Raw genomic sequence first — 52,746 nt, 5'->3', positions numbered from 1 at the left:
AGGACACGAGGACCTCCGTGGATCGAGTGAGTGTGGTAACCCACATCGATACCGGAGGTCCTCACCTCATCCCGTCACGCCACGCTGACCACAACCACCGTGGGAAGAACACCTAGAGCCCCAGCTCGAAGTACGCGCTGTGCGGGTCCACGGTGTAGGCCCCGAACGGCCCGCGCTCCACGAAGCCGTGCCGCTCGTACAGCCGCCGGGCGGCGGCGAAGTACGGGTCCGTTCCGGTCTCCAGCAGCACCTTCGCGTAGCCGCGCGAGCGCGCCAGCTCGATGAGTCGGCCCAGGACGGCTGCAGCCACGCCGTGCCCGCGGGCCGCCGCCGCGGTGCGCATCGACTTCACCTCGCAGCACAGCACCTCGCCCTGAGCGGGCTCACCGGGTTCCCCGGGTCCCCCGGACTAATCGGCCCCGTCCCCTGCACCGAGCCGCGGCTCCGCGAGCGCCCCGACCCCCAGCAACTCCCCGGCCCGCGAGCGCGCGCTCAGGAACGTGATTCCCGGCGCAGCAAGCGCGGACAGGTCAAGCGCGTGCACGCTCTCGGCGGGCGAGGTGCCCAGCATGCCGGCGAGGTGTTCGCCCAGGAGGGCCGCGACGTCGGGCGCTTGAAGCCCGCCTTCAGTGATCAGCATGCGCCAACCCTAGGAAAGGCAGGTGTCAGGCGCGTTTCGCGCCGGACACGGGCTCAGGCGCGGGTGCCCGACGCCGCCCGCTCGCCGTCTTCGCTCGGCGCACCCGAGACGGTGGAGACAGGCGCACCGGGGATCCGCGCGGCGAACCACGGAAGCGTGCGCTGGCACAGCGGCCCGATCAGGAGCGCGAACACCACGGTGCCGATGCCGAGGTTGCCGCCGAGCGCAAAGCCGATGAGCGCCACGCACACCTCGATGGAGGTGCGGGCGATCCAGATGGGCCAGCCGAAGCGCTGGTTCAGGCCGGTCATGAGGCCGTCGCGCGGGCCGGGCCCGAGCTTCGGCGCGATGTAGATGCCCGAGGCCACGGCGAGCAGCACGAGGCCGGCCGCGAACATCGGGATGCGGATCCAGAGCGACTCGACGGGCGGCAGGATCCAGAGGCCCAGCTGCGCGCTCGTGCCGATCAGCAGCACGTTGAGCACGGTCCCGATCCCGGGCTTCTGCTTGAGCGGCCACCAGAGCAGCAGCACCACGGCGCCGATCAGGTTGGTGACCATGCCGAACGGGATGCCGGTCTGCAGGGAGACGCCCTGCGAGAGCACGTCCCAGGGCGAGATGCCCACGGCTGCACGGTTCATGAGCGAGATCGAGAAGCCGTAGAGGACCAGCCCCACGATGAGGGCGGTGAGGCGGATGGGGAGGCGGCGCGGGGTCATGCCACCATCGTGAGGCCAAAGTGGCATTCGATTCAAAGGCCACTTTGAGTAGAGTGGCCCGCATGAACCCGCTGCGCCTCTCCCCCGCGTCCCTGCACCGCGCACTGGGCGCGTGGCGAGACACCCTCGGCGGAGAACCGCTGCACCGCGAACTCGCCGAACGCCTGCGCCTCCTCATCCTCGACGGCCGCCTCCCGCTCGGCGCCCGCCTACCCTCCGAGCGCGCCCTCGCCGAAGAGCTCGGGCTGAGCCGCACCACGGTCGCCTCCGCCTACGACGCCCTCCGCGCCTCCGGCCACGCCGCGAGCCGCCAGGGTTCCGGGACGGTCGCCACCCTCCCCGGCCCGGCCCTCATCCCGTCGAAGCCGCTCGCGGAGGCCGGGCTGGTCGACCTCTCGCGCGCCTCGCTCCCGGCCTCGCGGCTCGTCCCGCCGGCCCTACGCACCGCCGCCGAGGAGCTGCCCACCTTCCTCTCCGGCACGGGCTACGATCTGCGCGGCCTGCCGCACCTGCGCGCCAAGATCGCGCGCCACTACACGGAACGCGGCCTGCCCACGCGCCCCGAACAGGTCATGGTCACCCTCGGCGCCCAGCACGCCATCCACCTCCTCGCCGCCGCGCTCCTGCGCCCCGGCGACCGCGCCCTCGTCGAGGCACCCACCTACCCGCACGCCGCCGAGGCCCTGCGCCTCGCCGGCGCGCGCCTCGTCACCACGCCCGTGGTGAGCACCCGTCCTTCGCCGCCCGACGACGGCGTGCCCGGCCCGGGAGCTCGGGTCGCCGCCGGGGGCGGCGGGGCGGGCGGTCACGCGGAGCGCGGGGCCGCGGCGAACGCCGCCGCAGACGCGGGATCCGCGGCCGGCCTCGTCGGTCCCACGTCACCGGTTCCCGACGGCTGGGACGCCGAGCAGTTTGCCGCGACCCTGCGCCGCGCGACGCCGGCGCTCGCCTACCTCATGCCGGTGCGCCACAACCCCACGGGCTCCTCGATGAGCCGGGCGACGCGCGCGGCGGTGCTTGCAGCAGCCCGCGACAGCGGCACCATCCTGGTCATCGACGAGACGACCGCCTCGCTCGACCTCTCGGGGGTCGGCCCGGGTGACGCGTTTGGCGACGACGTCGACGCGACGGCCGCCGGCGTGGTCCGCGCGAGCGAGACCCCCACCAATCCGCGCGGCTTGGGCCGCCGGGCGGCGGCAAGTGTGGTCCACCTCGGCTCGCTCGGAAAACTCTTCTGGGGCGGCCTGCGCGTGGGCTGGATCCGCGCGGAGCCGGAGATCGTTGAGCGTTGCATCGCCGCGCGCCCGGCGCACGACCTCGGCACCCCCGTGGTGGAGCAACTCGCCGCGGCGCACCTCCTGGACGCCTGGGACGAGGCCGTCGCGGAGCGCGCCGAGCAGCTGCGGGCCTCGGCGTCCGCGCTCTCCCGGCTCGCCTCGGAGCACATGCCGGGGTGGGTGGTCCCGCCCGTCGAGGGCGGCCTCGCGGCCTGGGCCGTCCTGCCGCACGCGGCCTCGAGCGCACTCGCCATCGCGGCGCGCGAGCACGGGGTGCTCATCCCGGCCGGGCCGTGGTTCGGCGTGGACGGCGGGGCGTTCGAGCGCTTCGTGCGCATCCCCGTCACGGTCGGCGTGGAGGAGCTCGAGCGGGCCATCCCGGCGCTCGGCGCCGCATGGGCCGAGGTGAGCTCTCACCTGGGCATGGGGCCCGCGGGCCCGGGCCGCGCCGTCGAGCTGGTGTAGCGAGAACCCGCGGGAGCCCTGCGTGCGCGGCCTCCGCCACCCCACCGATTTTCCGAGCCCTCCTGAACAATCCGCGTCCTCGAGGACGCGGATTGTTCAGGAGGGCTCGGTTTTTCGTGGATGCCCGCGGCCCCTCAACCTCCGCGGAAGCGGCACCCGCCCACCCGTGATGCAATGGAGGGGTGACCTCCCGCCCCGTGAACGAGCTGCCCGCCCTCGATGGCTCGGGCCCCATCCGCTCCAAACACGTGGCCGCCGTGCGCCACCGCCCCGACATCCGCCCGCCGTGGGTGCTGCGCCGCGTGGAGCTCACGGCCCGCGAGGTCCTACCCACCGGCCTGCTGCGCCTGACCCTGGGCGGCGAGCAGCTGCGCAGCGTCTTCTGCGTCCCCGGCCTGGCCAACTCCGGCTTCGACGACGTCCTCGTCGTCTGTCTCCCCGACCCGGACGCCGCCCCGCTCCCGGCGCGCATCTCCCCGCACCCGCTGCGCGGCCCGGCGCCGGTCTCCCCCGGCTACGCCCTGCGCGACTACACGATCGCCAACCTGCTCCACGATCCCTCCGGCGAGTGCCTCGCCGTGCAGATCGACGTGGTCCGCCACGCGGGCGGCCGCTTCGCCGACTGGGCCGAGGAGGCCCCGCTCGGCGCCGAGCTGGACGTCCTCAACCCCCGCATGATGCGGCTCCTGCCGCGCACGGGACGCATCGTGGCGGTGGGCGACGACGCGGCGCAGCCGGCCTTGGAGGGCCTCCTGCGCCACAGCGCGGGCGGCCAGGCGGGCCCGAGCGGGGTGGTGCTCATGCCGCACCCGCCGGGGCCCGGCAACGAGCGCCTGCGCGTGGAGCGGCTCCCCGAGCCGGGCTCCGTGACGGCGCGGCTTGTGGAGCTCGCCAAGGAGGAGCCCGAGGCCTACTTCTGGCTCGCCGCGGAGTCCTCCCGCGTCACTGCTTGGCGGCGCGCGCTCATCGAGGCGGGGCTCTCCAAGGACCAGGTGCAATTCAGCGGCTACTGGAAGCTCGGCAAGCCCCAGCGCTGAGCGGCGCGCCTGGCCAACGCACCCCGGCGCCGCGACGCCGCCGGGTGCGTTCCGCCGCACGGGTTCCGACGGGCGACGTCCGGGCGCGCGCGAGGCGTGACAGGCTGGGACCATGCTCAACCACGCCGACGTCCGCGCCGCCCAGGACCTTATCGCCGGTCGAACCCGCGTCACCCCGGTGAGCGAGTGGGCCCCGGGGATCGCCCTCAAGCACGAGTACCAACAGCTCTCCGGCAGCTTCAAGGCCCGCGGCGCCTTCGCGCGCCAGCTTGGCGCACTGGCCAGCGGCGAGTTGGACCCGGCCGTGGGCGTCGTGGCGGCGTCCGGGGGCAACGCCGGCCTGGCGCACGCCCTGGTTGCCGCCGAGCTCGGCCACCCCTGCGAGGTGTTTGTCCCCGGGGTCTCCCCCGCGTCGAAGGTCAAGCGCCTCGAGGCAGCGGGCGCCGCGGTCCACCGCGTGGGCCGCGTCTACGCCGACGCCTACGCGGCCGCCCAGGAGCACGTCGTGGCCACCGGCGCCACCTTCTGCCACGCCTACGATCAGCCCGCCGTCGTGGCCGGGGCCGGCACCCTCGCGCTCGAGCTGCACCGCCAGCTCCAGCCCCTCCACCGGGTGGTCGTCTCGGTGGGCGGCGGCGGCCTCCTGGCCGGACTGCTCGCGGGGCTCGAACCGCACGTCGAGGTGATCGCGGTGGAGAGCGCCGGCTGCCCCACCCTCGCGAGCGCCCTCCATGCCGGGCGGCCCGTCGATATCGAGGTCGGGGGCGTCGCCGCGGACTCGCTCGGCGCCACGCGGATCGGCGAGCTCGCCTGGGAGCAGGTCCGGGCCTCCGCGCCCGGGCGGCTGCGCAGCGTCGTCGTGCAGGACGAGGAGATCCTCGCCGCCCAGCGCGTGCTCTGGGACGGCCACCGGATCGTGACGGAACCGGCAGCGGCGGCGGCGATGGCGGCCGTCACCTCGGGCGCCGTGGCACCTGACCCGGGGCGTGCCACCGCCGTGGTGCTCTGCGGCGCCAACTCCTCGCCAGCAGCGCTCGCCTGACCCCCCCGCCCCCCCGGGCGGCCGGCCCAGGCGGGCCGGCCCCGGCGCGCCGGCCCGCCGGTCTCAGCCCAGCGGCTGGATCGCCGAGAGGTCGGGCCGCTCGGTGCGGTCAGGCACCACGAGCACGGTCCCGGTCGCCGAATCCACCACGAGGTGGCACGCCAGGCCGAACACGTCCTCGATCAGCTCGGCCGAGAGCACCTCGGCCGGCGCGCCCTGCGCCACCACGCGCCCGGCCTTCATGACCACGAGTTCGTCGGCGTAGTGCGCGGCCTGCTGCAGATCGTGCAGCACGGCAACGACGGTGCGCCCCTGCCCCACGGCGAGCTCGCGCATGAGCTCGAGCAGCCCGTACTGGTGCGCGATGTCCAGGTAGGTGGTCGGCTCGTCCAGCAACACGGTGCGCGTCTGCTGGGCCAGCAGCATCGCGACCCAGACGCGCTGGCGCTGGCCGCCGGAAAGCCCCTCCACGAGCCGCTTGCCGAACTCCTCCAGCCCGGTCGCGGCCAGCGCGCCCGACACCGCCGCGTCGTCGGCCGGCGTCCACTGGCGCAGCAGCCCCGTGTGGGGGAAGCGCCCGCGCGCCACGAGGTCGCGGACCGTGATGCCGGAGGGCGCGTGCGCGCTCTGCGGCAGCAGCGCCATGCGCCGTGCGAGCTCCTTGGCCGGAAGCGCGGCGATGTCCGTCCCGGCCAGCTCGATGTGCCCGGCCTGGGGCTTGAGCAGGCGCACCATGGAGCGCAGCAGCGTCGACTTGCCGCAGCCGTTGGGACCGATGATCGCCGTGAACTTCCCGGGCGCCACGTTGACGGAGAGCTCGGGCAGGATCGTGGTGCCGTCAAGCACCACGTCGATCGCGTCAACGGAGAGGGTGGGTTCAGTGCTCATCGGCGAGCCTCCTTGGCCAGCAGGGTGATGAGGTAGAGGCCGCCGAGCGTCACGGTGACGATGCCGACGGGCAGCTGCGTGGGGTCGAAGAGGCGCTGCGCCACGATGTCCGCGACCACCACGATGAACGCGCCGGTGAGCGCCACGGGCAACGGCGAGACGCGGGAGGCCCGCGTGATGCGGCGCGCGATGTGCGGGGCCGCGAGCGCCACGAAGGAGATGGGTCCCGCGATCGCCGTGGAGACGGCGGTGAGCGCCACGCCCACCGCGAGGAGCAGCAGGCGCGTGGCGCCGAGGCGCGCGCCCAGCCCGGCCGCGGCGTCGTCGCCCAGATCCAGGGGCTGCATGCGGCGCGCCACGAGGAACGCGGCGGCGATGAACACGAGCAGCGCGATCGCCACGGGCGTCACCTGCGCCCAGCGCAGGCCGTTGAGCGATCCGGCGCCCCAGGCCGCGGCCTGCATCGACAGCTCGAGGTCTCCCACCGAGATGAGCCAGCGATTGAACGCGCCGAGCATCGCCGCGACGCCCAAGCCCACGACCACCATGCGCAGGCCGGAGGAACCGGCCCGCAGGGAGAGCAGGTAGACCGCCAGGGCCGTGATGAGCCCGCCCACGAACGCGCCGCCGGCGATCGCGGCGAAGCCCGTCACCCCGCCCAGCGTCACGAGGATCGCCCCCGTATAGGCGCCGGTGTTGAAGCCGATGACGTCGGGCGAACCGAGCGGATTGCGGGTCAGGGACTGGAAGATCGCGCCGGAGAGCGCGAGGGCCGCGCCCACCAGGACCGCGGCGAGCACGCGCGGCAGGCGCCAGTTCACCACCACGGTGGCGTCGAAGCCGCCCTGCCCCGCGAAGATCACGCCGAACGCGTCCTTGGTCTGAACGCCGGCGCCCGGCAGCACGAGGGCCACCAGCACGGCGGCCGCCACGAGCACGGCCAGGATGGCACCCACCCACGCGGAGCGCCGGTGGATGCGCAGCCCCAGGGGGCCGAGCGCGAAACGCGCGTGGCCGTCGTCGTGCTTTTTCAAGCCCGACGACGCCCGGCTCGCCGCCGCCGGCGGCGTGGACCGGGGCCTGGGCCGGGACTGGGACGAGGGCCCGGGCTGGGAGGCGCTCACAGCTCGATCACCCGCTTCCCGCGCGCCAGCGCGATGAGGAACGGGGCGCCGACGAAGGCGACCACGATGCCAGCGGCGAGCTCGCCGGGGAGGATGAGGCGGCCGATCACGTCGGCCAGGAGCAGCACGGTGGGTGCGATGAGGAGGGAGAGCCCGGCGACCCAGCGGTTGTCCGGCCCGCAGATCCGGCGGGCCAGGTGCGGGACCATGAGGCCGAGGAAGACGATGACGCCGGCCGTCGCGGCGGCGGAGCCGGCCAGGACCGTCACGGCGGCGATCGCCATGATGCGGGTGGCCTTCACGGAGACGCCGAGCGAGGTGGCCGTGTCCTCGCCGAGGGCCACGGCGTTGAGGCCGCGCGCGGCGAGGGCCGCGAGCACCAGGCCCACCGCCACAAAGCCGGACACGGCCAGCACCGGCTCGAGCGAGCCGATGTCGAGGCTGCCGAGGTTCCACGTGCGCAGGCGCTCGAAGGCCTGCGGGTTCACGAGCGCCAGCCCCTGGCCCACGCCCTCCAGCACGGCGGTGAGGGCCACGCCCGTCAGGACCAGGCGGATGGGGTCGGCGCCCCCGGAGCTGCGGCCCACGAGGTAGACCACCACGGAGGCGATGAGCGCGCCGGCAAGCGCGAACCAGATGTAGCCGAAGAGGCTCTGGATCCCCAGCACGCCCACCGCGACCACCACGGCAAACGCGGCGCCGGCGTTGACGCCGAGCACGCCGGGATCGGCCAGGGGGTTGCGCGTGAGTCCCTGGATGACGGCGCCGGCGACGCCGATCGCTGCGCCCGCCAGGAGCCCCAGCAGGGTCCGCGGGACGCGGCCGTCCCACACCACTGCATGGTCGGGAAGGGAGAGGTCGGGGTGCAACAGCGCCTCCAACACGGTGGAGGGGCTGAGGGCCCTGGCTCCCACCATGAGGCTGAGGAGCAGGGAGGCGGCCAGCGCCAGCACCAGGAGCGGGATCACCCAGCCGGAGGCGCGAGCCGTCCGGGGATGATCGCGCATAAGGCAAGATTACGGTGTGCTAACCGCCTTAGGCTAATCTGCGGTGCATGATTCACTCCCGTTCCTTCAAGGGGGCCGCGGCACTGCTCGTGGCCGCCTCCCTGTCACTCCTGACCGCGTGCGGTGCCGCCTCCGAGTCCGGCTCCAACAACGCTGGCCAGGGCAACTCCCAGGTCGCCACCGGCGGCGAGCGCTTCTCCACCGCCGACGAGGAGACCGCCAAGCTGGGCTCCGACGCGCAGCCGGGCCAGTTCCCCCGCACGGTCAAGCACGCGAATGGCACCACCGAGATCAAGGCCAAGCCGCAGCGCGTCGTCGTCCTGGACACCGGCGAGCTGGACGACGTCCTGGCCCTGGGCATCACGCCCGTCGGCATGGTGACGACCGAGGGCGCCAACCCGGTGCCGTCCTACCTGGCCGACAAGGTCAAAGACGTCAAGAGCGTCGGCACCATCCAGGAGATCAACGTCGAGGCCGTCGCCGAGCTGAAGCCGGACCTCATCGTGGGTTCGCAGCTGCGCGCCGACAAGCTCTACGCCCAGCTCAACGAGGTCGCCCCGACCGTCTTCTCCATCCGCCCGGGCTTCCCGTGGAAGGAGAACTTCCTCCTCGTCGCCGACGCGCTGGGTGAGGAGACCAAGGCCACCGAGCAGCTCAACGAGTACGCGGACGCGGTCAAGGAACTGAAGGACGGCGTGCAGGGCAACCCGACCATCTCGCTGGTCCGCTTCCTGCCCGAGAAGCTGCGCCTCTACGGCAACCTCTCGCTCATCGGCGTCATCCTGAAGGACGCCGGCCTGGCCCGCCCCGAGAAGCAGAACATCGACGAGCTCGCCGCCGAGATCTCCCCGGAGAACATCTCCGAGGCCGAGGGCGACATCATCTTCTACTCGAGCTACGGCTCCCCCGACGCCACGGGAGAAACCACGGTGACCAACGGCGCCGGCTGGAAGTCCCTCTCCGCCGTGAAGAACGGCAAGGCCTACGCCGTCAACGACGACGTCTGGTTCCTGGGCCTCGGCCCCATCGGCGCCAAGCAGATCGTCGCCGACCTGAAGTCCAAGCTGATCGGCTGATCCTCCGGATCGCCACGCCAAGCGGCCCCGCACCCGTGCCCCGGGTGCGGGGCCGCTTGCTTTCCTTGATCAAGGCCCGACGGCGGGCGGTCGCGTCGCGCGGGCGTCCCCCCCGGGACGGCGGGGTGCCCGACGGCGAGTGGTCGGGTTCGGCGGTCGGGTCTCGCGGCCGGGGCGCGCCGTCGGGGTCACCGGGCACACTGGGGCCATGTTCTCGCAGCTTCCGGTGCGCCGCGTCGAGGAGGACCCCCTCCACCCGGCGCCGCGCGACGCCTGGCCGTTCGTGTTGCCGCCCGTGCGGCAGCTGCTGCACGAGGGCCTGGACCTCGGACCGGTGACGGTGCTGACGGGCGAGAACGGCTCGGGGAAGTCGACGCTCACCGAGGCCATCGCCATGGCCTTTGGGCTCAACGCCGAGGGCGGCTCCACCGGCGCGCAGCACACCACGGCGTCCACCGAATCACCGCTGCACGAGCACCTGCGGCTCGTCCGCGGGGCCGGCGCGCCCCGGAAGGGCTACTTCCTGCGCGGGGAGACGATGCATTCGTTCTTCACGTTTCTGCAGAGCTTCGAGAATCCGGCCGACCGCGAGTACTTCCACGAGCAGAGCCACGGGGAGTCCTTCCTCGACCTCATGGACCGGCGCTTCCGCGTGAAGGGTCTCTGGGTGTTGGACGAGCCGGAGGCCGCGCTCTCGCTCTCCGGCTGCCTCGGGCTGCTCTCGCGCCTGCAGGGCCTCGTGGAACGCGGCTCCCAGCTGGTGCTGTCCACCCACTCGCCGATCCTCGCGGCCTTCCCCGGCGCCACGCTGCTCGAGGTCGGCCCGTGGGGTCTGCGCACCAGCAGCTACGACGAGCTCGAGCTCGTGCGCGGCTGGCGCTCGTTCCTTGACGCGCCCGAGCGCTTCCTGCGCCACCTCGAGTAGCGCGCGACTCGCGCACCGGCACACCGCCCGCGCCCGGCCGAGCGGTACCTCGACTGCCGGACGAACCAGGCGGCCCCGAGCTAAGCGAGCGAGTGGATCGCTCCGGCAAGCCCCGCGAGCTCGGGGATGGCGTCGGCCTCGGCGAGCGCCTCCTCCAACACGCGATCGTGCGTGGGTCGGGCCTCTGCCAGGAGCCGCTCGCCGCCCGGCGTGAGCTCCGTGTAGATGCCGCGTCGATCGTCCATGCAGAGGATGCGCGTCAGGAGCGCGCGGTCCTCGAGGCGCGTCACGAGGCGCGTGGTGGCGCTCGAAGACAGGGCCGCGGCGCGGGCCAGCTGCTGCATGCGCATGTGCCAGCCGTCCTGTCGGCTCAGCGCCTCGAGCACCGTGTACTCCACCACCGAGAGCCCGTGTTCGGCCTGCAGGGCGCGCTCGAGCTTGGTCTCGATGAGCCCGTGCAGGGCCACGAGGGTGCGCCAGCCGTGGGCCCGCACCTCGATCGCGTCGTCAGCAACGCTCATGACTCTCCTTCGCCGTTGTTCGGGACACAGTCTACCCACTTGCGCAGATAACCCGCGTGTGCAACTATCTATTCATTGCGTTTGCAACTACCGCAAACGCACTAATTGCGGACGCGCGCAATGACGCAGGCGCCACGCCACCCCTTCCTCCTAGCGAACGGCCATCCATGCCCGCCGCCCTCTTTGCCCTCGCCCTCGGCGGCTTCGGCATCGGCCTCACCGAGTTCGTCATCATGGGCCTGCTGCCCGAGGTGGCGGCGGACTTCGGCGTCACCGATACCCAGGCCGGCTACCTCATCTCCGGCTACGCCCTCGCCGTCGCGCTCGGCGGCATCACGCTCACGCTCCTGTTGCGCCGCGTCGAGCGCAAGCGCGCGCTTCTGGGCCTCGTGGTGCTCTTCATCGCCGGCAACCTCCTCTCGGCGCTGGCCCCGAGCTACGTGCTCATGATGACCGGTCGCATCGTCGCCGCGTTGTGCCACGGCGCCTTCTTCGGCATCGGCGCCGTGGTCGCGGCCAACCTCGTCCGCGAGGACAAGCGCGCGGGGGCCATCTCCATCATGTTTGCCGGCCTCACCATCGCCAACGTCGCCGGCGTCCCGCTCGGCACCTTCATCGGCCAGGCCTTCGGCTGGCGCGCCACCTTCTGGATGATCACCGCCGTGGGCCTGCTCGCCCTCGTGGGGATCGCCACGCTCGTGCCGCGCACGCCGGCCCCGCAGGGCGGCTCGGTCGGCGCGGAGCTGCGCCTCTTCGCCAACCCGCAGGTCTGGTACTCCATGGGCATCACCGTGCTCGGCTACGGCGGCATGTTCGGCGCCTTCACCTTCATCGCCTACACGCTCACGGAGGTCTCCGGCTTCCCGGCCGGCGCCGTCCCGTGGCTGCTCATCGTGTTTGGCGTGGGCCTCTTCGCCGGCAATCTGCTGGGCGGCAAGGCGGCGGATCGCAACCTGCCGCTGACCCTCATCGTGCTCTTCGGCGGGCTGACGCTCATCCTCGTGGCCTTCGCCCTCACCGCCGCCTCGCCCGTGGCCACCGTCATCGCCCTCGTGCTCATGGGCGGCTTCGGCTTCGCCACGGTGCCCGGCCTGCAGGCCCGCATCATGAACCACGCGGACGCCGCGCCCACCCTCGCCTCCGGCGCCAACATCGCGGCCTTCAACCTCGGCAACGCGCTGGGCGCCTGGGCCGCGGGCCTGGGCCTCGCGGCAGGCCTCGGCTACACCTCGCCGCTCTGGATCGGCGCCGCCATCACGCTGGCCGGCCTGGCCCTCTTCCTGCTCGCCACCCGCGTGCGCGGCGGCGAGTACTCCCGGGCCTCCGAGCGCACCGGCGCCGACCACACCGTCGCCGCCGACGCCTGACCGGGCCCACATCGCCCTCCCTTTCAGCCACCCCCATCCCACCAGGAGTCACCATGACCACCGTCCCCACGATCACCCTCAACGACGGCCGCCAGATGCCCCAGCTCGGCTTCGGCGTCTTCCAGGTCCCGGACGACGGCGCACAGGCCGCCGTCGAGGCCGCCCTCGCCGCCGGCTACCGCAGCATCGACACCGCGAGCATCTACGGCAACGAGGCAGGCGTCGGCCGCGCCATCGCCGCCTCCGGGCTCCCCCGCGAGGAGCTCTTTGTCACCACCAAGCTCTGGATCGACGCCCTGGAGCGCGACGCCGTGCGCCCCGCCCTCGAGGCGAGCCTCGAGCGGCTCGGCCTGAACGCCGTCGACCTCTACCTCATCCACTGGCCGGCCCCGGCCAGCGATCGTTACCTCGGCGCCTGGCAGGGTCTGGAGGCGGCGCGCGACGCCGGCCTGGCCGCCTCGATCGGCGTCTCCAACTTCCTGCCGGAGCATCTCGAGCGCGTGGTCGCCCTGGGCGGCACGGTTCCGGCCGTGAATCAGGTGGAGCTGCACCCGGCGCTGCAGAACTGCGCCACGCAGGAGGCGAACACGCGGCTGGGCATCGCCACGGAGGCCTGGAGCCCGCTCGCGCAGAGCGCCGTCCTCGGCGAGGCGGCCGTCGTCAACGCCGCGGCGGCCCACGGCGTCACCCCGGCGCAGGCGGTGCTGCGCTGGCACCTGCAGCAGGGCCGCATCGTCATCCCCAAGTCCGTGACGCCCGAACGCATCGCCGCCAACCTCGACGTGTTCGGCTTCGAGCTGAGCGCCGAGGAGCTCGCCGCGATCGACGCCCTCGAGCGCGACGGCCGCACCGGCCCGCACCCGGCCGACTTCAACGGCTGAGCCGCACCCCACCGCCGGCGCGGTGGGGCGCCCCGGGACGCCCCGGACATGAGTGAAGCCCCGGCCTTTGGGGGAAAGGCCGGGGCTTCGTGTCATCACTCGCACCCTGTTGAGGTGTCTACGACGATACGGATGCAGTGTGTGTCCCAGCTGTGCGCGCCGTGCGCAAGTCGTGTGCGCGCCCGACATCGGGCACCATGGGGAGGTGCCCCCGCGCCGTCGGGCCTTGCAATGCAAGGAACGCGGGGCCCCGCCAGGGGCCGGCACCGCCCTGCCCCCTTTCGCTAGGACCGCCCCGTGCAGCAAGACGACCCCAGCTACGTCCCGCGCCGCCTGCGCCGCGAGCGTCGCCACCCGGTGAAGGTGACGATCCTCGCCGTGACCATGGTGGTGGCGTGCGTCCTGGGAGTCGGCGGCGCCTACGCGCTCAAGCTGAATAAGGCCTTCGACTCGGCGCAGGTGGTGGCCAAGGAGGACGTGCTCCCCACCTACTCGGACCAGCCGTACAAGGACCCCGGGGATCAGAGCATGAACATCCTGCTCCTCGGCGCCGACAAGTCGGAGACCGGGGCCGCCCTCGACCTCACCGCCAACGGCACCGACCAGCGCTCGGATTCGATGATGCTCGTGCACATCCCCGAGGGCCACGATCACGTCTACGTCATGTCGATCATGCGCGACACCTACGTGAACATCCCCGGCGTGGGCTCGGACAAGATCAACGCCGCCCTGCAGTACGGCGGCGTGCCGAAGCTGCGCATGACCATCGAGAAGATGCTCGACGTGCAGATCGACCACGTCGCGGCCATCGACTTCGACGGCTTCCGCGAGCTGACCCGCGCCATCGGCGGCGTGACCGTGGATAACCCCAAGGCCTTCTGCGCCTACAAGACCACGCCGGATGTCTGCTTCGAGGCGGGCAAGATCCACATCGAGGGCCAGCGCGCGCTCAAGTGGGTCCGCGAGCGCCATGCCTTCCTCACGAGCGACTACCAGCGCGTGAAGAACCAGCAGCAGTTCCTGAAGGCCGTGGTCTCCAAGGTGCTCTCGGCCGAGGTCATGTCCTCGCCGAACAAGATCGCGGACGTCCTCGGGAGCATGATGCCCTCAGTGACGATGGACTCCGGCCTCGCGGACAAGCAGATGCTGATCGGCCTGGCGCTGCAGATGAAGGACGTCCGCGGCAAGGACATCCGCAACTTCACCCTGCCCAACGCCGGCACGGGACAGGCCGGAGGTGCCTCGGTGGTCCTGAACAGTCCCGAGTGGGATCTCAAGGTCGGCAACGCCATGGAGCAGGGCACCATGGAGGAGCTCTACGCCTCGATTCCCGAGGAATTCAAGGGTAAGTAGGCGCATTTCAAGCGCACGACGACGCGGCGGGGCGGGGCGGTTGCCCCGCCCCGCCTGTGCGTGGTGCAGCTCACGCTTGATTGTTCGAGTTCTAATGATTAGAGTTCTAACCATGAACGACAACATCATCGAAATCAGTGCATTGTTGCGCTCGCTGGCCTTCGCCGGTCGAGGCGCCGCAGACGATTGGGTCCGCGAAAGCGGCCTGACCCGTCAGCAGGCCTTCGCCCTCGGATACATCGAGCGGTTCCAGGAGCAGGGCATCATCGCCCGCGACCTGGCCGACGCGAGCGGGACCACCCCCGCCAGCGTCACGAGCCTCCTCCAGGGCCTCGAAACGCGGGGCCTCGTGGAGCGCAAGCCCTCCCCCACCGATTCCCGCGTCAAGCTCATCCTCGTCACCGAGGCCGGGGCCAAGGCGGTCGCCGGGTTTGGGGACGACATGAACGCCGCCCAGGCCAAGATCTACGAGTCCCTCTCCGAGGAGGAGCTGGACACGCTGCTGCAGATCCTGCGCAAGCTCGCCGCCGCGCAGCCCGAGGGCTTCGGCATGCCGGGCGGGCCCGGGTTCGGCGGCTTCGGCGGACCCGGGTTCCCGGGCGGCCCCGCCTTCGGGCGCCGAGGCGGACGTGGCCGCGGGCATCGCGGCGGCCCGGGCTTCGGCCCGCGCGGCGGTCGCGGTTTTGGGCCCGGATTCGGCCCCGGCGGCGAGCCGGGCATCGACGACCCCGAGGGCCAGGGCCCTGACGGCGAGGGCCGCGATCCCCGCGACGTCGGCGGCGACGGGTCCCGCGGCCCGCGCGGTCGCCGAGGCGGCCACGGCGGCGGCCGAGGCGGTCGCGGCGGCGGCCGAGGCGGTCGCGGCGAGCGCGGCTTCGACGGCCCGAGCGCCGACGGGGAGCGCGACGGCGAGGCGCGCGAGTTCCGCGGAGGGCGTCGCCGCCCGGGCTGGGGCGGCCCCGAGGCAGGCCCGGACTTCCGCGGCGGCAAGGGCCACCGCGGGGGTTTCTCCCGCCGCGGCCCGTGGGGTCGCTGAGCCGCCGGGCTCCCCGCCCGCACCCCTTCACCGCATCACCTTGCGTGGGGCCGGACCCAGCGTCCGGCCCCACCACACCCCCACCCTTTGTCCGCGTCGCCCGGCCCCTGGTCCGAGCCTCCCCGCGTTTGGTCCGCGTACTGACCAGTAGGTCCGCCGGCGGGGCCCCTGAAACCCGAAAATCGGACCACCACTGCGCCGCCGTCCCGAGCGACACCGCCTCCGCGGGCCCGCGAGACCTGCCGAGCTGAGCACGGCCGCCCGGCCCGCCGCTCGACGACCGGCACCCACCCGACCACGCGCCGTCGGGCACCCACCCGACCACGCGCCGTCGGGCACCGAAACGCACCAACGCCCCCCTGGGGCGTTTTTTCGGCCCTTTTGCCCTCCCCCACCCCACTGCCTGGGGATTTCACGCCCAAAAACGGGCCCACATCACCCCTGCACCCCACTCAACCCACCGAAGAAAGGACGCCGCGCCATGTCCACCGACCACCGCTCCGTACTCTCCTCCGCGCCCCTGTGGCGCGCACTCCTCCACCTCTGCGTCCCGATGATGGCCGGCTTCATCGTCGGGGCCGTCTACAACATCATCAACGCGGGCTTCATCGGCACGCTGCACTCCACCGCGCTGCTCGCGGCGCTGACGTTCTCGCTGCCCGTGTTCGCGCTCATCATGGCCGTGGGCGGCGTGTTCGGCGTGGGCGGCGGCACGCTCATGTCGCGGCTCATGGGCTCCGAGGAGGCCGGCGGCACGCCCGCTGGCTCGGCCTCCGCGTCCCCCGCCGCGTCCGCCGCCTCCCCGGCCACTGAGGCGCGCATCCGCGCCGTCTCCTCCTTCACCTTCTGGGGCGCCCTCGCCGCGGGCGCCGTGCTCGCGGTGGTCGGCGTGCTGTTCGCGACCCCGATCGCCCAGGCGGGGGGCGCCTCGGGCGAGACGCTGGCCCCCACGGCCCTCTACATCGCGCTCATGTTCGGTTTCTGCCCCGTCTACGTGGTCTGCTTCGCGCTGGAGCAGGTGGTGCGCGCCGAGGGCGCGGCCGTCGCGTCCATGACCGGGCTCATCGCCTCCACCGTGGCGAACCTCGTGTTCGACGTCCTCTTCATCCTGATCCTCGGCTGGGGCGTGGCGGGCGCCGGGCTGGCGCTCGGGCTCTCCAACGTGGTCATGGCCGGGTACTACCTGTGGTGGATCGCGAAGCGCTCGCGGCACGCCTCGGTGTCGCCGCGGGACCTGCGCGTGGACGGCCCGATGGTCCGCGAGGTCATGGGCGTCGGTGCCTCCGAGCTGCTGCAGTCCTCGTTCCTCATCGTCACGACGCTCGTCATGAACTGGGTGGCCGTGGGCTACGGAGCCGCGCTGCTCGCCGCGATGGGCGTGGCCCTGCGCATCGCCCAGCTGCCCGAGATGATCGGCATGGGCGTGTTCATGGTCATCATCCCGCTGCTGGCCTACGCGCACGGCGCCGGCAACGTGGAGCGCCTGCGCCGGGCGGTGCTCGCGAGCGCCGCGGCGATCCTCGGCATCGCCGTCGTGTTCTCCGGCGTGGTGTTCCTCTTCCGCGACGGCGTCTTTGCGCTCTTCAGCGCCGACCCCGCCGTGATCGAGGACGGGACCAAGATCCTCACGGCCATGCTGGTGGCCACGCTCTTCAACGGGCTGACGGGCCTGGCGATCGCTCTCTTCCAGGCCACGGGCCAGATGCGCAGCGCGGCGATCCTGGCGGTGGCGCAGGGGGTGCTCTTCATCCCCGTGGTCTTCGGCGCGCGGGCGCTGTGGGGCTTCGACGGCGTGGTGTGGGCCATGACCATCACGGAGGCGCTGTGCCTCGCCGCGGCGCTGACGCTGCTCTGGGCCGCACGGTCGGTGCTCGCGGTGCCGGCCGTTCCGGACGCACCTGAGGCCCAGCTGCCCGACGACGCGACGGCGCCTTCCGCGCCCGCCTCCCGTTAGGCGCGGGGCCGGGCGGGCGGGCCGGCAGGTGCGCGGCGCGGACGGGCGTCGGAAGGCCGCGGGCGGCAGACCGCCGCCGGATGCTCCGCCACCGCTCCCCGCCCGCCCGCAACACGGCCGTCACGGGACCGGCACCTCCCCGTGACGCCGCCCTGCCAAGGTGGTGGCATCCCCTTTCGGCGGCCAGGAAGTCCCCCAGCCATGCGCCACGCCACCGCGCTCTTGCTCCACGTCCGCACCCAGCGCCCGCACGCCCCACGCTTTCAATCCCAGCTCGACACCCTCAACGCGGCGGCGATGCGCGCCACGGAGACCGCTGGTTTGCGGCCCATCCTGGTGCCGGCCGCGGAAGCCCCCGCCCCGCGGGTGTTGCAGGAGGCGGCGCTCGCCTCGGTGCTCGTGGTGCTCGGCGGCGAGGACGTCTCGCCCGCCCTGTACGGCGGGCCGGGGGACTACCCGGGCGCCGGCCACCACGAGCCGTGGGCCGACGAGGTCGGTGCCGCGGCCATCCGCGCCCGCGTGGCCGCCGGGACCCCGCTGCTGGGGATCTGCCGCGGGCTGCAGCTCATGAACGTGGCGCTCGGCGGGACGCTGGTCCAGGACATGGCCGGGCACACGGCCAACGGAGACGATCCGTTCGTGGGCACCGCGCTGCACCCGGCGCGGGCGGCCTACCCGCTGGAGCTCCCCCACGACGTGCGCTGCACGCATCATCAGGCCGTGGGCGCGCTGGCCCCGGGGCTTCGCGTGATCGCCCGGGCCGCCGACGGGACCATCGAGGCCGTGGCCCACCGCAACGCCCCCGCGCTCGGCGTGCAGTTCCACCCCGAGCATCCCGACGTCGCGCGGGAGCAGCTCACGCCGCTCCTCACCGGCCTGCTGGCGATGGGTTCCCGGCGCGAGTCGGCCCAGGCGACGCCCGCCTAGGCCGGCCCGCTCGAGTCCGCTCGCCGCCGCCGCGACAGCCGCGCCCGCCTCAACACCTGAAGTTGGAGTGCGAAATGTCGTGAAACTGCGGGTTTTCACGACATTTCGCACTCCAACTTCTGGTGTCGACAGCGCGACGGCGCGGGGCCAGGATGGTGCACGACGGCGGCCGGCCCCGGACGCCTTCATCGCACCGCCCCGCGGGGCCGGACGGGGGAACACCATGGACCGCTTGAACGTGCACCACGTGGGGAACGTCTTCCTCTTCACGCCGCGGCTGGACGAGGCCTACGCCTGGTACACCGCCCTCTTCGGGAAACCGGGCGAGCGGGCCATGCCGCAGCTGACCGTGTGGGAGCTCGGCTCCGTGCGCTTCACGCTGCACGCCGAGGACGAGCTCAACCACGCCGGGGCCGATCTCGGGGGCACTGTCCCCTACTTCGATGTGGAGAACGCCGACGAAGCCGCAGACTTCTGCGTCAATCGCGGTGGCCGGGTCCACCGCGGCCCCAAGACGGTCTTCTCCGGGGAGCGACTCGTCCAGGTCGAGGACCCCTTCGGCGGACTCATCGGCCTGCGCCAGCCGCCCGGGGCCTGATTCCGCCCGGCACTCTCGAAGTTTGCGTGCCTTACGCCGCAAAGACCGACCCTTCACGGCGCAAGGCACGCAATCTCCGCCGGTAGGGTGCCGCGCGGTCCGAGCCGGAGTCGAAAGCGGGAGTCCGGGGGCCGCAGGCGAGGGGAGAAGCGCCACCTCGACCGCAGAGCGCAAAGGGGCGGCCCCGGGGGAATCCCCCGAGGCCGCCCCCTCACCGTTCGCGCGCGTCACCCGCCTCAGGCGTTGACGAGCTCCTTGTCGCCGGAACCGGACCCACCCTCGGGACGGGACGCGGCGCCGTCGGGCACCTCGGCAGCGGCGGCCTCGGCCGCCTCCCGCTCCGCCTTCTCAGCCAGCTCGCGGAAGTGCACCGTCTCCGAACCGTGGGCCGGGACCATGATCACCGGGCTCGTGGTGCGCACGGGCTTGAACTTGTCGATGATCGCGACGAGGACGAGCGAGGCGGCGCCCCACGCCATGACGCACAGCAGGCTCGTGCCGAGCGTGTCGGAACCGAAGTACAGGATCGAGTGGGCGGCCTCGACGGCGGCCGGCATGGGCAGCCACTCGTGCAGGCCACGGAAGAGCTCGGGCTCCATGTAGATGGACAGCGCGCCGTTGGAGGACGGAACACCCAGGAACATCAGCACGCCCACCACGGGGATGATCGCGAGCAGGCCCATGAGGCGCTCGAGCACCGTGGCGAACATCGCCACGCAGAACGTCACCACGACGCCCGTGCCGAGCAGCTGCCAGAAATGCCCGTCGACGGAGCCGGTGAACGGCACGGCGATGAGCCAGATGAGCGCCGACATCGCCACGGAGTAGACGGCCACGATCGGCAGGAGCTTGCGCAGCGGGCGGCTCGCCGGGGCTGCGTTGGCGCCCACCACGATGATCATGAAGCCGGCCATGATCCAGCCCATCGCCACGTAGAGGGTCACGGAGCCCATGGAATCGCGCTCGGGCAGCGGCGCGACGTCGTCGTTGACCACCTCGAGCTGCTGGGCCTGCGCCACCTGCGTGAACACGCGGGTGACGGTCTGCTCGGCGCTGGAGCCCGCGGACTGGTTGGTGATGACGGTGGCCTGCGGGTTCTCGCGGGACGGCAGGACAAACGCGCCGACGATCTCGCGGTCCTCGACCTGCTCGCGGGCCTCGTTCGAGGACTCCACGACACGCAAATCGAACATGTCGCCCAGCCGCTCGTTCATGCCGTCCACGGCTTGCTGAGCCTGCTGCGTGCTGGCGCCCACCACGGCGACGGGCATGTCGCGCGGCGTCGGGGACTGCATGGCGCCGAGCATGCACGAGAGCATGAGCGCGACCATGGCGAACGGGAAGAAGATCAGCGAGGCGTAGCGCCAGAAGCGGGTCTTGGGCCGCGGGCCGCCGTGCAGCGAGGGCATGTTGACCATGACCAGGCCCGGGGTGGGGTTCTTGCGGCGCTTGAGGGCGTCGATCAGCAGGGTCAGTGCCAGGCCGGCCACGGCGCCGATGATCAGGACCAGCAGGTGCGGCCAGGCGCCGTTGCCACCGAAATACAGCACGGAGCGCATGGCCTCGCCGATCGCGGGCGTCGGCAGGAAGGAGTGCAGGAAGACGTAGAACGGCGGCGCCGTGTAGATCGAGATGGAGAGGTTCGAGGCCGGCATGCCGAGCACCATGAGCAGGAACATGGCGGCGAGCACGGCCATGGGGCCCATGATGCGGGTCAGGAAGAGCTGCACGGCGCCGATCGCGAACACACCTAGCGCGGCGATGCCGAACACGGCCCACCCGTCGTCGGAGGACACCACGCCCAGGATCGGCCCGGTCACGAGCCAGGTCAGGCCGGCCACGAGGGCGGCCCAGCCGGCCAGGAGCGGCACGAAGCGGCGGAAGCGCATGAGCGTGGGCGCGTTGGAGAGCGTGATGGACAGCGGCAGGTAGCCGGCCATCACCAGGGCGGTCGCCATGAACATGGCACCGAGGCCCGCGGGGTCGGAGTCCGGCAGCGGCGCCAGGTCCTCGCTCTTGATGCTCAGGCCCGCCTCGATCAGGGAGGGCGTGACGAGCTGGGTGATGGTTGTCGCCTGAGAGGCGCCGGCCGAGGTGGCCGTGTACAGCGTGGCGGTTTCGCCCTCCACGACCACCGCGGCGGCAACCTCGCGGTCGGTCACCTGCCAGCGGGCCTCCTCGGCGTTCTCGGCCGTGGTGGCCTCAACGGCGTCGGGTTCGGAGGACTCGATGGCCTGGCTCAGGGAGGACGCCCCGGCGCCCGCCACCACCACGGGCATGTTGTGCGGCGTGGGGTTGTGCATCGAGAAGAGGTAGCCCCAGATCATCATGCCGACCATGAGGACGGGCATGACGAACATGGCAACGTAGCGGCCGATGGTCTCGGCCTTGGCGCGCTTGGCGGCCGCGGCCGCCTTCTCCCCTTCCATGGGCTCCGCTTCGGGAGCCCAGGCGTCGGCGGGGCCGGTGGCCCCGCTCGTCTCCGCGCGCTCGGCGAGCGCGGTGTCGATGCCCGACGACGCGTCGTCGGCCAGGTGCCTTCCGCCGCCCTCGGGGGGTGAGGACTCCGAGGGGGTGGGTGATGCGTGGGTCAAGACAAGGCTCCTGCTGCGTGTGCGCTCGAGTCGGCGCGGAGATTCGGTATGGCGGCCCGCGAAGGGCAGGAGAACAATTTACGCCACGTGGCGTAAATTTGGATCGTTGAGCCGACAACTGTTGGCAAACGCACAGGAAAGCCGCATCATCAGGGGGGCGGTAGCGTGGGGCGAGACCCGGCGCAGGCCGGGCCGAGGGCCGGAAAAGGAAGCTATGGGACAACACAGCGAGAAGGCGCGCGAGATCCTGCTCGACTCCGCCGAGGAGCTCTTCGCCACCGAGGGCGTGGACGCCGTCTCCAACCGCCGCATCACCGAGCACGCCGGCAGCGCCAACCACTCGGCCATCAAGTACCACTTCGGCGGGCGCGAGGGCCTCATCGTGGCCCTCCTGGGCCGCGGGCGCGACGACATGACGAGGCGGCGGGCCGAGCTCCTCGCTCGCCTCCCGGAGCACCCCACCCTGGCCGACCACATCGCCCCGCGGATCCTGCCGTGGGTGGAGCACCTTGCGTCCCTGCCCGTGCCGAGCTGGCGCGCCCGCTGCCTGCAGCAGCTGGGGGCCCTCCCCTCGGTGCGGGGCGTCATTGCCGACTCCGTGAAGAACAACCCGGGCCTGGCGAGCGCCTTCGAGCACGGCCATCCCGAGCTGGATCACGTCCCGGAGAACCTGCTCAAGGCCCGCTCCGGCGTGCTCGGCGGGATGGTCGTGGGCCTGTGCGCCTCCCACGAGGCGTCGCTCGAGCGCGGCGAGGCCAAGGGCAGCTGGCAGTCGGTCGGTTACTTCCTCATCGACGCGGCGACGGGCCTGCTCGCCGCACCCGTGACGCACAAGGACGACTACATCTCGCCGCCGAGCGACGTGGCGTTCGCGCTGTGAGCCGGGTGCTGCTGATCGGTTGCGGCGCGCTCGGCACGGCCCTCGGAGCGCAGCTGCTGGAGCGCGGGGACGAGGTCGTGGCGGTGCGCCGGGATCCGTCCGGATTACCAACTGACTTTGTGCGGGTCGCGGTGGACCTGGCCGCGGCGCCGCCGGCCGGCGGCCTGCCCGAGGCCGACGCCGCGGTCATCACGCTGCCGCCCATCTCGTTGCCGGACGGCGAAAACGGTGCGGCCGCGGCGCTGCGCCACCTGCGTTCGGCGCTGCCGTCGGTGCCCGCGCGGACCATTCTTGTCTCCTCCACGCGCGTCTTCGACGGGGCGCCCGCGGGCGCCGTGCTGACCGAGGCTGACGCGCCGGTGCCGGGAACCGAGCGGGCCCGCGCCCTCGTGGAGACCGAGGAGGTGGCTCGCGAGCTCTTCGGCGGCACGATCCTGCGCCCGGCCGGGATCTACGGGCCGGGCCGCGACTTCCTGCTTCGCACCGTGAGGGAAGGCCGCCCGGCCAACCATGCGCGCCTGACCAACCGCATCCACGAGGCCGACCTCGTGCGCACGCTCCGCGCCCTGCTGGACGCGAGCCACGCGCCCGCCGTGCTCCACGCCGTCGACCAGGCGCCGGCGCCGCTCGGCGAGGTGCTGGGCTTCCTCGCCCGGCGGCTCGGCGTGCCCGTGCCGGCGGACGCCGGGGGCGGCCCGGACGGCCGGGTGTTCGACGGCGCGGCGCTGCTGGCTTTGCTTGGATCCCTCGAGTTCCCGGGGTATCGGGAGGGCTACGAAGCGATGCTGGAGGCGGCGGCCTAAGCCGACCGCCCGTCGTCGGGCTCCAGACCCCCAGGGCAAAGCGAAGGCCCCGGCGGGGGGTTGCCGGGGCCTTCGCTTGTCATCACTCGCACCCTGTTGAGGATGTCTACGACAGTACGGGGTGGGTCTGAGGATGCACTGTGCGCGCCGTGCCGCTTCCCTGGACAGGGCCAGCGCGGCCCCGCAGCGCCGGATCGACGCTGGCCCTTGCCCTCGAGCGCGCGGACGGCTTGGGTGGAGCCTCCCCCGGACCTTGGAGCAACCATGCCTACCTCCCCCGCCGCCACCGCCAGCGACATCCCGGCACCCCTCGACCTCCCCCTCGGGGCGGCATCCACCTCGCGCGTGCTTCGCACCGCCGGCGCCCTTTTCGCCGGGCGAGGTCTCGGCAACGTCAGCCTCGAACTCCTGGCCGAGGAGTCCGGCACGCCGCTCGACGCGCTCCGCGCGCAGTACCCCACCATCGAGAGCGCCCTGGCCGTCTCCCTGGCCTTCATGAACGTGGGCCTGCAGGACGCCGGTTTCAAGGGGCAGCGGCCGCGGGGCTGGGCCTCGTTCGACGCGTTCACCGCCACGCTCAGCCGCGGCATGAACACTCCAGGCCTCTACCAGCTCTACTCTGATGTGAACGTCGCCGCGGTCGATCCCAAGCATCCGGCCCACGACTGGTTGGTCCAGCACCACGACTTCATCCTTGAGCACATGCGCGTCTCCATCGCGACCGGCATCGAAGACGGGCAGATCCGTGCTGAGGCCGATCCGGAGGAACTGCACCGGCAGCTCACGGTCTTCCTGCTCGGCGTGGTGCCGGCGTGGAGGGTCCTCGGGGAGCGCTTCTCTCTCGAGCAGGCCTTCCTCGAGTTCAAGGAGCTCATGGTGCGCCGCTTTGCCACGCCGGGGTATCTAGCGAGCCGGGCCGCCTGACCCCCGTTCCGCCGTCGTGCCTCGCGGCGCCCCAGTGCACCGAACGCGCCGGGTTGCCGGAGCGCCGGCGCTCGGGCGCGCCGGCTCAAGGCAAAGCGAAGGCCCCGGCTGGGGGAAGCCGGGGCCTTCGCTTGTCATCACTCGCACCCTGTTGAGGATGTCTTCGACAGTACGGGGCGGGCCTAGGTCTGCGCTGTGGGGCCCCTCCGGGGTTCCTCCACGGCCGCCGCCGCCTGCTCGCGGATCCACGCGGCGTTGCCGAGCAGGGCCGGAACGTAACGCCGGATCTCCTCGGCCCCGACGTGTTCGGCCGCCACCTCCAGCAGGGCGGCGACCGCCTCGTCCGACCGCCCGGCGGCGTGAAGCGTGATGGCCTCGAAGGCGCGCAACGAGGCGGAGCCAGGGAACTCGCCGCGGGCCCGCTCGAAGACGGCGAGCGAGGCCTCCAGCTCCCCCAGGTTGCGCAGGGTGGAGCCGTATTGAAGGAAACAACGACGGCGCTCGTCTCCTCCCAGCCCGGCGGCCAGGGCGCGCTCGTAGTAGCCGCGCGCCGTCGCCTCCTCCCCCGCTGTGTCGTAGGCGCCGCCCACCTCGTAGAGCACCCTCGCGCTCTCCGGATACGCCTCGAGGATCGGCAGGAGCGCGGCGATCGTGGGCGCCATGTTGGCGCGGTCGCGCGCCGCCAGCAGGGCCTCGAGGCGTTCGACGACGGCAGGAGGCAGCTTCGGGCGCGGCTCGCCTCCCATGCTCACGCCCCGAGGCTTGCGTCGTCGGCCGCCGGGAGGACCCCGACCGGCTCAGGCTCCGGCAGGTAGGCGGCGCTCCACCGCCCCAGGGCCTCGCCGATCTTCGCCAGCTCCACGCCGGCCTCGGTGAGCGAGTACTCGACGCGGGGCGGCACCTCCGCGTGGGCCACGCGCAGCACCACACCGTCCTCCTCGAGCGCCTGCAGCTGCCGGGCCAGGGTCTTGGCTGACACCGGGCCCACGGCCCGCTGCAGCGCGCCGAAGCGGTGGGTGCCCTCGGCCAGCTTGGAGACGATCGTTAACTTCCAGTCGCCGCCGGCCACCGCGATGCCCACCTCGATGGGGCAGACGGCAAAGGCTCTCCGCACTTGTTCACGCATGACGATGTGCTCCCGCTGAAGGCGCCCGGTCGGGCGCAGGTGGGTGGCCCGTCGGCCACCTGGTGACATCAAAGACCGTACTACCGCGGCCAGCGCGCGCGACCTAGCGTCGAAACATGCGAGCACTCATCGTTTCGGGCGCGCCCTCCGGCGCCTCCCTCACCGCCCGGCTGGCCGACGACGCCGCCGCAACCCTGCGCACTGAAGGCCACGACGTCGACGTCGTGCGGCTCGTTGAGGTGGGCTGGAACCCCGTTCCGGGCCCCGGCGACTACGGCATCGAGGCGTTCACCGGACCGCTGGGCGACGCCGCCGAGGGGGCGCTACTCGCCGGCACCCTGTCCCCGGAGGTACTGCGGCAGCAGGCGCTCCTGGGCGCCGCCGACCTGCTCGTCCTGGTGTATCCGCTGTGGTGGTACGGGATGCCGGCGGTCCTCAAGGGCTGGGTCGACAGGGTCTTCACGCAGGGCTTCGCCTACGGCCTCCACGACGCGGACGGGCAGCCCCGCAAGTTCGGCGACGGCGCCTTTGCAGGCAAGCGCGGTCTCATCGTCACCGCGGCGGGCGATCGCGAGAGCGCCTTCACCCCGCGCGGCGTGACGGGCGGGATCGACGACCTCCTCTTCCCCGTGACCCACGGCTTGCTTTGGTACACGGGCATCGCGCCGCTGAGGCCGCTGACGCTCCTGGGCGTCGACACGCCCCTGTGGGAGGGGTTCGACGCCGCCCGGTCCAGGCTGCGGGAGCGCCTGGTCGGCGTGTGGGAGGAGGAGCCCCTCCCCTTCCGCCGCTTGCTGGAGGATTACGACGGCGCGCGCGTGCTCCGCGCGGACCTCGCGCCGGGGCGGGAGGGCTTCGGGGCGCACCTGCGGTGAGCCGCCGCTCGCGGCGCCACCGTTCCCCCGGCCCCCGCCGAGGCCCTAGTGTTTGTCCCCGGTATCTGACGGCGCGGGGGACGCGCTTGAGAACAGCAGGGGACGAAGGGGAACGCGATGAGCATCGTGGATGGCCACTACAGACACGGACTGCGCCGCATGCGCGGCCGCAGCATCACGGAACACGGGCGGACGGCCACCCCGCTCGAGCTGCTCTTCGACCTGACCTTCGTAGCGGCGTTCGGCGTCGCCGGGAACGAGCTCGCCCATGCCATCGCGGTGGGCCACCCCGGCCCCGGCGCGCTGGGCTTCAGCGCCGCGATGGTCGCGCTGGTCTGGGCGTGGATCAACTTCACGTGGTTCGCCTCAGCGTTCGACACCGACGACTGGCTCTTCCGCGCCCTGACCATGGTGCAGATGGTCGGCGTGATCGTCCTGGCGATCGGCCTTCCAGCCATGTTCGCCTCGATCGACCACGGCGAGGTGTTCGACAACCGCGTCATGGTGGCCGGCTACGTCGTGATGCGCGTTGGCCTCATCCTCCAGTGGCTGCGCGCCGCCACGTCGGATCCGACGTACCGCGTCGCGGCGCTGAGCTACGCGGGGTTCGTGGGTGCCGCGCAGATCGGCTGGATCGTCGTGGCGATCGTGCCGTTCACGGTTCCCCAGGCGACCGTGGCGTTTGTCATCCTCATGCTCATCGAGCTCGGCGGCCCCATCACGGCCGAGATTAAGGGCGCGAAGAAGGGCGGCGGCGCCACCCCGTGGCACCCGCATCACATCGCCGAGCGCTACGCCCTGCTCGCGATCATCGCGCTCGGCGAGACGGTCTTCGGCACGCTCGCCTCCGCCACGGAGATCTCCACCGCGCAGGGCTGGAGCTTTGACGCGATCGTGGTGGTCGCCTCCGGCATCGCCCTCTCCTTCGCCATGTGGTGGACGTACTTCCTGGTCCCGCACGGCGAGGTGCTCGCCGCCCGCCGCACCAAGGCCTTCCCGTGGGGCTACGGTCACATCGTGCTCTTCGGCGCCATCGCTGCGGTCGGCGCGGGGCTGCACGTGGTCGGCTACGCCTACGACGAGCACTACCACCTGAGCTCCACCACGGTCACGCTCTCCATCGCGATCCCCGTGCTGCTCTTCTTCGTCTCCCTCTACCTGCTGCACTCGTGGCTCATCTCGCACTTCACAAGCAACGCCCCGCTGCAGGCGATCGTGTTGCTGCTGCCGGTCGCGGCCGTGGGCCTCTCGCTGCTGGGCGCGCCCCTCTGGGTCTCGATCCTGGTGGTGCTCGCGGCCCCGATGCTCATCATCGTGTCCTACGAGCTCGGCGCCTGGCGTGCCCTGGACGCGGCGCTGGCCAGGGCCACCGCCCCGGTGCCCGACGGCGCGCGCTAGGTAGTGCGCCTCATCGCGCCTTGCGCCGGTGCGCGCGGGCCCGCGTTCGCGCGAAGGCCCCGGATTGACGTGACCCTCGAGCTCATCGCCGAGGAGGCCGGGGTGGACCTGGCGACGGTCACGGAGGAGTTCCGCGGCATGGTGCAGGGCACCGCGACGCCCGTAGGCCTCTACCCCGTTGACCTGCTCTTCTCCGAAGAAGTCCCGCTGGAGAGCACCATGGACGGGCTCCTCGACTGCCTCAAGGCGCGGTACGCGACGCCCGAGTACCTGACCCGCCGCTGAGCCGCAGCCGAGCCCAGCGGTAGACCAGCCCCACGGCGAGGACGCCGATCGCCCCGAGCCAGGAGGCCGGCGGCAGGGCAAACGCCAGGGCGAGGCAGCCCACCGCGCCGAGCGCCTGCAGGGCGCGGGGGTAGCGCCGATGCTCGGGCGTCTGCGTCCACGCCGCCGCGTTGGCGACGAGGTAGTAGAGGAGCACGCCGGCGCTCGAGAAGCCGATCGCCCCGCGCACATCGCTCACCAGGATGACGGCGCAGACCACGGCGCCGAGCAGCAGTTCCGCGCGGTGCGGCGTGCCGAAGCGCGGATGCACGGCGGCGAGCCAGCGCGGAAGATCGTCCTCGCGCGCCATCGCGAGGCTCGTGCGCCCGATGCCGGCGATGAGCGCGAGGAGCGCGCCCAGGGCCGCCGCGACGGCGCCGATCGTGACGGCGATTCCCGACCATGCGGCGTCGGGCATAGAAGCGACGGCGGCCAGCGGGGCCGCCGATCCGGCGAGGCCCGACGGGCCGAGCGCGCGCAGCGCGGTGACGGCCACGAGCGCATACACGCCGAGCGCCAGGAAGAGCGCTAGCGTGATCGCGCGGGGGATGGTGCGGGCCGGTTCGCGCACCTCCTCGCCCATCGTGGCCAGGCGCGCATACCCGGCGAACGCGAAGAACAGGAAGGCGGCGGCCTGGAGCACGCCGGGCAGGGAGGGCACGACGTCGCTCGCCTGGGCCGGAGCGGCCGGCCGGTTCCAGCCGATCACCACCACGACGGCGAGCGCCGCGAGCGTGAGCGCGAGCAGCACCTTGGTGGCGAGGGCCGTGCGGGTGATGCCGAAGACGTTGATGAGGCTGAGGGCAGCGACGGCCGCGCATGCGAGCGGTTTCTCCCAGCCGGGCGGGGCCAGGTACGCGGAGAAGACGAAGCCCATCGCTGCGGCCGAGGCTGTTTTGCCGATGACAAACGCCCACCCGGCGGCGAAGCCGAACCACTCCCCCAGGCGCTCGCGGCCGTAGACGTATGTGCCGCCCGAGGTGGGGTACTGCGCGGCGAGCTGAGCCGAGGAGGTGGCGTTGCAGAAGGCGACAATGCCGGCCACGGCGAGGCCCGCGAGCATCCCCCAGCCGGCCGCTGCCGCCGCGGGGCTCAGCGCCGAGAAGATGCCGGCGCCGAGCATCGAGCCCAGGCCGATCGCTACGGCGTCGAGGGGGCCGAGGCGGCGCTGCAGGGCGGGCGACTGGTTCATGCCGGTGAGCGTACGTGTCGATGATGAACGGAGGGTGACGCGGTGAGCGAGCCGTGTCCGCGGGGGCTCGCGCGGCGACGCCCGGCATCCGCCGGCGCTGGCCCCGACCTCCCGGTACCCGTCGGTGCTTGGCGCCGGGCGGGCCGGGTGCGACAGTGTCCGCATGCATCCGGACTCGGCCCTCCCGCTGGTGACGCCCCGCCTGGTCCTGCGGCGCCGCGTGCCGGGGGACGCCGCCCTCGTGCATGCCCTCTGGGAGGAGCGCGATCCGCGCGTCCCGGCGCATCGGCGCCTCGACGCGGAGGGGCATCCGAGCGAGGCCGAGCTCGCGGAGGCGATCGCGCTGGAGCCCGTGGAGGCCGGGCGAGGGCTGCTCAGCGTGATGACGCGGCACGACGGCGCCGTGATCGGCTACTGCGGCCTGCTCGCCGGGGGCGTGCCAGAGCGGCCGGAGGCCGTGGAGATCTCGTACGAGTTGCTCGCCTCCGTGCGGGGGCGCGGCTACGCGACGGAGGCGGCGCGCGCCGTGCTGGCGTGGGGCGAGGCGTCGGGGCTCGGGACGGTATGGGCCACGGTGCGCGAGTGGAACGAGGCCTCGCTCGGGGTGGCCTCGCGGCTCGGGTTCGAGCGCACCGGCGTGGTCGAGACCGACGCCGACCACGGCGACAGCCTGCTCCTGCGGAGGGGCTGAGGGGCGCCGCAAGGCGAGTTTGGGACCGCCGCCGGGACCGGGGGCCGCGCCGGGCGTCAGACTCCGCCCACTGACTCCGACACCGGACCCTTCGCCGCACGCCCGCGCCCCCGCGCTCCCCTCAAACATTCTTCGCAAATACCTTTCGACGAAGGCTCGATTCGGGCCGTTTTGAGGGACTTCTTGTCAGGGGGTGGGCCCACGCTGGATCGAAGGCAAGGCTTCTCAGTGCTGAGGGGGGTGGACCATGGCGGATCAGCCATTCGGGCGCGAAACGGCGCCCGCGGTGCTCGCACTCCGGCGCGTGGCCGCCGCTCCCCCGGAGGAGTTCGCCGCGGTGCTCTCCCCCGCCGAGGAGCGGGCCTGGACCGGTCTGCTCGCGCGCTTCCTCGCGGATTGGCAGGGGGCCCAGGTCAGCCAGCCGGTGCGCCCGGCCCCAGAGGAGGCCGAGCCACGTCCCGAACCCGTGTCGCCCAGTGGCCGCGCGGCAGCCGTGGAGTCTCTCGGAGCAGCTGCCCAGGGCGCGTCCGTGGCGCTGGCCACCGTCCAGGAGCATTCGGCCTCTCTGACGCCGAGTGAGCTGCGGGATGCCCTGTCCGCGCTCGGCGCGCTGACCCGCACCGTCGCCGGCCTGCAGACGGCCGTCGCCCGGGAACTCCTGGTGCGCCCGCCGTCGACCAGCGCGGGGCCCCTTCACAAGCAGCTGGGCTACCCCTCCGTCCGGGTGACCTTGGAACACGTGCTCGGGCTCGGCACGGCGAGCGCCCATGCCCTCGTTGACATCGCGGAGTCCACCGCGCCCCGCCAGGGCTTCTCGGCCGGGGAGCTCCCGCCGCGCTATCCGGTGCTCGCAGAGGCAGTGCAGTCCGGGGAGATCAGCGCTGAGCAGGCCCGCACCATCACGCAGGGCCTCCCGAGCGATCACCGGCGCCTGGACCCCGAGGCCCTCGCGGCCGCGGAAGCCGCACTGGTGGGAGCGGCCACGGCTGGCGCCCACGGCACCATGCCGGAGGCCGTCGCCGAGGCCCTGAACCAAGCAGGCCGCGCATCCGGCTCGCCCGGCGAAGGTGGCTCGGCCGGCGAAGGTGGCGCAGCCGGACATGACGGCGCCGGCGGCACCCCGGGCTCCCCCGGCACCCCCGGTGGTAGCGGAGCTGCTTCACGCGGCCTCGTGACGCCGGTGGCCTCGGGCCGCGGTAGCCTGGACGCTCACCGGCTCCGCCCCGTCGCGCTGCGGGACCAGGCCAAGCTCTGGGCGGCGTTTCTGGACCCGGACGGCCTCGAGCCCGACGAGCGCAAGCAGCGCCAGGCCCGGTACCTGCACCTCACGCAGCAGGCCAACGGCATGTGGCGGCTCAGCGGCCTGGCCCCGGCCTTCGAGGGCGCGCAGTTCAAGACCCTGCTGGACGCCATGACCTCGCCGAGCGCCCAGCGCGAGACCGCGCCCTCACCCGAGCAGGGCACCGGCCCCGCCACTGACGCCGCGCCAACCTCCGCGCAAGCGGGCAACGACGGTCGGACCGCCGCCCAGCGCCGCTTCGACGCCCTGGCCGCGGTCGTCGCGCGGTACGCGGCCGGATCCGATGCCCCGAGCGTCGGGGGCGCCGCTCCCACCCTCTTGGTGCTCACCACCGCGACCGCGTTCGCTGCCGCTGCGGGCGACGACCCCACGGAGGCCACCAACGACACCGCAATCGGTTCCCCGGAAGAGCATCCCCCTGGCCAACCGCCGGCTGGGGCCTGGTCACCACCAGTGCCTTCAGGTGGTTTCTGGTCCCCTCCGAGGGCGGACCGATCGGAGTGCACCTCCGGTGAAGCGTCCGGCACCCTCTTCGACGGACCCTCCGGCGACAGCACCGGCCACGCGCCTCCGAGCGGCGACCCCAGCAAAGCGAACCGGACGAGCAGACCCCACGGACCAAGCCTGACCGGCGGACCGGACGAAACGCGTGGCTCCCCCGCACCTCCACCCAGCACCTGGGCCGCCCCGGAGCACACGGGGCTCGGGCCGGACCCGGACGACCCCTTCGACCCCCGCAACTTCGCGGGAGCCGGGTGGACAGCCGAGTGGAACCAGGCGAGCGACAGCTGGGCCGGGGACAACGCCCCGGCCGATGAGCCCGATCCCTTCGATCCGGCAACCTTCGCCGATCGCGGGTGGGGTGCGCTCCCTGAAGAGCCAGCCGCAGCCGGAAGCCCAAGCGAACTCGACTCGGACCTCCGACAGGCACCAGGGCGGAGCCCTGCCTTGGAGGGCCCGGCGGGACAACGGGCTCCCGCGCTTCCGAACCCGCAAGTGCACGCACCGTCCGCGAAGGCCGTTCCCATCGATCCGCTGCGCGCCGTTCTGGGCGTCGCGGCCTGGATGCCGCACACGCAGCAGCTCGTCTCGCTCACCCGTGTGGCCCACCTGGTCTGCGGCGGCGCCGTGCAGTTCATGGCCTCGGACGAGGCCGGGCACCCGCTCCGGCTCGGCCGCGCTCAGCGCCTCTTCTCCACGCACCAACGCAAGGCACTCATGGCCCGCGATCTGCACTGCCAAGCGCCGGGCTGCGCGCTCCCGGCCGCCTTCTGCGAGGCCCACCACCTGGACCCGTGGCGCCTGGGCGGCCCCACCGACGTCGAGCAGGCCGTGCTGCTCTGCCCCTTCCACCATCACCTGGCCCACCAAGAACACGGCTTGTAACCCCAGGTGCAGCTGCCCGGCGCCTCGGCCCGCGGGGACCACGCTCACCCAAGCACGGACCCGAACCCCGGCCGCGGCGCAATGGCCCGCCGGCCCAGCGGCCCACCCGCTCGGACCGCCCGCCACACGCGAAAGCGGGGCGGGGAACCACCGGTCCCCCGCCCCGCCCATGTCGCCGCGCCGCTCCTGCCCATCAGCTGTGAGCCGCGCGGTCGCGCCTCAGATCAGACCCGCGCCGCTTCAGGCGCCGGGGACATCACGAGGGCGCCGGTCTCCTGCTCCGCCTGGTTGGACGGAGAGAGGTTGATGCCGCTGCGGTCGCGGACGAGGGACACGGCGATCAGCGAGATCACCGTCATGCCGGCGATGTACGCGGCCACCGAGTTGATGTAGCCTGTGGCCTGCACGAGCGCCGTGGCGATCATCGGGGCGAACGCGCCGCCCAGGATCGCGCCGAGGGCGTAGGAGATCGAGACGCCGGAGAAGCGCACCGAGGCCGGGAACATCTCCGAGTACAGCGCGGCCTGCGGGCCGGTTCCGCTCGCGAGCTGCGCGCAGCTGCCGCCGTCGCGGCCTGAGCCGCCCCAAGCGACGACGCCGCGTGGTCGGCCCACCCGGGCCGGTCACGCGGCGTCGTGCGTCCAGGCGCTTAGCCGCCCACCCCGAGGTGCGCGCGTAACCACGGAGCGATGACGGAACCCTCGGTACCGGGAGCGCCGGCGAGCACCTGCCGCACCGTCCCCTCGGCGATGATGCGGCCACCCTGGTCCCCGCCGCCGGGGCCCACGTCGACGATCCAGTCGGCGTTGGCGATGAGGTCGAGGTCGTGCTCGATCACGATGACCGTGCCGCCCGCGGCCACGAGGCTGCGCAGCACGCCCACGAGCGTGGCGACGTCCCTCGGGTGCAGGCCGATGCCCGGCTCGTCGAACACGAAGATCCCGCCGTCCTGACCCCGCCCCAGCTCGGTCGCGAGGCGCAGCCTTTGGGACTCCCCGCCGGAGAGTGCGGGCGTTGCCTCGCCGAGGGTCAGGTAGCCGAGGCCCACCTCGATGAGCGAGCGCAGGGTCTTGCGGCCCTTGGCGCTGCCGGTCCAGTTCGCCTCGGCGTCCTCGATGGTCTGCTTGAGGAAGGCGGCGACGTCGAGGCCGTCCAGCAGCACCTCGCGCGTCTGGTCGGTGTAGCGCAGCCCGTGGCAGACGGGGCAGACCATCTCCAGGTCCGGCAGGTATTGCAGGTCGAGCGAGAGCTCGCCGAGGCCCTCGCACTCGGGGCAGCGCCCGCCCTTGGCGGTGTTGTAGGAGAACCAGCTAGCACCCCAGCCCCGGGCCTTCGCCTCGTCCGTGGCGGCGTAGCGCTTGCGCACCTCGTCGAAGACGCCGCTGTAGGTGGCCGGGGTGGAGCGGGCGTTCGCGCCGATGGGCGTCGAGTCCGCCACGACGAGGCGCGTCAGCCCCGGAACGCTCAGCGACTGCACCCAGGCCGGCTTGCGTGCCTCACTGAGCATGGACTCGATGCCCGGCACGAGCGAGTCGACGATCAGCGCTGACTTTCCGGCCCCCGAGACCCCCGTGATGACGCTGATTCGGCCGAGCGGGAGGCGCAAATCAATGTCCCGCAGCGACAAGTATTCCGACACGCGCATGTTCAGCCATTCGCTCTCCGGAGGCGGCGCGAGGGACGGGCCGAGCACCACCGACGCGCCACCAGCGAGGTACGGCCCGGTCACCGAGTGCGGGTCCGCCTCGAGCTGGGCCGGCGTGCCCTGTGCCGTGATGGTGCCGCCGTGGCGGCCGGCGCCCGGGCCCACCTCGATGAGCTGGTCGGCCGCCTTGAGCACGGCGACGTCGTGGTCCACCACCACGAGGGAGTTCCCCTGCTCCACGATGGAATCCATGACCCCCACGAGCCCCGCCACCGCCTCGGGGTGCAGCCCCACGGTCGGCTCGTCGAGGACGTAGAGCATGCCGGTGGTCCTGCGCATCGCGGTGGCGGCGAGCTCCATGCGTTGCCGCTCGCCCGTCGAAAGCGTCTCGCCGCGCCGGTCCGGGGAGAGGTAGCCGAGACCCAGACGGAGCAAGGGCTCGACGGCGCGGAGCAGCTCCGCGCCCAGGTGGGCGGCCGGCTCCTGGTTGAGTGCCGGGAGATCGGCGGCGGCCGGGGGCTCGGAGTCGCCTGGCGCGAACGGGACGGGAGATCCGGCCGCTCCGGCCGGGGCACCGCCATCGTGCCCAGCGCCGGAGGTGCGGGGCGCATCCGAGCCTTCGGAGGCGGCGTCGCGCAGTTCCTGGCTGAAGCCCGGCAGGGCCTCGAGCGGCAGCGCGAGGAGCTGCGGCAGGGTGCGGCCGAGCAGCGTGGAGGTGCGGGCGGCGGGGCCCAGGCCGGAGCCCCCGCACTCGGAGCAGGGCGCCCAGATCAGGAAGCGGTCGGCGCCGTGGCGCTCCCCAGAGGACCGCGCGCTGGTGCCGAGGCTCAGCACGGATTGCACGGCCGACTCGTAGACGGCGTCCATCTCGAAGGCGCGGCCGTTCTTGCTCGTGATGACCACGTGGCGCTTGGTGGTGGGGCCGTCCAGGACGATCTCCTGCTCGCGCGGCGTGAGCTCCTCGAACGGAACGTCGGTGCGCACCCCGAGCTCCTTAGCGACCACCGGCATGTGCTTGCGCCCCGTGAGGCGCCAGGGCGCCACGGCGCCCTGGTCCAGGGTCAGGCTCGGGTCGGGGATGAGCGCGCCGCGATCCACCTCGGAGACCTGCCCCAGCCCCTGACAGCGAGGGCAGGCCCCGAGGGACGCGGAGGAGAAGGACTCCGCGGAGGGCAGATGGAACTCGAGCCCGTCCACGGGGCAGACGAGGCGCTCCGAGGCCCAAGCCGCCGGCGTCGCCGCGACGGGGTGGCCTTCGGGACACAGGTGCGAGCCGAGGCGGCTCATGCTCAGGCGCAGCACGGCGCCGACCTCGGAGAGCGTCGCCACGGAGGAGCGCGGGCCGGGCGCCGGCGGGCGCTGGCGCAGGGCCAGCGCGGCCGGCACATGCTCCACGGAGTCGACGCGCGGCGCCTGGGCCTGGTTGATGCGGCGGCGCTGGTAGCTGGAGAGGCCGTCGAGGTAGCGCCGCGAGCCCTCCGCATAGAGCACCCCGAGCGCCAGCGAGGACTTCCCCGAGCCGCTCACGCCCGTCACGCCGACAAAGGAGTTCAGCGGGACGTCGACGTCCACGTGCTTGAGGTTGTTGACCCGCGCACCGCGGACCTCGATGTTTGCCGGCTGCTTGCGCTTCCCCATGGCACGAAGCCTAGGGCCCAACGGCGCCGGCTCGCCCGGGTGGGCCCCGCGGCGACCCGAGCCACCCGCGCCCCGTGGGGCCGTCGCCTCACCCCCCGGTGAGGCGACGGCACGGCCTCACGTCACCACGCGCCGTCGGGCAGTGATTGACTCTCCCCGCCTTCCGGGCCACGATGAGGGTTCACCCGACTGATGCGCCAGCGTGCGCAGAATCGGAGGACGGCTGACATGCAGCCCACCGGACAGCACCCCACCCCCGCCCCCGCCGTGCACGGCGCCACCTGGTCAGCGCGCCACATCGGCGGCCCCAACCACGTGGTCAGCGTGAAGACGGGCGAGGAGGTCATCGCGGCGCTGACGGACTTCGCAGTAACCCAAGGCATCCGCGGCGGCGCCATCCGCGGGATCGGCGCGGTCGGCCGCGCCACCCTCCTCTTCCGCGACCCGGACGCCCTCACCTACGTGGACCGCGAGTTCGACGAGCAGATGGAGATCGCGGGCCTGCAGGGCAACATCGCGGTCAAGGGCGAGACGACGCTCATCCACATCCACACCACGCTGGGCCGGCAGGACTACTCGGCGATCGCCGGGCACCTCAAGGAGGCCTGGGTGCGCGGGGCCGGCGAGTTCTTTGTGACCGTGTCCGAGGTGCCGCTCGAGAAGGAGCTGGACCCCGAACTCGGGCTGAACATCTTCTGCCTCTAGCGCGCCGCCCGCACCCTGCCGGGAGCCCAGGAGGGGCCAGACGAGGCGCTGACGAACACGAACGCCATGTGACAAGAAACGGCAAACCCTTCCACGCCGCTCGCGAGCGGCCTAGGGTCGGGGCGAAGACTGCACATCGCCCCCGACAAGTTTTGGAGTCATCATGTCGCTTCCCACCTCAAACACCCCCCTGGCCGACCTCGCCGACGACCTCCGCAAGACCGGCTTCACCTGGCTGCTCGTCAAGGGCATCCTCGGCGTGATCCTGGGCCTCATCCTGTTCCTCGCCCCGGGCATCGGCGGCACGGCGATCGCGATCGTGGTCGTCTACTCGCTTGCCTTCTGGCTCATCCTGGACGGCTTCGCGACGAGCTCGCTCGCCTGGCGCCAGAAGCGCGAGGGCCTCAAGGGCTGGGGCTGGGCGCTCACGAGCGGCATCGTCTCGATCATCGCCGGCCTCCTGGCCGTCATCTTCCCCGTCTCCACTGGTGCCTTCATGGGCGTGCTCTTCTTGTGGTTCATGGTGATCGGCCTGATCGGGCGCGGCATCGCCGCCCTCGGCGACCGCTCGCTGGGCGGCTGGAGCATCGCCCTTGGCATCCTCGACATCATTATCGGCATCTGGTTTGCCGTGGCGCTGTTCACCGGCCCGGCCGGCATGATCATTGCCGCCCTGTGGGTGGCGGGCATCTACGGCGTGGTGTTCGGCATCGCCTCGATCGTTCTGGCGTTCAAGGTGCGCAAGGCCTGATGCGCCGCCCGCCGCGGACGGCGGGCCAAACACCCAAGGCGGGGCACGACGTCGTGCCCCGCCTGCGTCTGTCACCGCGCCTCGGGCGCGGGGCACGGCCCGGCACATAGGGTGGCGTCGACGAAGGGGGAGCGCGTGAGCGAACGTGGATTGAGCGGTTCGAGTGCCTGGACCCGGCTGGCCGCGGCCGTGGCGGCAGGGGTGATCGGCGGCGTCCTCGTGGGCGTGCTGACGGGCTGGACCTGGGGAGTCTTGACCGGCCTGGCCCTGGGCGGCGTGACCTTCTCGGTGCTGGCGTGGGTGCACATGTGGCCCATGGACGCCGCGCTCACCAAGGCGCACGCGGAGCGTGACGAGTTCCGCCCGGCGGCCGAGGAGCTGGCCATGGCGGCGGCGGTGACGATCGGCATCGCCGCGACGTTTGTCATCGGCGCCGTGGGGACGGGCAACGCGCAGAAGGGCGCCGGGATCCTGGCGCTCGTGGCCGTGCTGGCGCAGTGGTTCAGCCTGCACGCGATGTACGCGGCGCGGTACGCGTACGAGTACTACGACGACGTGGACGGCGGCATCGACTTCAACGACAAGGAGCTGCCGCGCTACAGCGACTTCCTCTACTTTTCATACAACCTCGGCATGACCTATCAGGTCTCCGATACCTCGGTGACATCGAGCCGCATCCGCGCCGTGGTGCTGCGGCACTGCCTGCTCTCGTTCCTGTTTTCCCTCACCATCCTGGCCACCGCGATCAACGTGGTCGCCGGGATCGTGCTGGGCTAGCCGGCTCCAGAGGTCGACGACATCACGGTGCGGGCCGGGCCGCGGAAGTGATGCTCGCGGCCCGGCCCGGGCGCCTGGTCTGGGAGAGGCGCCCTCGTGCGGCTAGTGCCTGCGCGCCCCGCGGCGCGCCACCGCAGCGATGAGCACACCGCCCAAGGCCACGGCCAAACCTCCGGCCCACAGCAGCGGCGCCGGAACGCTAGCGCCGGTCCTGCTCAGGGTGGGAGTGGGATCGGCGGCCTGCGGGGCGCCGTCCTCGGAAGAGTCATCGTCCGAGGAGTCCCGGCCCGAGGACGGGGCCGGCGTCGACTCCTGGTCATCGGTGCCTGAGTCGTCGTCGCCGTCGGAGCCGCCCTCGCCTCCGCCCTCGTCGGAGGGGCTCGGCGACGGGCTCACAACGGGCTTCACCGGCGGCTTGACCTCCTCCTCCGAGGGCTCGCCCACGGCCACCGAGGCGTCGGCGCAGTCATCGGTGAGGGCCGGGTTCCTCCCCGTGACGCAGACGCTGTTGACCAGCTCATCGTCAGACGAGGTTCCGTCATAGCTCACTGTGTACTTCAGCGACAGCGACTCCACCGGCTGGCCGGTGGTGGGATCGGTGGGCCACTCCCCCGACACGACAAAGCCCTGGTCCGTCACGGAGGCGTTGGCGGAGAGCCCCTGGGGCAACTCGATGTCGTCTGCCGTGAAGCGTTCGGCGTCCTTCAGGACGTCGCTCATGTCGTCCGTGAGCGTGAAGGACCGTGCTTCGGCGCCGGGGATGCGGCCCACCTTGACCGTGTAGGTGACCTCGTCGCCCTTGTCCTTGACCTCGGATACGTCCGCCGTCTTGAAGACGTCGAAGGAGGCGGGTTCCACGGGGATGGTGACGCTCGTGTCGAACTCCGCGCCGTAGGCGAAGTAGGGCTGGATCATGTAAGCGCCCAGGACCGGGACATCGTTACCCTCACCCGTGTAGGTGGCGCTGAATCGGATACGGGTATCACTGACGTTGTCGTGCATGCGCAGGGTTCCGCGCAGCACGCCGTTCGCCAGCGTCAGGTTTTCGATGGGGGTGCCTTCGACTGTGAAATCCGACAAGGAAAGGGACTCAACGTCATCCAGCAGGTCGCGCAAGCGGAGCTCGAAGGTCGCAACGCCTGGATACCCGCGTTCGGTCATCTTGGCGCCGGGAAGCTGCACCGGGTACGGGTTGAAGGGTTTCGGCGCCTGCCGGAAGGCAGCGAGGAAGTCGATCCGATCCCCCACCCTCCGCACCGATGAAACCGAGTGGAAGAGGTCGATAAAGACACTGTCTGCGGGAACGTCATACCTCGTGATGCCCGTCGTGCCGTTGTAGAGGTTTCCGTTGGGATCTTCCATGAACCATGGGAGCGTCGCGTAGTCCATGTCGACCCAGTGCTCAGATTCGCTCACCCCCGTCCAGCCCGACGGCGGGGTCAAGGGATCGGAGCTCGCCGCGTGCGCTGGGGTCGCTCCGGCGCCCACCGTCGCCAGGAAGACGAACCCTGCGGCGACGCCGCAGCCGAGCTTGTGAGCGGAGGAAGGCATGGGAGTGACCTGTTCGTTCGAGTTCCGACGCCGGCCCAGCACCGGACGGAAGGCCACTCGACCCAGCCGGGCATGGGGCGCCGAGCGATATCTTTCTAAGTCAACATTCCACCATGCATTCAATGTGACTATCAATCGTTTTCTTTGCCGCTATTTCATGACATAGTCCGGCAACTCAAATCCATCAAAGCGATACTCACGAAGAAGCTTCACAAAGCCCTCCCGGCTGCGCCGGGTTCCGTGGGCAACGTGCTGCGGCGAGCCGAGAATGTCCTTGGCCACGCGGTTGCTCTCCTCGAGCGCGGCCCAGAAGGACGCCCACAACCCGCGCGACTCCCGGAAGTCGGCGAACGGGGTGTGCGCCTCGCCGTTCCAGTTTTTGTCCTTCGCATACCGATGGAAGAGCGGAATCTCGGCCGGCACGACTACATCAAATCCGTGCGTGAAGAGACGCAGTGAATGCACCGTCACGTCGCCGATCAGGACCTCGGGCTGGGCCGGGACCTCCGTCGTCGAGCACCCGGCCCCGAACTGGAAGCAACCTCCCACCAGCAGGCCCCTACTGAAGGGGGCCACCTCGGGGCCGCCCGTGATGGCCGGAAGGCCGTGCTGATCGATGCCCTGGACCACGATCGCGTGCGGCACCGCCGGGTTGGCCGTCACCGCGCCCGCGGCGTCCACCCGGTAGGGCCCGGGATAGGTGGACAGGACGGCCCGCTCGTTGCCGAGCGAGTCCCACTGCCGGATCAGGTTCGCGTCCCAGCCCCGCACAAAGCGCATGTGGGCGTCGATCTGCAGGGTGAAGTCCTCGCCGTCGTACATCTCGTCGCTCGCGCGGCGCGCCCGCCCCAGCCCGCGGCTCTCCCGCCACGGGATCTCGAGGATTCGCGCACGGGGATCGGCCCGCACGGGGTCCAGGATTCGCTCGGTGGCCTCGTCGAACTGGTTGACCACGGCAAAGCGAATGTTCTCCGGGTGGCTCGCCTGCTGCAGGGCCGCCGCCATGGTGAGGATGAGTTCGTGGTCTCGGAAACTGGCGATCTTCACCAGGATGGTTCGCTGTTCCATGCCTACCATTTCGTGGGATCCGGGGGTGTGGCAAGTATCCGACACCCCAGGCAGGCTCACGCAATGGGCGCCCACCGTGCACCGGCCCCATGACGCGAGCCGGAGTCCAGCCGCGTGAACGGGCGTGACGCCGGCCTGGGTGCGCCCTGCGCTCTCCCGGCGAAGACCCGACGAGAGTCCCGTAGGCGCTGCACGGGCGCCGACACCCCCTCCGGCCCGCAGTCACTGGCGAGACGCCGGCTTCCCCCGGGCCGCACCGGTGGGTTACCCCGAGGAAATCATGCAAGCTTCAAGTGTCAGGGTGGTGGGGCGGTCGACCGGCCGCGCTTCCCCAAGCCAAGGACACGCCATGAAGCCCACCTCCTGGACCACCGACGTTGCCCTCCTGATCCTCCGCGCCGTCACGGGCGCCCTCATGCTCGCGCACGGTGCGCAGAAGGTCTTCGAGTTCACCCCCGCCGGGACCGGCGCCAGCTTCGAGCAGATGGGCGTGCCGCTCGGCTCCGTCGCCGGGCCCTTCATCGCCTACGCCGAGCTGATCGGCGGGGCCCTGCTGATCCTCGGCCTGGCGACGCGCGTGGTCGCCGCGGTGTTCGTGGCCGACATGCTCGGCGCGCTGTTCATCGTGCACCTGCCGGCCGGTGTGTTTGCCGCCGACGGCGGCTACGAGCTCGTGGCACTCCTGGGCGCGGCCTCGCTCGCGTTGCTTGTGGCGGGCGCCGGGCGCTTCTCGCTCGACGCCGCGCTGATGGCACGGAGGGCCGCGCGTCCGGGCCGCGAGGGCGTCGTCGCCTAGGGGCTCAACCCCGCCCGAAGCGAGAAGCGACGGGGCAATCGAACGGATCGCGTGCGGCGAGCCCCACCCGATTCAGGTAGCGGATGACGATGCCGTACGAGCGAAGGAGCGACGTCTCCGTGTACGGAACGGCATGGGTCGCGCAGTACGTCCGCACCATGCGGCGGGCGGCGGCGAGGTGTGGCCGCGGCATGCTCGGGAACAGGTGATGCTCGATCTGGTAATTGAGCCCGCCCATGAGCACCGTGGCCCACCAGCCGCCGCGGATGTTGCGCGAAGTCCGCACCTGCTTCGAGAAGAAGTCCAGCTTGGCCCCCGGAGCGATGAGCGGCATGCCCTTGTGGTTCGGCGCGAAGGAAGCGCCCATGTAGACGCCGAAGACCGCGAGCTGCACGCCCGCAAACGCCGACGCCATGCCGAGGGGAAGGACCAGGAAGACGGGGACGAACACCACCAGGATTCGCGCGGTGATCATGCCGAGCTCGCTCCAGCGACCCTTCACGGTGCCGCGGCCGACCAGGTGCTTGTAACTCTGCCAGTGAAGGTTCAGCCCCTCCAAGGTCAACAGCGGGAAGAATAGCCAGCCCTGGCGAGCGACAATGAACCTCACCAGCCCCCGCGACGAGGCGGCGTCCTCCGCGCGGAAGGAGATAGTGTCCGGACTGATGTCCGGGTCCTTCCCCACCTTGTTGGGGTTGCCGTGGTGGCGAGAATGCTTGGAATCCCACCAGGAATAGCTCAGCCCGACGACGCTCGCGAGCACGCGGGCGAGGCGATCGTTGCGGGGCCCGCTGCTCAGGATCTGGCGGTGCGCGGCTTCGTGGGCCAGGAAGGCCACCTGGGTGAAGATCAGCCCCAGTCCCACCGCGATCAGCAGCTGGAACCAGGACGAGCCCAAGAGGACAAATCCCGCAACGCTCCCTCCAAACGCCGCCGCAAGCGCAGCCCCGACCCCGATGTAGAACCACGGCGTGCGCTTGAGCAACCCGGCCGCCCGCGCCTGCGCAGAGATCTCGAGGTAGCCGCGCGTGTGCGGGGGAAAGGAGCGCTCATCCGCCAGCTCGGTGATGAACGCGGCGGCGGGGACGCGTAGGTGGCCTGAGGTGGTGGTCATTGCGTGGTCCTTTGGCGTCGTGTGTGCTCAGTGGCTTGCCTGGTACACGACGGGGCCGGGGCAGGATCGTTCCTGCTCCGGCCCCGTCGTCACTGGCTAAGCCGCCTGAATGTTCGCTGCCTGCGGGCCCTTGGGCCCGGCAACCGTCTCAAACTGCACGCGCTGACCCTCGGTCAGGTCGCGGTGGCCGGCCCCGGCGATGGCCGAGTAGTGGGCGAAGAGGTCGGCGGAGCCGTCCTCGGGCGCTATGAAGCCGAAGCCCTTGTCCGAGTTGAACCACTTCACGGTGCCGTACGTCATGTTGTTTTCCTTTGATTCAAAGCCCGCAAAGCGCGGGAGCCCGCACCGATGATCGGTGTGGAACGAGAGTGGACTCCGCGAGTCCCCCTACAGGGGAGCCGGAGGTGAGAAAGGCGGAGTCGTTGACGTCCGCGTGCCCCGCTTGTGCAAGCGGTGGAAGGTCTCGGCGGCCGCTATCGGGCGCCGGCATGATCCCTGACGATGCAGGGAAATGAAAAGAAAACGAAAATCATCCGATTCGTTGCGTGCAGCTTGTTCGTGGCCTGCACTAAACCTCGGCGAGCGGCATCAATGCCCATCCCGCCGCGACCGCGACGTGGTCGCGATGCGTCCGTGTTCGCCCTGGGGCGGGTACGCGGTTCTACCAACACTACGGCAAGGGGCCCCGGATGTCGATGCGGCGGCGTCCCACGTGGGCATGCTCACGCTGGACGCCACGGCCGTGCGGCCGACCACATGGAGCCTCAGGCGGGCAGGAACCAACCGGCCAGGCTGACGACAATCCCCACGAGTGAACCCGCCGCGACCTGGGCCGGGGTGTGGTGGGAGAGCTTGACGCGCGACCAACACACGAGCGCCAGGCCCGCGGCCGCCGCGTGGGCGCCGACCACGTCACCCGCGCCGGCCGTGAAGAAGACGAAGGCGGCGACGGCGGCATGGATGGAGATCTTCCATCCCAGCGTGACCAGACCCGTCACCAGGAGACCCGCCAAGACGAGCAGTACCTGTCGCACCATGGCAGAGGGCGCTCCGGTCCAGGCCAGCAGGCCGAGGCCAACCACGATGAGAACCAGACAGAACAACAACAGCGGCCAGCGCTGCTCGCGGCGGGTCACATGGAGGTCACTCACGCGACCCTTCCAGCGCGCCCAGAGCAGGGCCAGCCAGGGCTGACCCGTGGTGAAGAGCAACGCAAGCGAGGCGTACCCCCACCCGACTCCGGGCACCCGCAGAGGCAGACCCAGGAGCAGGAGACTGACGAGCAAGGCTGGCGGCGCAAGGTGACTGACCAGGCCAGCGAGCCGTTCCACCCCTAGATCCCGCCGGGCTCCCCGCCCGCGTACCCGCCGCCGTCGAAGTCGCCGCCGGCCATGTTGTTGAAGCGCGAGTAGTGGCCCTGGAAGGCCACGACGATGGTCTTGGTGGGGCCGTTACGGTGCTTGGCGACGATGACGTCGGCCTCGCCGGCGCGCGGGGATTCCTTGTCGTAGATGTCCTCGCGGTGCAGCAGGATGACCATATCGGCGTCCTGCTCGATGGAGCCCGATTCGCGCAGATCCGAGACCTGCGGGCGCTTATCGGTGCGCTGCTCGGAACCACGGTTCAGCTGCGACAGCGCGATCACGGGGACCTCGAGCTCCTTGGCCATGAGCTTCAGGGCGCGGGAGAACTCGGAGACCTCTTGCTGGCGGGACTCGACCTTCTTGCCCGAGCTCATGAGCTGCAGGTAGTCGAGCACGATGAGCTTGAGGTCGTGCTTCTGCTTCAGGCGGCGGGCCTTGGCGCGGATCTCCATGAGCGACATGTTGGGGCTGTCGTCGATGAAGAGCGGGGCGTCGTTCAGATTGCCCATGGTGTTGGCGATCTTGGCCCACTGCTCGTCCTTGACGTTTCCCTTGCGCAGGTCCTGCAGGCCGATGGACGCCTCCGCTGAAAGCAGGCGCATCGCGATCTCGTTGCGCCCCATTTCCAGGGAGAAGAAGACGGTCGTCATGTGGTGCTTGATCGCCGCGGAGCGGGCGATGTCCAGCGCAAACGTGGACTTACCGACGGCCGGGCGGGCCGCGACGACGATCATCTGGCCGCCCTGCAAGCCCTGCGTCAGCTCGTCGAACTCGTAGAAGCCCGTGGGCACGCCGGTGATGCCCTCGGTGCGCGAGGAGGCGGACTCGATCTCGTCCACCGTGCCCTCGATGATGTCCTTCAGCGCCACGTAGTCCTCGCCGCCGCGGCGGTCGGCGACCTTCATGACCTCGGCCTGGGCCTCGTTCACGATCGCGTCCACCTCGCCGTCCTGCGAGTAGCCCATCTGCACGATGCGCGTGCCGGCGTCCACGAGGCGGCGCAGCACGGCGCGCTCGCGCACGATCTCCGCGTAGAAACCGGCGTTGGCCGCGGTGGGCACGGACTGGATCAGCTCGTGCAGGTACGCGGCGCCGCCGATGCGCTGGATGTCGCCGCGCTTGGTCAGCTCGTCCGCGACGGTCACGGCGTCGGCGGGCTCGCCGCGGCCGTAGAGATCGATGATGGCCTCGTAGACCATCTCGTGGCTTGGGCGGTAGAAGTCGACGCCGCGCAGCACCTCGACGCAGTCGGCGATCGCGTCCTTGGAGAGCATCATGCCGCCGAGCACCGACTGCTCCGCGACCAGGTCCTGCGGGGGCGTGCGGGATCCGCGATCGGACGGAGCCATCTGCTCCTCGTAGTCCTGGATGCTCACGCCGTACCGCTCCTCAGCTCGCTTCCCCGCGCCCAGGATGCCGGAGGGAGCCGACAGAAAGCTGGGATGCGCGGGGCGCCCCGCGTACACGGGGGACCACGCCACCGTAGGCCCGTCAGCGCCCGGCGGCAAACAAGTTATCCACAGGGTGTGTGAGTTGCATGTGCATAAGCGCCGACTCCACGGGGGACAACTGTGGACAAGGTGGGGACAGAGCGGTGCATGACTTTGTTCAGATCCCAAACTTCGTTGATTTGGCGCGGATTTATGGGTGTGGACAGCTGGGGACAAGAAGAAAGTTGTCCCCAGCCATTCGGAGTTGCGAAGGGCTTGACGCGCATGGCCTCCGCATGGGTGGGGTACTTATCCACAGTTTTCGCGGCTTCTCCACAGACACGCCGGTGGGCGGGTCGGCTCGGTGTGGAACCGGTCTCACCGTTAAGTGCCCGACGTCGCGTGGCGGCCTCCAGCGTGAGGCGAGCCTCACGCTCGGGTGACGCCCCGCCGTCGTGCGTTGCGGCACCCGGCGTTGTGCCCGGCTCCGCGCCTCAAACCCTGCACACCCCACGCGAAACGGCCGGATCGCTTCAAAACTGCGCGAAGGTTGCGGCTGTTCTGAAGCGATCCGGCAGTTCGGGCGCGCGGCCGGCCCGCGGGCTACGGCCGCACCGCCACCCGCGCCCAGCGACCGCCCTTCGCAGCTGCGAGCGCCGCGTCCAGCTCGGCGAGCGCGAAGGCGGGCGACACCGCCCGCGTGAACGCCGCCGACAAGGCGGCATCGGCCCCGACCCACTCGAGGAAGTCCACGGCGCCCAGCAGGTCCTCGGCGCCGTAGTTGTGCGAGCCCACCACGGTGAGCATCCGGCGCACGATCACCGCCGGATCCAGGATCACCGTGGTGGCTCCCTCGGAGACCGAGCCGATGAGCGCCACGCGCGCCCCGACCTCGGCTACGGCCACGGCCTGCTCCACGCCGCTCGGGTGGCCGGAGAGTTCCAGCACCACAGACGCACCGCGCGCAGCGGCCGCGGAGGCCAGCTCCGACGGAGCGCACACCCGGTCCGCCCCGAACTCGAGCGCCGACGCCCGCCGAGCGGCGTCCACGTCCACCGCGACGACCGAGGCGGCGCCGAGCCAGCGCGCGTACGCCACGGCCGTCAGTCCCAGCAGCCCGCAGCCGACCACCACCACGACGTCGCCAGGGCCCAGGCCCGCGCGCCGCGCGGCCCCGGCCACGGTCGCCGTGGCACAGTTCGCCGGCGCCACAAGCTCGACGGGAAGCTCCTCCGCGACGCGGACCAGCGTGGTCCCGGCCAGCAGGTGCACGTGCGTGCCGAGCCCGCCGTTGAGCCGCCAACGCTCGGTCACCGCCTCGTGCCCGTACTTCAGCAGCGAGCGGCACTTCTGCTCCAGCCCGCCTCGGCAGCGATCGCACTGCCCGCACGAGGCCGCGACGGTCCACGTCACCCGGTCGCCCACGGCGATCGGCGGGGCGCAGGCGCTCACGGTGCCGGGCACCCCGATGCCCGACGCCGCCGTGCCCGACCCCGCGCCCGGCCCGCCGGGGCGGGCGGAAGGCGCGTCCATCGCCACCACGCGCCCCACCGCCTCGTGCCCCAGGACGGATCGCAGCGGCGTCGAGCGGTGCCCGGCCAGCGTGTGCAAGTCCGAGCCGCACAGCGTCGCGAGCTCCACCTGCACCAGCGCCTCCCCCGGCCCCAACGCCGGGAGCGGCTCCCGCACCAGGCGGAAGCCGCTCCCGTCGTAGAGCTGGGCCGCTGCCTCGCCCCCGCCCAGGCCGGCGGCGGAGGGGGAAAGCAGCCCGGCGCTCATGCGTTGAGTCGTTTGCGGATCATGCCGGAGACCACGTCCACCACGATCACGAGGATCAGGACCATGAAGATGTAGGTCATCATCTGGTCGAACTTGAAGAGCGAGATCGACTGGTTGATGAGGAAGCCGATGCCGCCGGCGCCCACGAGGCCCAGGACCAGCGAGGAGCGCACGTTCACGTCGAAGCGGTACAGCAGGAGCCCCGTGAACTGCGGGATGACGCTGGGGATGACCACGTGCGTGGTGATCTGCGCCGAGGAGGCGCCGGCCACGCGCAGGGCCTGGACCGGCCCCTGGTCCATCTCCTCCATGGCCTCGGACCAGAGCTTGGCCATGACGCCCGTGTTGTGCAGGATCAGCGCGAGCACGCCGGCGAAGGGGCCGAGGCCCACGGCGGTCACGAAGATCAGGGCGAAGACGATGTCCGGCACCGCGCGGAAGAAGGACATGATGGCGCGGGCCACCTGGTAGACGATCGGATTGCGGCTCGTGGCGCGCGAGCCCAGGACCGCCAGGATCAGCGAGCTCGGGATGGAGAGCGTGGTGCCCATGAGGCCGATCGCGAGGGTCACGCCGCAGGCCTGCAGGCCGGGCAGCACCACGGTCTCCCAGCCCAGGTCCATGGGGAAGGCGTCGGAGAGGAAGCCGACCATGCCCTGCCAGCCGGCGGCGAGCTGCGTCAGCGAGAACTCGGTGGTGTTCCAGCCCCACACGTGGGCGGCCACGAGCGCACCGATGACGATCAGCGCCGTGACGGTGGAGCCGAGGCCGCGGCGCTTGGGCGGCACCGCGAGGCGGCGCTCGGAGGACGGGACGACCGGCAGCGAGCCGGGGAGCGTGTTCAGTGACATCGGGGATCAGCCTCGGTCGGGGGCGTAGAGCTCGCCGAGCATCTGCTCGGTCAGCTGGGACGGCGGGCAGGAGAAGGAGAGCTGGCCGCGGATCAGGCCCACGGCGCGGTCGGCCCAGCGGCGGGCCAGATCGGGCTGGTGCAGCACGGCGGCGACGGCCATGTGGTCGTCATCGGCCAGGGAGCGCAGCAGCTCCATGACCTGCTCGGCCGCGGCGGGATCCAACGCGGAGACGGGCTCGTCGGCGAGCAGCACGGGGGCGCGCTGGCACAGGGCGCGGGCGATCGCCACGCGCTGCTGCTGGCCGCCGGAGAGGCTTCCAGCGCGGTCGTGGGCGCGATCGGCGAGGCCAACGCGGTCGAGGCACGCCATGGCCTCCTCGCGCAGCTCCTTGGGGAACGCCGAGCGGATCCACGAGCGGGAGTAGGGAAGGTGCCCCAGGGCGCCGGAGCAGACGTTGTCCAGCACGGTGGAGCGCTTGACGAGGTGGATCTGCTGGAAGACCATCGCCGCGTCGTGGTGCTTGCGGCCAGCGTGGCCGTCCACGCGATGGCCGGCCACCTCGACGGCGCCGCCGTCGATGTCGGCCAGGCCCACCACGCACTTGAGCACGGTTGACTTGCCGGAGCCGTTGGCCCCGAGCAGCGCGATGAGCTCTCCCACCTTGTCCTCGAGGTTCACGCCGTCGAGGACGGTGCGCTCCCCGTAGGTCTTGCGCAGGCCGGTGATGGCGAGCGCGGTGGCGGCGTCGTTGCCCTGGGACGGGCCGGACAGGCGGGGCGTGGTGGGCGTGGCCAATGACATCAGGCGTCCTTCGAGGTCAGGCCCATGGTCTTCGCCAGGTCGGCGAGGGGCTGGTAGTCGTTCTCGGTGACCTCGATGAGCTGTCCGGCCGGCTCAACATCGAGGAACTTCGCGGCCTCGGCGACGGCCTCGGCTGGGAGGTTGGCCAGGGTCTTCTTCACGGCGTCCTGGAACTCCTGCGGGGCGTTGCCCGCCACGGTGATCGGGTCGTTCGGGATGGGCTCGGAGGTCCAGATCTGGCGGAACTGGGACTGATCGAACTGGCCCTCGGCGGTGGAGGTGGCCAGCTGCTGGGAGTTGATCTCCGCGGCGTCGACCTTGCCGTTCTTGAGCGCGAGGAGGGCCTCGGGGTGGCCGCCGGCGTACTGGATCTTGAGGTCTGAGTCCTGCATGCCCTCCTTGCGGATGGCGTAGCGCGGCAGGGCATCGCCGGAGGTGGAGCCGGGCTCCGAGAGGGCAAGCGACTTGCCCTTCAGGTCGGCGATGGACTGGATCGGGGAGTCCTTGGGGACCCAGATGCCGCCCGTGTAGGCGGAGAGCTTGCCGTCGGAGGTGCCGAAGGAGACGAGCGCCTTGGCACCGGCCTCCTGCTGGGCGAACACGTAGCCGAGCGGGCCGAACTGGCCGAACTGGCCGAGCTCCATCTGACCGTTCTTCATGGCCAGGACCTATGCGGCGTAGTTGTCCACCACGGTCACCTCGACCTTGCAGTTCAGTTCCTTGCCGAGCGCATCGGCGATGGTGCGGTAGGCGGGCTCCAGCTTGCTCGGATCCTCGAAGGGCTCCACGCCGAAGCGGATGTTGCCGTTGGGGCAGGTGACCGAGTCGCCGGCGGCCGCGGAGGTGCCGGTGGCGTTGGCTCCGCCGCCGCAGCCCGTGAGGGCGAGGGAGAGGATCGCGGCGGAGGTCAGGCCCGTGACGAGGGCGGGGCGGCGCGAAAGGCGCATGGCGTTCTCCTGGGTGAGGAAGGGCAGGGCTGCCCGGGGTGGGTTGTCGACGACGGGGACGGCTGGGATGTCGGTGCCCGACGGCGGGTGGGAGCGTGGCGTGCCTCGCGGCACCTCCCGCTTCACGCGCCGCAGGCGCGCGGGAGGTGGTGCGCGCCTTTAGGCGAGGGCCGCGACGGGGGCGTGCGCGGCGTCGTCGTGCGTGGTCTTCAGGTCCGGCTGGACCGATCCGGCGGCCGCGGCGGGCCAGCTGAGCCCGTCGAGGACGTCCGGCGCGAGGCCGAAGCTCGGGGTCATGCCGATGCCGCTCGTCACGGAGACGACGCGGACGGCGGGGTGCGGGGAGGCGATGAGGAAGTCGGTGGAGGCCGAGTGCGCGTAGACGCCGCGCCAGCGGCGGCGGACCTCGAGGTCCTGGCCGAAGAGCTCCTTGGCCTCGCGCAGGAGCAGCTCGGCGAGGCGCTCGTCGTCGAAGGGCGAGGTGGAGTCCTCGTCCACGTGGGTGTCGCCGAGGACCAGGGATCCCTCGGGGCGCTGGGTCAGCATGAGGTTCATGGCGATCTCCAGCAGTTCGGGGGTGCTGGCCTGAATGCGTTCCTTGACGTCGCGCGCGGCGGGCGTGGCGGCGAGGCCGCCGTAGCGCAGCATCGACAGGCCGGTGAGGAACGCGGGGCCGAGGTCCTCCTTGACGGGAGGGGCGACCTCGAGCATCTGCAGGCGGCAGCGTGTCAGGTCGATCTCCTTGGCGAGGGCCGGGAAGAGGCGGTCGACGTCGTGGCCCACGGCGTGGACCACGCGGGCGCCCGTGACGTCGCCGCGGTTGGTGGAGACGGTGACGCTAGAGCCGTCCGCGGCGGGGGTGATGGCCGTGACGTGGGTGCCGAAGCGGACGTCGGCGCCGGGCTGGCCCGCGATCCACGCGGCGAGCGCGGGGATGGCCTCGCGGGGGTCCACGTGCAGGTCGAGCGGAAGGTGGGCGGCGGCGCAGGGCCTCGGCGGCGTGGGCCAGGCCGACGATGCCGGCTCCGACGACGATGAGATCGGGGGTGGTGGTGCTGTTCACGGCATCGAGATTTCCGCCTGGAGACGGGGCTTCGCAAGCCAAAACGGTACTTGTCTGGACAAGTTCACCGAGGGTTCACGGGCCTTGTTTCGAGTTCACCTGGCGTCCACCTGAATCACCCTCAACTTGTCTGTTCACGTGGTTAGGGTGGGCGCCATGACCACTCCCCTGCACGTGCGCATCGCGGACGAACTGCGAGCACAGATCGTCTCCGGCGCCCTGCCCGTGGGCACCGCACTGCCCTCCGAGGCGCGCCTCACCGAGCGCTTCGACGCCTCCCGCGGCACGGTCCGCACGGCGCTGGCCGCGTTGCAGCATGAGGGGCTCATCGACCGCGGCCAGGGCCGCCCGCCCGTGGTGCGCGAGTCGGCGGCGCCACAGTCCTTCGAGTCGTTCATGTCCTTCACGGCGTGGGCGCAGCGCGAGGGCCACGCGGCCGGCCAGCGAACCATCGAGATCGCGCGCCGTCCCGCGTGCGGGCCCGCCGCCGAGGCCCTGGGCCTGGCCGAGGGCACGCCCGTCATCGAGGTGCTGCGCCTGCGCACCCTGGACGGCCGGCCCGCCATGCTTGAACGCTCCGCCTTCCCCGAAGACGTGGGGCGGCTGCTCTTCGAGTTCGATCCGGACGCGAGCTCCATCTACGCGCACCTCCTGAGCCGCGGCATCCCGCTGCATTCGGCGCGCCATGTGATCGACGCCGTGGGCGCCGACGAGGTGGACGCCGAGCAGCTCGAGGTGCCGGTCGGCTCGCCGCTGCTGCGCGAGCGCCGCCGCGTCCTCTCCCCCGACGGCGTCCCGCTCGAATACGGCGAGGACCGCTATCGCCCCGACCGCGTGACGTTCTCTATCAACAACGTCCTCTCCCCCACCCCGGGCTCCACGCCCGAACCCCGCATCCTCAAGGAGCCATCATGAGCACCGCGTACGACCTCGCCAGCCTGGACATGGCCGGCACCACGATCGACGAGAACGAGCTCGTCTACCGGGTGCTGGAGTCCACGGTGGCGAGCGCCGCGGACACCGCCATCCCGGCCGAGCTGCTCGGCCGCTGGAAGGGCACGAGCAAGTGGGAGGCCATCCAGGGCCTCCTGGCCGGGCTGGGCCGTCCGTCCACGGTTCCGGAGGTGGACGCCGTGTTCGAGCGCTTCTCCGCCGACCTCATCACCGCCTACCGCGAGACCCCGCCCACCCCCATGCCCGGCGTGTTGGACCTCTTCGCCGATCTGCGCGGGCGCGGCATCAAGGTGGCGCTGCAGACGGGCTATTCGGCGCCCATCGCCGCTGCCATCTTTGAGGGCCTCGGCTGGAGCGTGGGCTCCGGCGAGCAGCACACCGTCGACGCGCTGGTCACCTCGGACCTCGTGGCGGCCTCCCGCCCCGCGCCGTACCTGATCTTCCACACCATGGAGGCCACGGGCGTGCGCCGCGTCGACCGCGTCCTCGCCGCGGGCGACACCCCCAACGACCTCGGAGCGGCCGACGCCGCCGGCGCCCGCTTCAAGGTGGGCGTGACCTCGGGCGCGTTCACCGAGGAGCAGCTGCGCAAGGCGCCGCACACGCACATCCTGGGCGGGGTCGCGGGCATCGCGAAGCTCGCCTAAGGCGCGCGGCGCGGGCCACGGAGGTGCAGTTGGGCATCGTCTTCGTCCGACCCAGTTCCCGGATGTGGACCCGCACTCCGCCGGCCGACATCAGCGTGGGGCCTCACTTTTTCGTGTTGCTGATGGGTAGCCCACGATCACTGCGCCCCGTCAGCCGATGTCAGCGACGTCCGAACTGCGCGGCCACGGGACAGTCGAAGGGGTCTCGAGCACCCAGGCCGACGCGGTTGAGGTACCGAATGACGATCCGGTAGGACTCTCCGAGGGAGGTTTCGGTATAAGGGACTGCATGCCTGGTGCAGTAGTCCTGAACGATGATCCTGGCCCGCGCCAGGTGAGGGCGCGGCATACTGGGGAAGAGATGATGCTCGATCTGGTAGTTGAGTCCTCCCATGAGCCAAGTGGCCCACCAGCCGCCTCTGATGTTGCGGGAAGTGCGCACCTGCTTGCTGAAGAAGTCGAGCTTGGCAGAGGCCGCGATCACGGGCATGCCCTTGTGGTTGGGCGCGAACGATGCGCCCATGTAGACGCC

The 52,746-nt window shown here is 71.7% G+C and carries 51 protein-coding genes and 1 pseudogene; 26 read left to right on the top strand and 26 right to left on the bottom strand.

What is annotated here, in order from left to right:
- Positions 1-112 precede the first annotated feature (112 nt).
- The 3 genes from DWB68_RS17185 to yczE are packed head-to-tail and all read right to left on the bottom strand — an operon-like array spanning position 113 to position 1,359.
- Complete coding sequence (locus DWB68_RS17185) at positions 113-352, bottom strand: GNAT family N-acetyltransferase (RefSeq protein ID WP_325048567.1); 240 nt, start codon at positions 350-352, stop codon at positions 113-115.
- 57 nt (positions 353-409) lie between these two features.
- Positions 410-640, bottom strand: a complete 231-nt coding sequence (locus DWB68_RS17180; RefSeq protein WP_325048566.1) for a hypothetical protein — start codon at positions 638-640, stop codon at positions 410-412.
- A gap of 53 nt (positions 641-693) precedes the next feature.
- Positions 694-1,359, bottom strand: coding sequence for a membrane protein YczE (gene yczE, locus DWB68_RS12935; RefSeq protein ID WP_119425542.1), 666 nt, complete (start codon positions 1,357-1,359; stop codon positions 694-696).
- 62 nt (positions 1,360-1,421) lie between these two features.
- Here yczE and DWB68_RS12930 point away from each other — a divergent pair, with 62 nt between their 5' ends.
- From DWB68_RS12930 to DWB68_RS12920, 3 genes are all read left to right on the top strand, one after another.
- Entirely contained in the window at positions 1,422-3,101 is a 1,680-nt protein-coding gene (locus tag DWB68_RS12930; RefSeq protein ID WP_119425541.1) for an aminotransferase-like domain-containing protein, read from the top strand.
- Between the two features lie 182 nt (positions 3,102-3,283).
- Positions 3,284-4,138, top strand: a complete 855-nt coding sequence (locus DWB68_RS12925; RefSeq protein ID WP_119425540.1) for a siderophore-interacting protein — start codon at positions 3,284-3,286, stop codon at positions 4,136-4,138.
- Between the two features lie 112 nt (positions 4,139-4,250).
- Positions 4,251-5,180, top strand: coding sequence for a serine/threonine dehydratase (locus tag DWB68_RS12920; RefSeq protein WP_119425539.1), 930 nt, complete (start codon positions 4,251-4,253; stop codon positions 5,178-5,180).
- Between the two features lie 63 nt (positions 5,181-5,243).
- Here DWB68_RS12920 and DWB68_RS12915 read toward each other — a convergent pair whose 3' ends face one another.
- From DWB68_RS12915 to DWB68_RS12905, 3 genes are all read right to left on the bottom strand, one after another.
- Positions 5,244-6,068: an ABC transporter ATP-binding protein gene (locus tag DWB68_RS12915; protein WP_119425538.1), complete on the bottom strand. Its 825-nt coding sequence runs from the start codon at positions 6,066-6,068 to the stop codon at positions 5,244-5,246.
- A complete protein-coding gene (locus DWB68_RS12910; protein WP_199700454.1) occupies positions 6,065-7,102 on the bottom strand; it encodes a FecCD family ABC transporter permease in 1,038 nt (345 codons plus the stop codon). The genes DWB68_RS12915 and DWB68_RS12910 overlap by 4 nt, the downstream gene beginning before the upstream one ends.
- A gap of 86 nt (positions 7,103-7,188) precedes the next feature.
- On the bottom strand, positions 7,189-8,199 hold the full coding sequence (locus tag DWB68_RS12905) for an iron chelate uptake ABC transporter family permease subunit (protein ID WP_119425537.1): 1,011 nt from the start codon (positions 8,197-8,199) through the stop codon (positions 7,189-7,191).
- Positions 8,200-8,246: 47 nt separating this feature from the next.
- Here DWB68_RS12905 and DWB68_RS12900 point away from each other — a divergent pair, with 47 nt between their 5' ends.
- Positions 8,247-9,275 carry an ABC transporter substrate-binding protein gene (locus tag DWB68_RS12900; protein ID WP_119425536.1) on the top strand — a complete coding sequence of 343 codons (1,029 nt, stop codon included), beginning with the start codon at positions 8,247-8,249 and terminating at the stop codon, positions 9,273-9,275.
- Between the two features lie 208 nt (positions 9,276-9,483).
- Positions 9,484-10,200, top strand: a complete 717-nt coding sequence (locus tag DWB68_RS12895; RefSeq protein ID WP_119425535.1) for an AAA family ATPase — start codon at positions 9,484-9,486, stop codon at positions 10,198-10,200.
- Between the two features lie 80 nt (positions 10,201-10,280).
- On the opposite strand, the gene DWB68_RS12890 is transcribed toward DWB68_RS12895, so the two are convergent.
- The gene (locus DWB68_RS12890) at positions 10,281-10,721 is read right to left on the bottom strand and encodes a MarR family winged helix-turn-helix transcriptional regulator (protein ID WP_119425534.1); all 441 of its coding nucleotides are present in this window, start codon (positions 10,719-10,721) and stop codon (positions 10,281-10,283) included.
- A gap of 167 nt (positions 10,722-10,888) precedes the next feature.
- Here DWB68_RS12890 and DWB68_RS12885 point away from each other — a divergent pair, with 167 nt between their 5' ends.
- From DWB68_RS12885 to DWB68_RS12855, 7 genes are all read left to right on the top strand, one after another.
- On the top strand, positions 10,889-12,088 hold the full coding sequence (locus DWB68_RS12885) for an MFS transporter (RefSeq protein ID WP_119425533.1): 1,200 nt from the start codon (positions 10,889-10,891) through the stop codon (positions 12,086-12,088).
- A 53-nt stretch (positions 12,089-12,141) separates the two neighbouring features.
- Complete coding sequence (locus DWB68_RS12880) at positions 12,142-12,969, top strand: aldo/keto reductase (protein WP_119425532.1); 828 nt, start codon at positions 12,142-12,144, stop codon at positions 12,967-12,969.
- Positions 12,970-13,266: 297 nt separating this feature from the next.
- Positions 13,267-14,322, top strand: coding sequence for an LCP family protein (locus DWB68_RS12875; RefSeq protein WP_119425531.1), 1,056 nt, complete (start codon positions 13,267-13,269; stop codon positions 14,320-14,322).
- A gap of 112 nt (positions 14,323-14,434) precedes the next feature.
- Positions 14,435-15,358 (top strand): MarR family winged helix-turn-helix transcriptional regulator, encoded by a 924-nt coding sequence (locus tag DWB68_RS12870; protein WP_158588314.1) that lies wholly within the window; start codon positions 14,435-14,437, stop codon positions 15,356-15,358.
- 481 nt (positions 15,359-15,839) lie between these two features.
- Positions 15,840-17,312, top strand: a complete 1,473-nt coding sequence (locus DWB68_RS12865; RefSeq protein ID WP_119425529.1) for an MATE family efflux transporter — start codon at positions 15,840-15,842, stop codon at positions 17,310-17,312.
- A 201-nt stretch (positions 17,313-17,513) separates the two neighbouring features.
- Positions 17,514-18,239 (top strand): gamma-glutamyl-gamma-aminobutyrate hydrolase family protein, encoded by a 726-nt coding sequence (locus DWB68_RS12860; RefSeq protein WP_119425528.1) that lies wholly within the window; start codon positions 17,514-17,516, stop codon positions 18,237-18,239.
- Between the two features lie 223 nt (positions 18,240-18,462).
- The gene (locus tag DWB68_RS12855; RefSeq protein WP_119425527.1) at positions 18,463-18,837 is read left to right on the top strand and encodes a VOC family protein; all 375 of its coding nucleotides are present in this window, start codon (positions 18,463-18,465) and stop codon (positions 18,835-18,837) included.
- Positions 18,838-19,073: 236 nt separating this feature from the next.
- On the opposite strand, the gene DWB68_RS12850 is transcribed toward DWB68_RS12855, so the two are convergent.
- Entirely contained in the window at positions 19,074-21,431 is a 2,358-nt protein-coding gene (locus tag DWB68_RS12850; RefSeq protein ID WP_199700453.1) for an ABC transporter permease, read from the bottom strand.
- A 214-nt stretch (positions 21,432-21,645) separates the two neighbouring features.
- On the opposite strand from DWB68_RS12850, the gene DWB68_RS16300 reads away from it, so the two are divergent.
- From DWB68_RS16300 to DWB68_RS12835, 3 genes are all read left to right on the top strand, one after another.
- Positions 21,646-22,311, top strand: a complete 666-nt coding sequence (locus DWB68_RS16300) for a TetR/AcrR family transcriptional regulator (protein ID WP_158588313.1) — start codon at positions 21,646-21,648, stop codon at positions 22,309-22,311.
- On the top strand, positions 22,308-23,114 hold the full coding sequence (locus DWB68_RS12840) for a Rossmann-fold NAD(P)-binding domain-containing protein (RefSeq protein WP_119425524.1): 807 nt from the start codon (positions 22,308-22,310) through the stop codon (positions 23,112-23,114). The genes DWB68_RS16300 and DWB68_RS12840 overlap by 4 nt, the downstream gene beginning before the upstream one ends.
- Positions 23,115-23,378: 264 nt before the next feature.
- Positions 23,379-24,038: a hypothetical protein gene (locus DWB68_RS12835; protein ID WP_119425523.1), complete on the top strand. Its 660-nt coding sequence runs from the start codon at positions 23,379-23,381 to the stop codon at positions 24,036-24,038.
- 182 nt (positions 24,039-24,220) lie between these two features.
- Here the strand turns inward: DWB68_RS12835 and DWB68_RS12830 are convergent, their stop codons facing one another.
- Together DWB68_RS12830 and DWB68_RS12825 are read right to left on the bottom strand one after the other, a co-directional pair.
- Positions 24,221-24,784, bottom strand: a complete 564-nt coding sequence (locus DWB68_RS12830) for a tetratricopeptide repeat protein (RefSeq protein ID WP_119425522.1) — start codon at positions 24,782-24,784, stop codon at positions 24,221-24,223.
- Positions 24,785-24,786: 2 nt separating this feature from the next.
- On the bottom strand, positions 24,787-25,164 hold the full coding sequence (locus DWB68_RS12825; RefSeq protein ID WP_119425521.1) for a winged helix-turn-helix transcriptional regulator: 378 nt from the start codon (positions 25,162-25,164) through the stop codon (positions 24,787-24,789).
- Between the two features lie 116 nt (positions 25,165-25,280).
- Between DWB68_RS12825 and DWB68_RS12820 the strand changes: the two genes are divergently transcribed.
- From DWB68_RS12820 to DWB68_RS12810, 3 genes are all read left to right on the top strand, one after another.
- Positions 25,281-26,039, top strand: coding sequence for an NAD(P)H-dependent oxidoreductase (locus tag DWB68_RS12820; RefSeq protein ID WP_119425520.1), 759 nt, complete (start codon positions 25,281-25,283; stop codon positions 26,037-26,039).
- A 117-nt stretch (positions 26,040-26,156) separates the two neighbouring features.
- Complete coding sequence (locus tag DWB68_RS12815) at positions 26,157-27,437, top strand: low temperature requirement protein A (protein WP_119425519.1); 1,281 nt, start codon at positions 26,157-26,159, stop codon at positions 27,435-27,437.
- 69 nt (positions 27,438-27,506) lie between these two features.
- Positions 27,507-27,722 (top strand): hypothetical protein, encoded by a 216-nt coding sequence (locus tag DWB68_RS12810; protein WP_119425518.1) that lies wholly within the window; start codon positions 27,507-27,509, stop codon positions 27,720-27,722.
- On the opposite strand, the gene DWB68_RS12805 is transcribed toward DWB68_RS12810, so the two are convergent.
- Positions 27,679-28,953, bottom strand: coding sequence for an APC family permease (locus tag DWB68_RS12805; RefSeq protein ID WP_119425517.1), 1,275 nt, complete (start codon positions 28,951-28,953; stop codon positions 27,679-27,681). The two genes, DWB68_RS12810 and DWB68_RS12805, sit on opposite strands and share 44 nt — an antisense overlap.
- A gap of 163 nt (positions 28,954-29,116) precedes the next feature.
- Here DWB68_RS12805 and DWB68_RS12800 point away from each other — a divergent pair, with 163 nt between their 5' ends.
- Positions 29,117-29,644: a GNAT family N-acetyltransferase gene (locus tag DWB68_RS12800; protein WP_119425516.1), complete on the top strand. Its 528-nt coding sequence runs from the start codon at positions 29,117-29,119 to the stop codon at positions 29,642-29,644.
- 247 nt (positions 29,645-29,891) lie between these two features.
- The gene (locus DWB68_RS12795) at positions 29,892-32,330 is read left to right on the top strand and encodes an HNH endonuclease signature motif containing protein (RefSeq protein WP_119425515.1); all 2,439 of its coding nucleotides are present in this window, start codon (positions 29,892-29,894) and stop codon (positions 32,328-32,330) included.
- 224 nt (positions 32,331-32,554) lie between these two features.
- On the opposite strand, the pseudogene DWB68_RS12790 reads toward DWB68_RS12795, so the two are convergent.
- Both DWB68_RS12790 and DWB68_RS12785 read right to left on the bottom strand, forming a co-directional pair.
- Positions 32,555-32,863: pseudogene (locus tag DWB68_RS12790) on the bottom strand (MFS transporter); the annotation flags it as partial.
- A gap of 116 nt (positions 32,864-32,979) precedes the next feature.
- Positions 32,980-35,613, bottom strand: a complete 2,634-nt coding sequence (locus DWB68_RS12785; RefSeq protein ID WP_119425514.1) for an excinuclease ABC subunit UvrA — start codon at positions 35,611-35,613, stop codon at positions 32,980-32,982.
- A gap of 228 nt (positions 35,614-35,841) precedes the next feature.
- Here DWB68_RS12785 and DWB68_RS12780 point away from each other — a divergent pair, with 228 nt between their 5' ends.
- The 3 genes from DWB68_RS12780 to DWB68_RS12770 all read left to right on the top strand — a co-directional run bounded on the left by DWB68_RS12780 (position 35,842) and on the right by DWB68_RS12770 (position 37,846).
- The gene (locus DWB68_RS12780) at positions 35,842-36,318 is read left to right on the top strand and encodes a PPC domain-containing DNA-binding protein (RefSeq protein ID WP_158588312.1); all 477 of its coding nucleotides are present in this window, start codon (positions 35,842-35,844) and stop codon (positions 36,316-36,318) included.
- 163 nt (positions 36,319-36,481) lie between these two features.
- Positions 36,482-37,069 carry a DUF308 domain-containing protein gene (locus DWB68_RS12775; protein WP_119425512.1) on the top strand — a complete coding sequence of 196 codons (588 nt, stop codon included), beginning with the start codon at positions 36,482-36,484 and terminating at the stop codon, positions 37,067-37,069.
- A gap of 135 nt (positions 37,070-37,204) precedes the next feature.
- The gene (locus tag DWB68_RS12770; protein WP_119425511.1) at positions 37,205-37,846 is read left to right on the top strand and encodes a DUF1345 domain-containing protein; all 642 of its coding nucleotides are present in this window, start codon (positions 37,205-37,207) and stop codon (positions 37,844-37,846) included.
- 102 nt (positions 37,847-37,948) lie between these two features.
- On the opposite strand, the gene DWB68_RS12765 is transcribed toward DWB68_RS12770, so the two are convergent.
- The gene (locus DWB68_RS12765; protein ID WP_119425510.1) at positions 37,949-39,397 is read right to left on the bottom strand and encodes a DUF7927 domain-containing protein; all 1,449 of its coding nucleotides are present in this window, start codon (positions 39,395-39,397) and stop codon (positions 37,949-37,951) included.
- A gap of 150 nt (positions 39,398-39,547) precedes the next feature.
- A complete protein-coding gene (locus DWB68_RS12760; RefSeq protein WP_158588311.1) occupies positions 39,548-40,465 on the bottom strand; it encodes a GlcNAc-transferase family protein in 918 nt (305 codons plus the stop codon).
- Positions 40,466-40,814: 349 nt separating this feature from the next.
- On the opposite strand from DWB68_RS12760, the gene DWB68_RS12755 reads away from it, so the two are divergent.
- Positions 40,815-41,261: a DoxX family protein gene (locus DWB68_RS12755; RefSeq protein WP_119425508.1), complete on the top strand. Its 447-nt coding sequence runs from the start codon at positions 40,815-40,817 to the stop codon at positions 41,259-41,261.
- Positions 41,262-41,265: 4 nt separating this feature from the next.
- Here DWB68_RS12755 and DWB68_RS12750 read toward each other — a convergent pair whose 3' ends face one another.
- From DWB68_RS12750 to DWB68_RS12710, 10 genes are all read right to left on the bottom strand, one after another.
- Positions 41,266-42,375, bottom strand: coding sequence for a fatty acid desaturase family protein (locus DWB68_RS12750; protein WP_119425507.1), 1,110 nt, complete (start codon positions 42,373-42,375; stop codon positions 41,266-41,268).
- Between the two features lie 96 nt (positions 42,376-42,471).
- Positions 42,472-42,675, bottom strand: coding sequence for a cold-shock protein (locus tag DWB68_RS12745; RefSeq protein WP_119425506.1), 204 nt, complete (start codon positions 42,673-42,675; stop codon positions 42,472-42,474).
- A 464-nt stretch (positions 42,676-43,139) separates the two neighbouring features.
- A complete protein-coding gene (locus DWB68_RS12740; protein WP_119425505.1) occupies positions 43,140-43,706 on the bottom strand; it encodes a hypothetical protein in 567 nt (188 codons plus the stop codon).
- A 2-nt stretch (positions 43,707-43,708) separates the two neighbouring features.
- Complete coding sequence (gene dnaB / locus DWB68_RS12735) at positions 43,709-45,088, bottom strand: replicative DNA helicase (protein ID WP_119425543.1); 1,380 nt, start codon at positions 45,086-45,088, stop codon at positions 43,709-43,711.
- A 684-nt stretch (positions 45,089-45,772) separates the two neighbouring features.
- Positions 45,773-46,948 (bottom strand): zinc-binding dehydrogenase, encoded by a 1,176-nt coding sequence (locus tag DWB68_RS12730; protein WP_119425504.1) that lies wholly within the window; start codon positions 46,946-46,948, stop codon positions 45,773-45,775.
- Positions 46,945-47,799, bottom strand: coding sequence for a phosphonate ABC transporter, permease protein PhnE (gene phnE / locus DWB68_RS12725; protein WP_119425503.1), 855 nt, complete (start codon positions 47,797-47,799; stop codon positions 46,945-46,947). Before phnE ends, DWB68_RS12730 begins: the two co-directional genes overlap by 4 nt.
- A 6-nt stretch (positions 47,800-47,805) precedes the next feature.
- A complete protein-coding gene (locus tag DWB68_RS12720) occupies positions 47,806-48,603 on the bottom strand; it encodes a phosphonate ABC transporter ATP-binding protein (RefSeq protein WP_119425502.1) in 798 nt (265 codons plus the stop codon).
- Positions 48,603-49,262 carry a phosphate/phosphite/phosphonate ABC transporter substrate-binding protein gene (gene phnD, locus DWB68_RS12715; RefSeq protein ID WP_233548808.1) on the bottom strand — a complete coding sequence of 220 codons (660 nt, stop codon included), beginning with the start codon at positions 49,260-49,262 and terminating at the stop codon, positions 48,603-48,605. Before phnD ends, DWB68_RS12720 begins: the two co-directional genes overlap by 1 nt.
- A 9-nt stretch (positions 49,263-49,271) precedes the next feature.
- Entirely contained in the window at positions 49,272-49,550 is a 279-nt protein-coding gene (locus DWB68_RS16820; RefSeq protein ID WP_233548806.1) for a hypothetical protein, read from the bottom strand.
- A 159-nt stretch (positions 49,551-49,709) separates the two neighbouring features.
- Complete coding sequence (locus DWB68_RS12710) at positions 49,710-50,591, bottom strand: FAD-dependent oxidoreductase (protein ID WP_119425501.1); 882 nt, start codon at positions 50,589-50,591, stop codon at positions 49,710-49,712.
- A gap of 178 nt (positions 50,592-50,769) precedes the next feature.
- Here DWB68_RS12710 and DWB68_RS12705 point away from each other — a divergent pair, with 178 nt between their 5' ends.
- Both DWB68_RS12705 and DWB68_RS12700 read left to right on the top strand, forming a co-directional pair.
- Positions 50,770-51,528 (top strand): GntR family transcriptional regulator, encoded by a 759-nt coding sequence (locus tag DWB68_RS12705; protein WP_119425500.1) that lies wholly within the window; start codon positions 50,770-50,772, stop codon positions 51,526-51,528.
- Entirely contained in the window at positions 51,525-52,214 is a 690-nt protein-coding gene (locus DWB68_RS12700) for a phosphonatase-like hydrolase (RefSeq protein ID WP_119425499.1), read from the top strand. Before DWB68_RS12705 ends, DWB68_RS12700 begins: the two co-directional genes overlap by 4 nt.
- Before the next feature lie 160 nt (positions 52,215-52,374).
- On the opposite strand, the gene DWB68_RS12695 is transcribed toward DWB68_RS12700, so the two are convergent.
- The coding region (locus DWB68_RS12695; RefSeq protein WP_199700452.1) for a fatty acid desaturase family protein at positions 52,375-52,746 on the bottom strand (372 nt) is incomplete at its 5' end.

Source organism: Galactobacter valiniphilus (genome assembly GCF_003575975.1).
GTDB classification, from domain to species: Bacteria; Actinomycetota; Actinomycetes; order Actinomycetales; family Micrococcaceae; genus Galactobacter; species Galactobacter valiniphilus.
Note: the sequence above shows the minus strand (reverse complement) of the source record. Positions and strands in the feature narration are given on the sequence as shown.

Bases quoted from the DNA above. Each gene is read 5' to 3' on its own strand.
- DWB68_RS17180 (WP_325048566.1), bottom strand. From the start codon at position 640: ATGCTGATCACTGAAGGCGGGCTTCAAGCGCCCGACGTCGCGGCCCTC.
- yczE (WP_119425542.1), bottom strand. From the start codon at position 1,359: ATGACCCCGCGCCGCCTCCCCATCCGCCTCACCGCCCTCATCGTGGGG.
- DWB68_RS12930 (WP_119425541.1), top strand. From the start codon at position 1,422: ATGAACCCGCTGCGCCTCTCCCCCGCGTCCCTGCACCGCGCACTGGGC.
- DWB68_RS12920 (WP_119425539.1), top strand. From the start codon at position 4,251: ATGCTCAACCACGCCGACGTCCGCGCCGCCCAGGACCTTATCGCCGGT.
- DWB68_RS12915 (WP_119425538.1), bottom strand. From the start codon at position 6,068: ATGAGCACTGAACCCACCCTCTCCGTTGACGCGATCGACGTGGTGCTT.
- DWB68_RS12905 (WP_119425537.1), bottom strand. From the start codon at position 8,199: ATGCGCGATCATCCCCGGACGGCTCGCGCCTCCGGCTGGGTGATCCCG.
- DWB68_RS12900 (WP_119425536.1), top strand. From the start codon at position 8,247: ATGATTCACTCCCGTTCCTTCAAGGGGGCCGCGGCACTGCTCGTGGCC.
- DWB68_RS12895 (WP_119425535.1), top strand. From the start codon at position 9,484: ATGTTCTCGCAGCTTCCGGTGCGCCGCGTCGAGGAGGACCCCCTCCAC.
- DWB68_RS12890 (WP_119425534.1), bottom strand. From the start codon at position 10,721: ATGAGCGTTGCTGACGACGCGATCGAGGTGCGGGCCCACGGCTGGCGC.
- DWB68_RS12885 (WP_119425533.1), top strand. From the start codon at position 10,889: ATGCCCGCCGCCCTCTTTGCCCTCGCCCTCGGCGGCTTCGGCATCGGC.
- DWB68_RS12880 (WP_119425532.1), top strand. From the start codon at position 12,142: ATGACCACCGTCCCCACGATCACCCTCAACGACGGCCGCCAGATGCCC.
- DWB68_RS12870 (WP_158588314.1), top strand. From the start codon at position 14,435: ATGAACGACAACATCATCGAAATCAGTGCATTGTTGCGCTCGCTGGCC.
- DWB68_RS12865 (WP_119425529.1), top strand. From the start codon at position 15,840: ATGTCCACCGACCACCGCTCCGTACTCTCCTCCGCGCCCCTGTGGCGC.
- DWB68_RS12860 (WP_119425528.1), top strand. From the start codon at position 17,514: ATGCGCCACGCCACCGCGCTCTTGCTCCACGTCCGCACCCAGCGCCCG.
- DWB68_RS12855 (WP_119425527.1), top strand. From the start codon at position 18,463: ATGGACCGCTTGAACGTGCACCACGTGGGGAACGTCTTCCTCTTCACG.
- DWB68_RS16300 (WP_158588313.1), top strand. From the start codon at position 21,646: ATGGGACAACACAGCGAGAAGGCGCGCGAGATCCTGCTCGACTCCGCC.
- DWB68_RS12835 (WP_119425523.1), top strand. From the start codon at position 23,379: ATGCCTACCTCCCCCGCCGCCACCGCCAGCGACATCCCGGCACCCCTC.
- DWB68_RS12830 (WP_119425522.1), bottom strand. From the start codon at position 24,784: ATGGGAGGCGAGCCGCGCCCGAAGCTGCCTCCTGCCGTCGTCGAACGC.
- DWB68_RS12825 (WP_119425521.1), bottom strand. From the start codon at position 25,164: ATGCGTGAACAAGTGCGGAGAGCCTTTGCCGTCTGCCCCATCGAGGTG.
- DWB68_RS12820 (WP_119425520.1), top strand. From the start codon at position 25,281: ATGCGAGCACTCATCGTTTCGGGCGCGCCCTCCGGCGCCTCCCTCACC.
- DWB68_RS12815 (WP_119425519.1), top strand. From the start codon at position 26,157: ATGAGCATCGTGGATGGCCACTACAGACACGGACTGCGCCGCATGCGC.
- DWB68_RS12805 (WP_119425517.1), bottom strand. From the start codon at position 28,953: ATGAACCAGTCGCCCGCCCTGCAGCGCCGCCTCGGCCCCCTCGACGCC.
- DWB68_RS12800 (WP_119425516.1), top strand. From the start codon at position 29,117: ATGCATCCGGACTCGGCCCTCCCGCTGGTGACGCCCCGCCTGGTCCTG.
- DWB68_RS12795 (WP_119425515.1), top strand. From the start codon at position 29,892: ATGGCGGATCAGCCATTCGGGCGCGAAACGGCGCCCGCGGTGCTCGCA.
- DWB68_RS12785 (WP_119425514.1), bottom strand. From the start codon at position 35,613: ATGGGGAAGCGCAAGCAGCCGGCAAACATCGAGGTCCGCGGTGCGCGG.
- DWB68_RS12780 (WP_158588312.1), top strand. From the start codon at position 35,842: ATGCAGCCCACCGGACAGCACCCCACCCCCGCCCCCGCCGTGCACGGC.
- DWB68_RS12775 (WP_119425512.1), top strand. From the start codon at position 36,482: ATGTCGCTTCCCACCTCAAACACCCCCCTGGCCGACCTCGCCGACGAC.
- DWB68_RS12765 (WP_119425510.1), bottom strand. From the start codon at position 39,397: ATGCCTTCCTCCGCTCACAAGCTCGGCTGCGGCGTCGCCGCAGGGTTC.
- DWB68_RS12760 (WP_158588311.1), bottom strand. From the start codon at position 40,465: ATGGAACAGCGAACCATCCTGGTGAAGATCGCCAGTTTCCGAGACCAC.
- DWB68_RS12755 (WP_119425508.1), top strand. From the start codon at position 40,815: ATGAAGCCCACCTCCTGGACCACCGACGTTGCCCTCCTGATCCTCCGC.
- DWB68_RS12750 (WP_119425507.1), bottom strand. From the start codon at position 42,375: ATGACCACCACCTCAGGCCACCTACGCGTCCCCGCCGCCGCGTTCATC.
- DWB68_RS12745 (WP_119425506.1), bottom strand. From the start codon at position 42,675: ATGACGTACGGCACCGTGAAGTGGTTCAACTCGGACAAGGGCTTCGGC.
- dnaB (WP_119425543.1), bottom strand. From the start codon at position 45,088: ATGGCTCCGTCCGATCGCGGATCCCGCACGCCCCCGCAGGACCTGGTC.
- DWB68_RS12730 (WP_119425504.1), bottom strand. From the start codon at position 46,948: ATGAGCGCCGGGCTGCTTTCCCCCTCCGCCGCCGGCCTGGGCGGGGGC.
- phnE (WP_119425503.1), bottom strand. From the start codon at position 47,799: ATGTCACTGAACACGCTCCCCGGCTCGCTGCCGGTCGTCCCGTCCTCC.
- DWB68_RS12720 (WP_119425502.1), bottom strand. From the start codon at position 48,603: ATGTCATTGGCCACGCCCACCACGCCCCGCCTGTCCGGCCCGTCCCAG.
- phnD (WP_233548808.1), bottom strand. From the start codon at position 49,262: ATGAAGAACGGTCAGATGGAGCTCGGCCAGTTCGGCCAGTTCGGCCCG.
- DWB68_RS16820 (WP_233548806.1), bottom strand. From the start codon at position 49,550: ATGCGCCTTTCGCGCCGCCCCGCCCTCGTCACGGGCCTGACCTCCGCC.
- DWB68_RS12705 (WP_119425500.1), top strand. From the start codon at position 50,770: ATGACCACTCCCCTGCACGTGCGCATCGCGGACGAACTGCGAGCACAG.
- DWB68_RS12700 (WP_119425499.1), top strand. From the start codon at position 51,525: ATGAGCACCGCGTACGACCTCGCCAGCCTGGACATGGCCGGCACCACG.